The organism is Pseudomonas protegens, from assembly GCF_003363755.1.
GTDB classification, from domain to species: domain Bacteria; phylum Pseudomonadota; class Gammaproteobacteria; order Pseudomonadales; family Pseudomonadaceae; genus Aquipseudomonas; species Aquipseudomonas danubii.
This window is the reverse complement of sequence record NZ_CP031396.1, coordinates 3,326,785-3,384,455: the sequence shown is the minus strand read 5'-3', so window position 1 is coordinate 3,384,455 and position 57,671 is coordinate 3,326,785. Positions and strand designations below refer to the sequence as shown.

Below are 57,671 nucleotides of genomic sequence, written 5' to 3'. Positions count from 1 at the left end.
CTGCTGGGGCGCAAGAAGATGTTCACCCTGAGCATCTTCATGATGGCGGTGCCGACCCTGATCATGGGCCTCTTGCCGACCTACGCGCAGATTGGCCTATGGGCGCCGATCCTGCTGTTGCTGATGCGGGTGATCCAGGGCGCGGCCATCGGTGGTGAAGTGCCCGGCGCCTGGGTCTTTGTTTCCGAACACGTGCCTCAGCGGCATATCGGCTACGCCTGCGGCACCCTGACGGCGGGCCTGACCGCCGGGATTCTCCTGGGCTCGCTGGTGGCCACCGCCATCAATAGCATCTACACCCCGGTGGAAGTGGCCGACTACGCCTGGCGGATCCCGTTCCTGCTGGGCGGGGTGTTCGGCCTGTTCTCGGTGTACCTGCGCCGCCTGCTGCACGAAACCCCGGTGTTCGCCGAGCTGCAATTGCGCAAGGCCCTGGCTGAAGAGCTGCCCCTGCGTACCGTGCTGCGCGATCACCGTGGCGCCATTGTCATTTCCATGCTGCTGACCTGGCTGCTGTCCGCCGGGATCATCGTGGTGATCCTGATGACCCCGACGGTGCTGCAGACCGTCTATAAGTTCCCGGCCATCACCGCCCTGGAAGCCAACAGCCTGGCCATTGTGTTCCTGAGCCTGGGCTGCGTGATCTCCGGGGTTCTGGCGGATCGTTTCGGCGCTGGCAAGGTGTTCGTGTTCGGCAGTGCCTTGCTGTTGGCCACTTCCTGGACCTTCTATCACGGCTTGCTGGATAACCCGCAGTGGCTGTTCCCGATGTATGCCCTGACCGGTCTGTTTGTCGGCACCATCGGCGCGGTGCCTTATGTGATGGTCAAGGCGTTCCCGGCGGTGGTGCGTTTCAGCGGCCTGTCGTTTTCCTACAACCTGGCCTACGCGATCTTCGGTGGCCTGACGCCGATGGTGGTGACCTGGCTGCTCAAGGAAAGCCCGATGGGCCCGGCCTATTACGTTGCAATCATCTGCGGCATCGGCCTGCTGGTCGGCCTGTACCTGTGGGCCAAGGGCCGCTGATCGCCGCCAGCTTGTAGCCGCTGCCGCAGGCCCTGCTGGGCGCTGAAGAGTGTCGCGACCCTGCGGGTCGGTCGCAGCCTTTGGCGGCGGCTACAGAGGTTTTTATCGCCTTATAAAGAAAGGCCAGCTTCCGTTCAGGAGTGCTGGCCTTTCATCTAATTGTCATATTCCGGACATAGAGTGTTCACACGGCCTACAGATACTTGGCCCCGACTTAACACACCCTATCTGCTAGGAGTAAGGCATGAAACTGAAGCGTTTGATGGCGGCAATGACCTTTGTCGCCGCTGGCGTTGCGACTGCCCACGCGGTTGCCGCTGTTGACCCTGCTATCCCGAGCTACACCAAGACCACTGGTGTGTCGGGCAACCTGTCCAGCGTCGGTTCCGATACTTTGGCGAACCTGATGACCCTGTGGGCCGAGAACTACAAAAAGGAATACCCGAACGTCAACATTCAGATTCAGGCCGCCGGCTCCGCCACCGCGCCACCGGCGCTGACCGAAGGCACCTCCAACCTGGGCCCGATGAGCCGCAAGATGAAGGACACCGAGCTGGCGGCCTTCGAGCAGAAGTACGGCTACAAGCCAACCGCTATCCCGGTGGCCGTGGACGCCCTGGCGGTGTTCGTGCACAAGGACAACCCGATCCAGCACCTGACCATGGAACAGGTCGACGCGATTTTCTCGTCCACCCGTCTGTGCGGCGCCAAGGCTGAGGTAAAAACCTGGGGCGATCTGGGTGTGAAGGGCGATCTGGCCAACAAGCCGGTGCAACTGTTCGGCCGTAACTCGGTATCCGGCACCTACGGCTACTTCAAGGAAGAAGCCCTGTGCAAAGGCGACTTCAAGCCTAACGTCAACGAGCAGCCAGGTTCGGCTTCGGTGGTGCAGTCCATCAGCTCCTCGCTGAACGGCATCGGCTACTCGGGCATCGGCTACAAGACCGCCAGCGTGAAGACCGTGGCCCTGGCCAAGAAAGGCAGCAGCGACTTCATCGAAGACACCGAAGAAAACGCCCTGAACGGCAAGTACCCGCTGTCGCGCTTCCTCTACGTCTACATCAACAAAGCCCCGAACAAGCCTCTGGCCCCGCTGGAAGCCGAGTTCGTGAAACTGGTCCTGTCCAAGCAGGGTCAGGAAGTAGTGGTCAAGGACGGCTACATCCCGCTGCCAGCCAAGGTGGCCGCCAAGGCCCTGGCTGACCTGGGCCTGAAAGAAGGCGCATAAGCCGCCGCAGAAGGTCCGGGCCCCCCGGACCTTCTCGTTTTCGTAGGAGCGGGCCGGGCGGCGCAAGCGCCCGCAAGGGCGACCCAGGCTCAAGGCCGGCTCGTCGGCCAGCCGGCTCCTGCAACCTCATTTTTCAACCCGCTGCCGGCTTTGCCACGTGGCGGATTTGCTGCGTCACTGCATTGTCATCTTTCTGTCATACAGGATCGCTAGGGTGTGCGCATGAATGATCTGGCCAATTCCCCCATGACTACGACTTCTCCCCCCAAGCGCATTGACTTCAATACGCCTGAACTGCAACGCAAGCGTCGCATTCGCGCGCTCAAAGACCGCCTGACCCGCTGGTACGTCCTTGTTGGCGGACTGGCGGTACTGGGTGCGATCACCCTGATCTTTTTCTTCCTCGCCTATGTCGTGGTGCCGCTGTTCCAGGGCGCCGACCTGACCGTCAAGGACCCGCTGACCCCGGCCTGGATGCAGGACGCCGGCAAGCCGCTGATGTTCTCCCTGGAAGAGCAGAACCAGGTCGGCATGCGTGTCTCCGACAAGGGCCAGGCGCTGTTCTTCGACATCGACAGCGGTGCCGAGCTGCGCAAGGTCGACCTGCCGATCCCGGCCGGCGCCAACGTGGTGTCCATCGGCAAGGACCAGCCCGGCAATCCGCTGGTGGTGGTCGGTCTGTCCAACGGTCAGGCCCTGGTGTTCCGCCACACCTACAAGGTCAGCTACCCGGACGGCAAGAAGACCATCTCACCGGCCATCGAGTACCCCTACGGCGACAGCCCGATCACCCTGAACGAGCAGGGCGGTGCCCTGGAGCACGTCAACCTCAACGCCACTGATTCGTCGCTGATCATCGCCGGTTCCACCGGTGCGCAACTGCATGTGCTGAAGCTGACCCGCGAAGAAAACATGATGACTGGCGAGGTCACCAGCGAGCAGAGCCGCATCGAACTGCCGCAGATGACCGAGGCGGTGAAGGCCATGTACATCGATCCGCGCCAGCAGTGGCTGTATGTGATCAATGGCCGGGCCCAGGCCGACGTGTTCAGCCTGCGGGACAAGAGCCTCAACGGTCGCTACAAACTGCTGGAAGACGCTGACACCGAAGTTACCGCCAGCACCCAGCTGGTGGGCGGCATTTCGCTGATCATCGGCACCTCCAAGGGTGGCCTGGCCCAGTGGTTCATGGCCCGCGACCCGGATGGCGAACTGCGCCTGAAGCAGATCCGCACCTTCCAGATGGGCACCGCGCCTATCGTTGAAATCACTGCCGAAGAGCGTCGCAAGGGCCTCGTTGCCCTGGACGCCGCCGGCAAGCTCGGGGTGTTCCACAGCACCGCCCACCGCACCCTGCTGGTGGATCAGGTGGTGGATGGCCAGGGCCTGTTCGGCCTGTCGCCACGGGCCAACCGGGTGATCGTCGAGGCCGGTGGCAAGCTGCAGCCGCTGCTGCTGGACAACCCGCACCCGGAAGTGTCCTGGAGCGCGCTGTGGAGCAAGGTCTGGTACGAGAACTACGACGAGCCTAAATACGTCTGGCAATCCACCGCGGCCAACACCGACTTCGAACCCAAGCTGAGCCTCTCGCCCCTGACCTTCGGCACTCTGAAGGCGGCGTTCTACGCCATGCTGCTGGCGGCACCATTGGCCGTGGCGGCAGCGATCTATACCGCCTACTTCATGGCCCCGGGCATGCGCCGCAAGGTCAAGCCGGTGATCGAGCTGATGGAAGCGATGCCGACGGTGATCCTCGGCTTCTTCGCCGGCCTGTTCCTGGCGCCCTATGTCGAAGGTCATCTACCGGGCATCTTCAGCCTCTTGATGTTGCTGCCAATCGGCATTCTGGTGGCCGGTTTCATCTTCAGCCGCCTACCGGAGTCGATCCGCCTGAAAGTGCCGGATGGTTGGGAAAGTGCGCTGCTGATCCCGGTGATCCTGTTCGTGGGCTGGTTGTCGCTGTACATGAGCCCGTTCATGGAAAACTGGTTCTTCGGCGGCGACATGCGCATGTGGATTTCCCACGACCTGGGGATCACCTACGACCAGCGCAACGCCCTGGTGGTCGGCCTGGCCATGGGTTTTGCGGTGATTCCGAACATCTACTCGATCGCCGAAGACGCCGTGTTCAGCGTGCCTCGCGGCCTGACCCTGGGCTCTCTGGCCCTGGGCGCCACGCCGTGGCAGACCATGACGCGGGTGGTGATCCTCACCGCCAGCCCGGGGATCTTCTCGGCACTGATGATCGGCATGGGCCGCGCCGTGGGCGAGACCATGATCGTGCTGATGGCCACCGGCAACACCCCGATCATGGAAATGAACCTGTTCGAAGGCCTGCGCACCCTGGCCGCCAACGTCGCGGTGGAAATGCCCGAATCGGAAGTCGGCGGCAGCCACTACCGCGTGCTGTTCCTCTCGGCGCTGGTGCTGCTGTTGTTCACCTTCGTCATGAACACCCTCGCAGAACTGATTCGTCAGCGTCTGCGCAAGAAATACTCGTCGCTTTAAGAAAGGTAGAAGTCTGTGAAACAGAACTCCCTAAAAGACTGGTTCAAGAGCGGCGCCCCGGGCGTCTGGATCAGCGGTGGCGCGGTGTCCATCGCGGTCATCATGACCATCGGCCTGCTGGCGGTGATCGCCGTGCGCGGCCTCGGCCACTTCTGGCCGGCCGACCTGGTGCACGCCAGCTATGACGTGCCGGGCCAGGCCAACCACCTGGTCATCGGTGAAGTGGTGCAGAAGGAAGAAGTGCCCCGGGCGCGCCTGAAGAGTGCCGGTTTGCCGGTGCCCGACCAGGGCCCGGAGTTCATGACCCGGGAGCTGATCAAGGTCGGCAACCGTGACCTGAACGGCAACGACTTCACCTGGATCGTCGGTGAGTGGCTGACCAACCAGAGCTACCCCAAGGAGCTGATGGCCATCGAGCGCCGTGAGTGGGGCAACTTCTACGGCTACCTGGTCAACGTCAAGGAAAGCGGCAAGGTGGTCGCCGAAGGCGAGGCCGCCTGGCCTGAGCTGCAAGCACGGATCAACCGCGTGAACCAACTGGCGGCCCAGCTCAAGAGCCTGGAGAAGTCCGACATCGGCGCGATCAACGCCGGTCTGGAGCGCCTTCGCCTGCACGGTCGCAAGCTGGAGCTGGAGGGCCGGATGAGCCCCGCCGCTCAAGCCGACATGGACGCCGAGCGGGCCGAACTCAATGCCCGTTACCAGGACATCGAAGCCCGGCTCAATGACCTGCACGCCCAGTTCAATCGCGACAGCCTGACCGCCCGCGATGCCAACGGCAAAGAGCTGGAGATCAGCCTGGGCAAGGTGGTGCACGCCTACCAGCCGAATGCCATGGGCACCTTCACCAAGATCGGTTTCTACTTCAGCAAGATCTGGGAATTCCTCAGCGACGACCCCCGTGAAGCCAACACCGAAGGCGGGATCTTCCCGGCGATTTTCGGCACCGTGATGATGACCCTGATCATGGCCATGATCGTCACCCCGTTCGGCGTACTGGCGGCGGTCTACCTGCGTGAATATGCCAAGCAGAACACCCTGACCCGGGTGATCCGCATCGCGGTGAACAACCTGGCAGGGGTTCCGGCCATCGTCTACGGCGTATTCGGCCTGGGCTTCTTCGTCTACGTGCTGGGCGGTTCCGTGGACCGGCTGTTCTTCCCCGAAGCTTTGCCGGCGCCGACCTTCGGCACCCCGGGCCTGCTCTGGGCCTCCCTGACCCTGGCGCTGCTGGCAGTGCCGGTGGTGATCGTGGCCACCGAGGAAGGCCTGGCGCGGATTCCCCGCACCGTGCGTGAAGGTTCCCTGGCCCTGGGCGCGACCAAGGCCGAGACCTTGTGGAAGATCGTCCTGCCGATGGCCAGCCCGGCGATGATGACCGGCATGATCCTCGCGGTGGCCCGTGCCGCCGGTGAAGTGGCGCCGCTGATGCTGGTGGGTGTGGTGAAACTGGCGCCGTCGCTGCCAGTGGACGGCAACTACCCGTACCTGCACCTGGACCAGAAGATCATGCACCTGGGCTTCCACATCTATGACGTCGGCTTCCAGAGCCCCAACGTCGAGGCGGCGCGGCCGCTGGTGTACGCCACCGCGCTGCTGCTGGTGCTGGTGATCGCCGTGCTCAACCTGTCGGCCGTATGGATTCGCAACCACCTGCGCGAGAAGTACAAGGCGCTGGACAGCTAATCGGCTGGCTTCTACAGAACAGAATGATGTCACCGCAGGCCAGACGCCTGCGGTTCACGACAAACGAATTGGTAGCACAGGGAGCATCCCATGCAACACGAAGCACATACTCACGGCATCAACATGTCCGCCCTGGGCCGCGACAAGCAGAGCCTGAGCCTGGAACAAGAGACAGTGGCCATCGAAGTGCCCGGCCTGAGCCTGTTCTACGGCGAGAAACAGGCACTGTTCGATGTCAGCATGAACATCCCCAAGCAGCGTGTGACCGCTTTCATCGGCCCGTCCGGTTGCGGCAAGTCGACCTTGCTGCGGACCTTCAACCGCATGAACGACCTGGTGGACGGCTGCCGTGTAGAAGGCGCGATCAACCTTTACGGCAACAACATCTACCGCAAGGGCGAAGACGTGGCCGAGCTGCGTCGTCGGGTCGGCATGGTGTTCCAGAAGCCCAACCCGTTCCCCAAGACCATCTACGAAAACGTGGTCTACGGCCTGCGTATCCAGGGCATCAACAAAAAGCGTGTGCTCGACGAAGCCGTAGAGTGGGCGCTCAAGGGCGCGGCGCTGTGGGATGAGGTCAAGGACCGCCTGCACGAATCGGCCCTGGGCCTGTCCGGCGGCCAGCAACAGCGTCTGGTGATTGCCCGGACCATCGCCGTGGAACCGGAAGTGTTGCTGCTGGACGAACCCTGCTCGGCCCTGGACCCGATCTCGACCCTGAAGGTCGAAGAACTGATCTACGAGCTCAAATCCAAGTTCACCATCGTCATCGTGACCCACAACATGCAGCAGGCGGCGCGGGTTTCCGACTACACCGCGTTCATGTACATGGGCAAACTGGTGGAATTCGGCGATACCGATACGCTGTTCACCAATCCGGTGAAGAAGCAGACCGAAGACTACATCACCGGGCGTTACGGCTAGAAAGCAGCTGCAAGCCGCACGCTTCAAGCGGCAAGTAACAGCAGTTCAACGCGACGAAACCTATCAACTGGCAGCTTGTAGCTTGCGGCTTACAGCTTTTGTGGAGCAGAACCATGATTTCGAAGGAAGGCCTCACCCACCACATCTCCGCGCAGTTCAATGCCGAGCTGGAAGAGGTGCGCAGCCACCTGCTGGCCATGGGCGGGCTGGTGGAGAAGCAAGTCAATGACGCGGTCACCGCGCTGATCGAAGCCGACTCCGGGTTGGCCCAGCAGGTGCGCGAGATTGACGATCAGATCAATCAGATGGAGCGCAATATCGACGAGGAATGCCTGCGCATCCTCGCCCGTCGCCAGCCGGCGGCTTCCGACCTGCGCCTGATCATCAGCATCTCCAAGTCGGTGATCGACCTGGAGCGCATCGGCGACGAAGCCACCAAGATCGCCCGTCGGGCCATCCAGTTGTGCGAAGAGGGCGAAGCTCCTCGTGGCTACGTGGAGGTGCGGCACATCGGCGACCAGGTGCGCAACATGGTGCGCGATGCCCTGGACGCTTTTGCCCGCTTCGATGCCGACCTGGCACTTTCCGTGGCTCAGTACGACAAGATCATCGACCGTGAATACAAGACCGCACTGCGCGAGCTGGCCACCTACATGATGGAAGACCCGCGCTCTATCTCGCGGGTTCTGAGCATTATCTGGGTGCTGCGTTCGCTGGAGCGGATCGGCGATCACGCGCGCAACATTTCCGAGCTGGTGATTTATCTGGTGCGTGGCACCGACGTGCGCCATTTGGGGCTCAAGCGCATGAAGGAAGAAGTTGAAGGCACAAGTGGCGAATCCGCTAATGTTCCGGATCAAGCTGACGATAAGTAAGAGTGCCCGAGAAGAGCGCCCGGCCCTTTGGCCGGGCGTTTTTGTTTGTGCTCCTCGAATTTGAAAAGCAGCACCCGCGAACGAAAAGTCCCGGCGTGACTGAAGAGTTTTGGCAAAGTGCCATCAGCCAGCGTTATGCTTGCCGGGATTTTTAAAGGGGTGGTCGATGAGTAAGGTAAGTGTGTTGGTGGTGGATGACGCTTCGTTCATTCGTGACCTGGTGAAGAAGTGCCTGCGCAACTACTTCCCTGGCATCAAGATCGAAGACGCGATCAACGGCAAGAAGGCCCAGGCGATGCTCGCCCGCGAAGCCTTCGACCTGGTCCTGTGCGATTGGGAAATGCCGGAAATGTCCGGCCTTGAGCTGCTGACCTGGTGTCGTGAGCAAGAGGCGCTGAAAACCATGCCGTTCGTCATGGTCACCAGCCGTGGCGACAAGGAAAACGTGGTGCAGGCGATCCAGGCCGGGGTTTCCGGCTATGTGAGCAAGCCTTTCACCAATGAACAGCTGCTGACCAAGGTCAAGCAGGCGCTGAACAAGGTCGGCAAGCTCGACACCTTGATGAACAGCGCGCCGACCAAGATGAACTCGGCCTTCGGCAATGACTCCCTGAGCGCCCTGACCGGCGGCAAGCCGGCGGTGGTGGGGGCGGCTTCGGCCCCGGTCAATCCGTTTGCCAAGCCGGCCGCCCCTGCGCCGGCCTCGGCAGCCGCAGCGCCGGCGCGTGGTTTGCTCAACAGCCCTCCGGTCAAGGCGCCGACGCCCGCAGCAGCGGCCAGTGGCGGTCGTGGCCAGGGCCAGCTGCGGTTGTCCAGCGGCAATCAGCCGTGCGTGATCAAGGCCCTGAGCATCAAGGAAGCGTTGCTGGTGGTGAAGCGTACCGACAGCCTGCCTCAAGTGCTGGAGAGCGCGGTGCTGGACCTGGAGCAGGGCGACAACGCTGAAGTGGCGCGGCTCAACGGCTACCTGCATGCGGTGGTGGCGTTGGAGCCCAAGCCGGACAGCGATTGGCTGCAACTGACCTTCCGTTTCGTCGACCAGGACGCGCAGAAGCTCGATTACATCTCGCGCCTGATCGCCCGCGGCACCGCGCAGAAGCATTTCGTTCCCGGCGCCTGATCCTCCCAGTCCGCTTTGTAGGAGCTGGCTTGCCAGCGAAAGCGTCCACAAGAGCAACACAAGGCTTGCGGGTCTCTTCGCCGGCAAGCCGGCTCCTACGAGGATCAAAGCTGCGGAAATCTGCGGAAAACACTTTTCCCGTTGCGGACTTTTGCCTTGCGCTGAGACGGCCTGCTGCACCATCCCGCTATCGAGCGAACCACTCGCAACATAGGCCGTAACCCTCAAGCCGCAAGGCTTTCGCCGTACCCCTCGATACTTTCTGCCGTACGTCCGATTGATCTTTTTGTCCTTGATTTATATCTGTTTGGATATAGATTGCGCGTAGCGCTAAGTGCGCTTTCAGCGCTTGTGGCCATGCCTTGAAACAACCCGGCGCGGCCGGTCCTGGCCGTGTTGATTAGCCTTGTTCCTGGTCATTAACAGGAGAGGTTCGATGCCCAGGCACAAGGATGTGGTGTTTGTCGGGAGCGCGCTGCGAGATCTCCGGGCGTTCCCTGAAGATGCCCGTCGGGCCGCCGGTTTGCAGTTGGATCTGCTGCAGCAGGGTGAACAGCCCTACGATTGCAGGTCGGTGAAGACCATCGGTCCGAGCGTTTTCGAGATCAGGGTCCATGAGGATTCAGGGGCGTTTCGGGTGTTCTATGTGGTCAAGCGGCCGGCAACCATCTATTTGCTGCATGCGGTGCGCAAGACCACCCGCAAGACCGAAGCGCGGGAGATCGAACTGGCTCGCGCCAGATATCAGGAAGCAGGTTCACGCCATGACTGATTCACCGGTTACTCAGCGGTTCACCAGTGTCTGGGATGCCCTTGAGGCCACTCCCCAGGAAGCCGCCAACATGCGCCTGCGGGCCAAGCTGATGCTTGAGCTGGGCAAGACCGTACAAGCCTGGGGCCTCTCGCAGAAGGAGGCGGCCAAGCACCTCAATATCTCCCAGCCACGTCTCAATGACGTACTCAGCGGCAAGATCAACAAGTTCTCCCTCGATGCCCTGGTCAACCTGTCGGAGGCCGCGCAACTGGGCGTGGATATCCATTTCGATGCGTCGGGCACGCACCCTCTGGCCCCGGCCTGATTCACACAAGCTCCATATCCGGCTGTTAGCGTGCCTGCATAACCTGCCAAGAGGCTGCCCAATGCTTGTGCGCCTGCTGCTGTTGTGCGGACTGTCCCTGCTGGCCACCTCGCTGGCGGCGATGACCGTCTACAAATCCGTCGACGCCGATGGCGTGGTGTCCTACAGCGACCGGCCTTCGCCGGGAGCCCAGGCGTTCGTGTTCCGCGATCGCATGGAGGAACACCTGGAGCGCCAGGTGCGCCTGGATATCCAGAAGCACAAGGACGGGGACGCGGTGTATGTGCGCAACGACCTCTACGCGCCGGTGGAGATCGAGTTGGGCTTTGCCGGTTTGCACAACGTCAGTGGAGCGCCCGGAGGCCCGATCCGACAGGTACTGCCGGCCCGCAGCAGGCAGCGCCTGGCGCTGCTCACGGCGATTCGCGCCGATCAGCCCTTGAGCTATGTCCCCAGGTTCCGTTATTCCCTGGGGGACCCGGCAGGCGCCACCCAGGCCTATCGCTACCCGCTGCCCTGGCGCGGCGGGCCGTTTCGCCTGACCCAGGGCGCCAATGGCCAATACAGCCATTTCGGTCCCAGGAGCCGTTATGCCATGGACATCGCCATGCCCGTGGGCACGCCGATCATCGCCGCCAGGGGCGGGGTGGTGGTCAAGACCGAGAATGCGCAGAACGGGCGGGGCGACAACCCGGCGGGCAACTTCGTCCGGGTGCTGCACGACGACGGCACCATGGGCGTGTACCTGCACCTCAAGCAAGGTTCGGTGACTGTGCGCGAAGGGCAGCGGGTGGCGGTGGGCAGCCCGTTGGGGTTGTCGGGCAATACCGGCAACAGCAGCGGGCCGCACCTGCATTTTGTGGTGCAGCGCAATACCGGGCTGGGGCTGGTGTCGATTCCCTATCAGTTCAACCAGCCGCTGGGGGACCTGCCGAATTTTGCCTTGGGCAAGAAATGACCTGCTGCTGTAGGCGCCGGCGTGCCGGCGAACGGGCCAAAGGGCCCGTCAATCCAGCATCAACACCTTGGCCAGGATGATCTTCGGTCCCTTCATCTTCTTGATGATGATGCGCAGGCCTTCGACTTCCAGCACTTCTTCCTCTTCCGGCACCCGTTTCAGGGTTTCGTACACCAGGCCGGCGAGGGTTTCGGCTTCGATATGGTCCAGGTCGATGCCCAGCAGGCGCTCGACCTTGAACAGTGGCGTGTCACCGCGCACCAGCAGCTTGCCTGGCTGATAGGCGAGGATGCCGCGCTCGGTCTTGCGGTGTTCGTCCTGGATGTCGCCCACCAGTACTTCCAGCACGTCTTCCATGGTCAGGTAGCCAATCACCTTGCCGTCGGCTTCTTCCACCAGGGCGAAGTGCGAACCGCCCTTGCGGAACTGCTCCAGCAACTGTGACAGCGGCATGTGCCGCGACACGCGCTCCAGCGGGCGAGTCAGCTCGGCCAGGTTGAACGACTCGGGAATATGGTCCAGGGCCGCCAGTTCCAGCAGCAGGTCCTTGATGTGCAGCAGGCCGACGAACTCGTTGCGCTCGCTGTCGTAGACCGGATAGCGGCTGAACTTGTGGCGACGGAACAGGGCAAGGATTTCCTTGAGCGGCGCGTTGAATTCGACGCTGACCAGGTCCTCTCGGGAGTTGGCCCAGTCCACCACTTCCAGTTCGCCCATTTCCACGGCCGAGGCCAGTACGCGCATGCCCTGGTCGCTGGGGTCCTGGCCGCGGCTGGAGTGCAGGATCAGCTTGAGTTCTTCACGGCTGTAGTGATGCTCGTGGTGCGGGCCGGGCTCGCCCTGGCCGGCAATGCGCAGGATGGTGTTGGCGCTGGCATTGAGCAGGTAGATGGCCGGGTACATCAGCCAGTAGAACAGGTACAGCGGTACCGCCGTCCACAGCGACAGCAGCTCGGGTTTGCGGATCGCCCAGGATTTGGGCGCCAGCTCGCCGACCACGATGTGCAGGTAGGAAATGATGAAGAACGCGGTGAAGAACGAAACGCCGCGGATCACTTCCGGGGAGTTCACGCCTACGGCGCCCAACAGCGGCTCCAGCAGGTGGGCGAACGCCGGCTCACCGACCCAGCCCAGGCCCAGGGAGGCCAGGGTGATGCCCAGCTGGCAGGCCGACAGGTAGGCGTCCAGCTGGCTGTGCACGGTACGCAGGATCTGCCCGCGCCAGCCGTTCTTGTGGGCGATGGCTTCGACTCGAGTCGAGCGCAGCTTGACCATGGCGAACTCTGCGGCAACGAAAAAGCCGTTGAGCAGGACCAGGATCAGAGCAAAAAGAATCATGCCGAAGTCGGCGAACAGAGACGCGAGGGTGAAACCAGGGGAAGGGTCCATGATGGAGTTTTGCGGGTTCCGTGTATTCGAAGAAGAAGGAAAGGCGGTACCTGAATGGCAGGCACAAGTGACGCAATGTAGCGGCTGACGGGGCGATTGCCTAGGGGCAAACCACGGTCAGCGCTGTTCGGTAAGGCTGCCAGCTGCGGCTTTTTTAACCTGGGCCGGGGCGAAATGGCAGGTAAAGGTACTGCCGTGGCCCAGTACGCTGCTGATTTCCAGGCGTGCGCGATGACGCAGCAGCACGTGCTTGACGATGGCCAGGCCCAGGCCCGTGCCGCCGGTATTGGAGTTGCGGCTCGAATCCACGCGGTAGAAGCGTTCGGTGAGGCGCGGCAGGTGCTTGCTGTCGATGCCGATCCCGGAGTCTTGCACGCTCAGGTGCGCGCCTTGGTCGTCGCCCCACCAGCGGATGCGGATATTGCCTTCGGCCGGGGTGTATTTCACCGCGTTGAACACCAGGTTGGAGAAGGCGCTGCGCAGTTCCGCCTCGCTGCCCTTGAGCTGTACCGAGGCGTCGGCTTCCAGGGTGATGCGCTGGTTGCGCTCCCCGGACAGGGCCTGGGCATCGCTCTTGATCGATTGCAGCAGCCCATCGATGGGCACCGGCTGGTTGTCCGAGGGATAGTCGGTGGCTTCCAGCTTGGCCAGCAATAGCAGGTCGTTGAGCAGGGTCTGCATGCGCCCGCCTTGCTGCTGCATCTGTTGCAGGGCACGGCTCCAGCGCGGATTCACTTCCTCGACGTTGTCCAGCAGGGTCTCCAGATAGCCGCAGATCACCGTCAACGGGGTACGCAGTTCGTGGGACACGTTGGCGATGAAGTCCTTGCGCATCTGTTCCAGCTGGTGGATGCGGGTCACGTCGCGCACCAGCATCAGGTGCTCATTGTTGCCGTAGCGGGTGATGTACAGCTGGATGCGCACCCGGTCGTTGGCCGGGGAGGGGATCTCCAGCGGTTCGGCGTAGTTGTCTTGCTCGAAGTATTCCTTGAAGCGCGGATGGCGCACCAGGTTGGTCACCGGCTGACCGCTGTCCTGGGGCGTCTTGAGGCCCAGCAGGGTTTCGGCGGCGCGGTTCCACCATTCCAGGTTGCCGTCGCTGTCGAGCATGATCACCGCGTCTTTCAGGGCCGCGGTGGACTCCTGGACCCGGTCGATCACCGCCTGCAGGCGCCCGCGCACCCGTTGGTCGCGGCGTTGCAGGTGATAGATGCTGTCGAACACCTCACCCCACAGGCCATAGCCGTCGGGCGGTGCTTCGTCGGGTTGATGCAGGCGCAGCCATTCGTGCAGGCGCAGCAGCTGCTTGAGGGTCCAGGCCAGGTAGAGCCCTAAGCCGGCGGCCAGGCTCCAGCCGTAGTAACCACTGATCAGGCCCACCAGCAGGCAGCCGGTGATCAACAGCAGCAGGTGGCGAATCAGGGTGCCATGCCAGTTTTGATTCACTTGAAACACGTCCGTGGGGGTGAAGCAGCTCCGAGCTGCAAGTGTTGAAGCGGTCACTCATCGGCGCGCCGCTTGTTGCTTGCCGCTGTTGTCAGGCCTTGGTGGAAAAACGATAGCCGGTGCCGCGCACGGTTTGTACCAGATTCTCGTAGGCGTCACCCAGGGCTTTGCGCAAGCGGCGGATGTGCACGTCTACGGTGCGTTCCTCGACATACACATTGCCGCCCCAGACCTGATCCAGCAGCTGGCCGCGGGTGTAGGCACGCTCCTGGTGGGTCATGAAGAATTGCAGCAGGCGGTATTCGGTGGGGCCCATTTCTGCCGGCTTGCCGTCGATGGTCACCCGGTGGCTGATGGGGTCCAGCAGCAGGCCGCCGACTTCGATCGGCGCTTCGCCATCGGTAGGGCCGGCGCGGCGCAGCACGGCCTTGAGGCGGGCCACCAGCTCACGGGGCGAAAACGGCTTGGTGATGTAGTCGTCGGCGCCGACCTCCAGGCCCTGGATCTTGTTGTCCTCTTCACCCTTGGCGGTGAGCATGATGATCGGGATGTCCCCGGTCAGCTCGTCGCGCTTGAGGCGTCGGGCCAGCTCGATGCCGGAGGTGCCGGGGAGCATCCAGTCCAGCAGGATCAGGTCCGGCTTGCGGTCGACGATAATGGCATGGGCCTGCTGAGAGTTCTCTGCCTCCATGCAGTCATAGCCGGCCATTTCCAACGCAACGGCGATCATTTCGCGAATCGGCGCTTCGTCGTCAACGATCAGAATGCTTCTGCCAACCATGCTGGAACCTCTTGTCATTTAACTGTCTTGCGCCGCATTAGATAACGGAATTATTGCAGTCGTGTGACAGTATTTCAGGTCGCGAGGCGCGGTGCAGCTTCGTCGACTACGCTTTGGGTCCGATTCCTGACAACCACAAAAGAAGGTTTCCATGACTCTGTTCAAGCAATCGTTGAAAGTCCTGCTGGTAGGCGCTGTCCTGGCCTTGCCGACATTTGCCCTGGCCGCCGACCCGGCGATGAGCAAGGACGGCGTGCTGGTCAATCTCCAGGGCATGACCCTCTACACCTTTGCCAAGGACACCGGTGGCAAGTCCATGTGCAACGACAAATGCGCCGCCAACTGGCCGCCGCTGATGGCCGAGGGCAGCGACAAGGACATGGGCAAGTGGACGGTGATCAAGCGTGACGACGGCAAGATGCAATGGGCTTATGACGGCAAGCCGCTGTACAGCTTCGTGATGGACAAGAAGGCCGGCGACATGACCGGTGACGGCAAGATGGACGGCGCCTGGAAGGTCGCCAAGTCCGACTGACCTTTTCGGGTCGTTCGCAGCCTGCGGCAGCGGCTACACCGATCTCTGTAGCCGCTGCTGAGCCATGGCGAAGCTGCGAAAAGGCCCGCAGGGCCTTGCTTGACGCTCTAGCGCAACGCGTAATCCAGGACCACGCCGATAAAGATCGCCATGCCGGCCCAGTGGTTGTGCAGGAAGGCCTTGAAGCATTTCATCCGATCGCGATCTCGGGTGTACCAGAACTCCCATGCAAAACACGCCGCCGCCACCAGCAGCCCCAGGTGGAACCAGCCCCCCAGATGGAAGCGTGCGCCGGCCAGCAGCAGGCAGCCCAGGGACAAGCCCTGCAGGGTCAGGATGATCACCCGGTCGGCATCGCCGAACAGGATCGCCGTGGACTTGACCCCGATCTTCAGGTCGTCGTCGCGGTCGGTCATGGCGTAGTAGGTGTCGTAGCCCACGGTCCACAGCAGATTGGCGATGTACAGCAGCCACGCACTGGCTGGCAGTTCGCTGTTCTGCGCGGTGAAGGTCATCAGAATGCCCCAGGAATAGGCTGCGCCCAGGACCACCTGTGGGTAATAGGTGTAGCGCTTCATGAAGGGGTAGCAGGCCGCCAGGGCCAGGGCGCCGAACGACAGCCAGACCGTGCTGGCGTTGGTGCACAACACCAGCAGGAAGGCTGCGCCCATGAGGAGCGCGAACAGTGCCAGGGCTTCCTTGGCGCTGACCTTGCCGGTGGCCAGGGGCCGTTGGTCGGTGCGCTTGACCTGGCCGTCGACCTTGCGGTCGGCGAAGTCGTTGATGGCGCAGCCGCCGGCTCGGGTCAGGATCACGCCGAAGGTAAAAATCAGCACATGGCTCAGGGAGGGCTGGCCCTCGGCGGCGATCCACAGGGCCACCAGGGTCGGCCACAGCAGCAGGTAGATGCCGATGGGCTTGTCCATGCGGGTCAGTTGCAGGAAGTCCCAGGCCCGTGGATGCAGGCGATTGAGGGATTTGAGCAGGCTCAGGTACATCAGCAGGCCTCCGGTTGGGCTTCGATGGCGCGCCACAGGCTGGGCAGGAAGACCTCGGCGACCAGCAGGCTCAAGGGGCCGCGATCGAAACGCGAACGCCGGCCCCAGAGCCCTTCGGTGGCCACAGCGGTGGGCAGCCAGGCTTGCGGATAGCGGCAGACTTCGATGGGCTGGCGGGTAAAGGCTTCATCGCAGAACAGCAGTTCCCCGAGGGAGCGGCTGCCCAGTTCGTCGATGTTCAAGCCGCCTTGCTGCAAGGCGCTGCGGGCGGCCACGCTGCGGGCGAACACCCAGGCTTCGCCGTGGCCCCGCAGGTACACCTCGCGAACCCAGCCTTCACTCTGTTCGGGCAGGCCCAGGGCCACGCACTCGTCGTTGCGCAGGGTTTGCCATTCCTCCACCAGCGGCGTGACGCTGAAGCCGTCGCGGGAGAGTCGGGTCAGGCGCCGGGTCAGCGACCCTTCATCGAACAGCCAGTTGGCAACGGCTGAGCCGGGGAAGGGGGACAGACGGCTTTGCACCAGCCAGGTCGGGGCCGGTGCGGGGGGCATTGAGTGCGGCACAGTGGGTCAGTATTGGCAGCAAATGAGGCGGCGAGCTTAGCATGGCAACCGCCGGTTTTGATTGATCCAGGACGCCTGGCAGCACGAACGTGCTTGCATCTGCCGGTAGTGATCAGTAAAAAACCCCAGTGCCGGACGCTGATCAGCGTGGCCTTTAGAGTCGATCCATCGACCGAGCCTGAACTCCCGAGGAAATGCATCAATGAAAAAGTGGCAATGTGTGGTCTGCGGCCTGATTTATAACGAAGCGGAAGGCTGGCCGGACGACGGTATTTTGCCGGGTACCCGTTGGGAAGATGTGCCTGAAGACTGGCTCTGCCCTGACTGCGGCGTGGGCAAGATGGATTTCGAAATGATCGAGATCGCCTGATCGAATTCTGTGGATTGAACGACCAATAACAAGGAGCAGGGAATGAGCGCACCGGTGGTGATCGTGGGAACAGGTCTGGCGGGTTACAACCTGGCCCGGGAATTTCGCAAGCTCGACGGCCAAACGCCGTTGTTGCTGATCACTGCCGATGACGGCCGTTCCTACTCCAAGCCGATGCTGTCGACCGGTTTTGGCAAGAACAAGGACGCCGACGGCCTGAGCATGGCCGAGCCCGGCGCCATGGCCGAGCAGCTCAAGGCCGAGGTTCGCACCCACACCCGCATCAGCGGTATCGACCCGGGCCACAAGCGTTTGTGGATTGGTGAGGAGGCGGTGGCCTACCGGGATCTGATCCTGGCCTGGGGCGCGGAAACCGTACGGGTGCCGGTGCAGGGCGACGCATCCGAACTGATTTTTCCCATCAACGACCTGGAAGACTACGCACGCTTTCGCGCCGCGGCGGCGGGCAAGCGGCGGGTGCTGTTGCTGGGGGCCGGGCTGATCGGCTGCGAGTTTGCCAACGACCTGATCCTTGGCGGCTACAGCGTGGACCTGGTGGCCCCGTGCGAACAGGTGATGCCGACCCTGCTGCACCCGGCTGCCGCGGCGGCGGTCCAGGCCGGACTGGAAAGCCTGGGCGCGCGCTTCCACCTGGGACCGGTGCTCAACCGCCTGCAACGCTGCGCCGACGGCCTGGAAGCCCATCTGTCCGATGGCCAGGTGATCGCCTGCGATCTGGTGGTCTCGGCCATTGGCCTGCGCCCGCGCATTGATCTGGCCGCGGCTGCCGGGTTGGTGGTCAATCGCGGCGTGGTGGTGGACCGCGAGCTGAAAACCTCCCACGCCAATATCTATGCCCTGGGCGATTGCGCCGAGGTCGACGGCCTCAACCTGCTGTACGTGATGCCGTTGATGAGCTGCGCCCGGGCCCTGGCGCAAACCCTGGCCGGCAAGCCCACCGCAGTCAGCTACGGGCCGATGCCGATCACCGTGAAGACCCCGGTCTGCCCGCTGGTGGTGTCGCCACCGCCACGGGGCGCCGAAGGTGTCTGGACCGCTGAAGGGCAAGGGGCCGACATCAAGGTGCTGTGCCGTGACGCTAGCGGCCAGCTGCTGGGTTACGCCCTGACCGGGGCGGCGGTGATGGAGAAACTGGCCCTGAACAAGGAACTCCCGGCCCTGCTGGCTTAAATACCGGTCGTTCTGTCGGAATAACCGGGTTTTTGCACCTACAAAGGTCGTGGCAAGACTGGCGCCACTCTCAAGCGCGTGCCATCCTCACTCCCGTCTGCCGCAGCGTAGAGCCTGCGGCGCCTTGGGCGCTGTTCCCGTGAACAGCACGGACATAACAACAAAAAACCGTCAAAGAGGCTTCACACTATGCGTAAACCAGAACTCGCCGCAGCCATTGCTGAAAAAGCGGACCTGACCAAAGAGCAGGCCAATCGCGTGCTCAACGCCATCCTTGAAGAGATCACCGGGGCTCTGCACCGCAAAGACAGCGTCACCCTGGTTGGTTTTGGCACCTTCCTGCAACGCCACCGTGGCGCCCGCACCGGCAAGAACCCGCAAACCGGCGAGCCGGTGAAGATCAAGGCCAGCAACACCGTGGCATTCAAACCGGGCAAGGCGCTGAAAGACAGCGTCAACCCATAAGCATTGAGCGAGCTCCCGGCAGCGGGAGCTTGCAGGGGAAAATAGGCACGCCGAGCGCATCGGGTGCCTATTTTTTTTGCCCGCTGATTGCTTGCGCATCAGCTTGCGAAGCCGCGGTGGCGTGGCTAGGATGCGCGATTGTCCGACACGTGATCTAAGGCCAAGGATGACCCGTTCCACTGACAAACCCCCGGCACGGGTGGCCGCGTTGCGCTACCTGGGGCGCCCCGATATCGCCGCCATGCTACTGGGCTGCATCCTCTCCCTTGGCCTGTCATCGGCCTTTGCCGGCAGCGACTCGCGACTGGCCCAGATCGGCTATCGCGAGGCCCTCAACTGGTTCCACAGTCAGAAATACGACAGCGCCGGCGTCTGGCTCTGCGGCTATTCCCTGGCCCGCGAGGACTACAGCGTGGCGCCCAAGGCGCCGCGTTTGCTGGTGGAAGTGGATGAGCGCTTTCTCTACCTCAAGACCGGCGGGCAACTGGTGGAACTCACCGGCGCCGCCCAGGGCCCCGAGCGCAGCGAGTACCAGAATGCCGGCGCCCATATCCGCGTCACCCTGAACATCCTCAAGCGCAACAACTTCAGCGAGTACCAGGAATCCCACGACCGCCAGGTGCTGGCAAAGATCGAGATGAACGATCAGATCCAAACCCTGACCCTCAAGGGGCAATCGTGCGGTACTTGAGCCGGGTGGGCCTGAGCCTGCTGCTCAGCGCTTGCACCCTGCCGGCCCTGGCCGATGAGGCCAATCCGGGTCAAGGCTGCTACGGCTACCTCACCGAAATGGTCAGGAGCAGTGATTTTCCCTACCGCGACTTCGCCACTCCAGAGCGGCTCAAGCTGCTGATCGACCGCGATGATGGCAATGAACTGAGCCTGCAGCTGTTCTACGAAACCTCCGGCAGCGGGGTCATCGGCTGGGTTCGCTACGACGTGCCGCAGCAAGCGCTGTGGAATGTCAGCATCGATCCCGAAGAGCCCCAGGCCCTCAAGTTCGACCGGCGCTTTGCCCAGGCTTACGCCTCCTGTCTGAAAGCACGCTGAGCCTGATCCGGGTGCCTTTGCCGGGCTGGATCGGTTTGTTCAAAGTTGCCGACGGGTTCCTTGATTGTTGCCGGTCATTGCTTGAAAATCCGCCGCTGTCCGACCCCCTCAGCATGGAACGCGAACCTCTTGTCCTCTTACCGCATTCAAGAAGCCGACCTCGACATCCCTGACGCCTGGCAGGACCAGAGCATCAATATCTTCAAGCTGCCGGCTGTGGGCGGCGCCCAGGAAGCCAGCTTCGTCATCAGCCGCGACCCGAGCCAGGGCGACGCTTCATTCGCCGATTACGTGGCCCGGCAGCTGAGCGGTGCCGAGCAGCAACTGCCGGGCTTCACCCTGATCAAGCGCTGGGAGTTCGACATGCACGGCCACGCCTCGGTCCTGCTGGACTACAGCTGGAAACGCGAAGGTCGCGAGCTGATGCTGCGCCAGGTGTTCATCGAGCGTAAGCCGGCGGTGCTGATCACCACCTTGACCACCACGCCGCAAGACCTGGTGCACCACGAGCCGGCCTGGAAACAGGCCATGCAGAGCCTCAAGCCTCAGCCTTCGCGGGCCTGATCCCTTCGCTGAGTAGCGCACCATGGATATGTTGGCAGCAGCGCGCCTGGGGGATGAGATCGCCCACGGTTTTGGCGTGGCGGCGATGGTGGCGGGGGCCGTTGTCGGTGCCCTGATTGGCGCCGCGGTGGTGGCGGCGACCGTGGCCACCGGTGGCGTGGCGATCGCCATCATCGCCGGGTCGGTTGCGGCCGGCGGTTTGTCGATGTTCCAGATCGCCAAGGGCCTGAGCACGATCTTCAACCTGCCCGAACCCAGCACGGGGGTGCTGGTGGAGGGCAGCTTCAATGTCCGCATCAACCTGCGCAAAGCCATGCGCGCGGGCCAGGATCACTCGTCCTCGTGCAGTGGCCTGCCGCTGAATCATCCGATCTGGCCGTTCCCGGTGCTGATCGCCGAGGGCAGCGTCAAGGTCACCATCAACGGCAAGCCCGCCGCGCGCCTGCAAAGCAAGATGGTTTGCGGCGCCCACATCAAGACCGGCAGTGAAAACACCTTCATTGGCGGGCCCACGGTGCAGGTGGCCTTCGTCCTGGATATCGAAGGCTGGATGCACACTGGGCTGGAGGCATTGGGGCTGTTGGCGGCCGGCGGGGCCCTGGTATTGGCGGCCTGCGCCGGAGCGGCGGCATTTTTCGGGGCCCTGGCCATTGGTGGGGTGATGTTCGCCGGGATGTCCCTGCTGGGTGACCTGGGCGATCGCCTGGGCCCCGGCTATCGTGACTTGCTGCAAGGCGTTGCCGGCATGGCCTTGCTGGGCCTGGGGCCGAAGATGGCCAAGGGCATCAAGCCGCCTCAGTTCAAGCCCGGCTTCAGCGAGGCGGATATCCTGGCGATTCCCAAGGGCTCGCGCCCGGACCCTTCGGAATACCTGACGCCCCAGTTTATCTCCAAGCACCTGGCGCAGTTCGACAAGGGCGCCTCGCGCCTGATGAGCAAGGGCAACCTGGACAAGTACGGCATCGGCCAGAAGGACGGCACCTCGTTTATCGCCCCCAGGCACGAAATCGACCAGTTGCTGGCCCGCACCAAGGGCAATCCCCGGGCGCTGGAAGACGCCCTGGGCCTGCCGAAGAACTTTTTCGAATCCGGTGGCGAGCTGGTGCGTGTCGACCTGCCGAAGCCCCGGGACATGAACCTGCGCATTCCCTCAGGCAACGAGGCCGGCGCCAACGAGAGCTGGATCCCCGGTGGTAAGCTGCCCGAGGGCACCAGCGAGGCAGTGATCGACGCCGGCGGCCTCAAGACCAGTGACCTGGACTGGAAAATCCTCACCTTCTAAGGACCGAAATGAAATTCAACGATCTGTTTGTCAGCCGTGAAGAGATGTTCTCGATGGGCATCGAAGAAGTCTCCGGCCAGCACTACGTCTCCTTTCCGGTCAGCAACGGCATGGTCGATTACGAGGAGTACTACGCCATCGACCAGGCGACCTTTGAGCTGTTCCAGAACGACCTGCAAGCCGCGCTGGAATTTGTCGCCCGCGCCAGGAAGCGCGAGCTGGATCAGTTGCTGATCATCCAGCCGGGGAAGAATCGCGGTACCGCGATCTGACCCGGCTTCGCCTTGGCATCAGGCCTGGTTGCGGTATGGCATGAAGCGACCTTCGGCCCGGTAGAGGCCCAGGCCTTTATCGCCCTTGAAGCCTGTGTCGATCAGGCCATCGGCCAGGGCGCCCGAGATCAGCAGGTCCCCCGAATCCGGTTCCCTGGCGATCTGCTCCATCCCGGCGACGCTGTCGAGGAACCAGGTCTTGTTGAAGTAGAGAAGGGTGCCGTCGTCCGTCCGTTCCGCTTCGGAGCACGTGTGGTCGATGGCCTTGACGGCCTGGATGGCGTTGACGATGTAGTACGGCTGGCTGACCTCCTGGTGGTCGGCCACCAGGCGCAAGGGCTGGATCAGCTCGACATCGGCCGGCACCTGCTGGTGGAGAAAGTCCGCCAGGCGCGCCGACACCAGGGGAATGCCCCCCAGCAGCCACAGGCAATCATGCTCCAGCAAGCGCTCAGCTCAGCGCCGCCAGGAGTTGCTTGTTGAACGACTCTTTCAGTTCCTGGTTGTTGGTGTAGCCCAGGGTCTGCTCGCTCAGAATCTTCGCTAGCGTTGCGTCGTCCGGTTGGATTGCGTTGGTATTCAAGGCGATAACAATCAGCGGGACCGGATAGGCGTAATACTTTGGCCTCTCGATGACATCGTTCACCAGTGCGGGGCTGACATTGAGGAGGTTGTACAGGATAGGCAGGTGAACATCCTGGAGCCGGCGCAGAATCACCTGGCAGGTATTTTCAATGCCTTGTTCGGTCACGGGCAGCAGTGGACAGCCGTCTTTTTCGCTGACCGTCGACATGCAGTAGAGCAATTTCGGATTGGCCAGGTTGGACGGGTAGGGCGGGCTTATCCGCTCGATCTCCGCCTGCAGGGCCGGGTGTTCGACAAAGATGATGATTTCGTAGGCGCGGGTGTTGGCCAGGTACTCGAAATGCAAGGTCGCCACGGCGCCCGATTCTTTATGTGCAATCACCACTTTGTTCCGGGTGACTTTGACTCCGGGATAAGCCGAGAGCTCGCTCTTCAAGAAAAGCTGGAGTGCCTTTTCGAAGTTGCTGCGCAATTCCTTGGTGTCTGCTTTCATTTCTCGATTACTCGTTCAATAGCGAAGAAGCCAGAAGTTGGCCGGATGCTGTGCGCCATTTCCACCGAACGGTGTGCCTTTGCCGCTTTTGGTCGCAACTTCGAACTGGCCTTGGGTGGCGCCCGACGGCTTGATCAGGCCGCCGCCCAGGCCACCGTTGGTATTGGCCGGATTGCTCATGTCGAACATCCCCGATCCCTGTTGGTTCTTGGTCAGTTTGCCGCTGCCATTTTTGACTTCGAACACGTGGTAGTTGCCGGCTTTGTCCTTGGCGATGATATCTGCCCTGATGCGGTAGGACTTCTGGGTGACAGGATGCTTGACCTTCATGGTCAATTCTTCCCCTACCACCGTGAAACCGTTCCTCTCGAGGTCGGCCTTGGCCTTTGTGGTGCCCCTTCTGCCGCTGTAGGCCGATTTGCAGATCCAGCCCAGCGGGTCGATCCAGCCGATGGGGTTGGGAGCATAGTGATAAAGGTTCAAGCCTCCGGCCAGGCCGATGGGGTCCGGCGTGGTGAAGCGCCCGATATCCGGGTCGTAGAAACGGAACGTGTTGAAGTGCAGCCCGGTCTCGCGGTCCAGGTACTGGCCCTGGAACCTGAGATTCTGTTCCTCGATGTAGTAGGGCTCGCGTATTTCTTCGAGGGTGTTGCCCCAGACCTGATAGCGGGCCTGCCAGACGCTGTGGCCGTCAGGCTCGCACAGCTGGTGAGGCAGGCCATTCAGGTCGTTGTGGTAGTAGCGGATCTTCTGCTGCGCGCCGAGGCCATCGACCCGCGCCAGGGGCGCGTGGCCCAGGTCTTCATAGACATAGAGGCTGGTCTGTTGATTGCGCTGTTCCTGCAGCAGCCGCAGGCCATCCCAGATGAATCGGGTTTCACCCAGAAGGTTGCCCTGGCTGTCGTACTCACGCTTGCTGATGCGTCGACCCAGGACGTCGTAACGCATCCTGACCAGGGTTTCGCCGCTGGCGGTCTGATTGCGCACTTCGATCAAGCGGTGTTCGGCATCGTAGGCAAACCGTTGCACGCCTCGCCGACCACTGCGTTTTTCAATCATTCGCCCAAAGGCATCGTAGCGGTAGCGCTTGTCCTGGTAGGTCAGCAACTTGTTGTGCACCACCAGCCCGGCGCCTGCTTTCGGGCCGTCAAGCAAATTGGCGGCGGCGTCGTAGGCGAAGGTTTCCTTCTGGCCCTGCAGGCCGTCCTGGCTGGCGATGATTCGCCCGGTCGCGTCGTAATGGAACAGTTGCCGATATTGCCCGTTGACATGCCGCTCGGCCAGGCCCACCAGGTTATCGCTGTCGTCGTACTCGAGGTGCCGTTCCGGGGCTGTCGGCAAGGTGTTTGCCAGCAGGCTGGAATGCCGCAGGCGTGCGCGCAGGCGGCCACAACGGTCGTATTCGCTGTGGGTGCTGATCTGACCCTGGGTGCGCAGCACTTCACGGTGCAGGCGATCACGTTGAAAATCGCTGATTACCTGGCCATCGAGATTGATCTGGTGCAGATGGCCGCTGCCGTAATAGAGCCGATTGAGCCAGCGCGCGTCCGGTAGCTGGGTCTGAGTCAGATTGCCCAGTTCGTCGTATCGGTGTTTCAGGCTGCCGGCCGCTGTGTGTTCTTCGAGTAATTGGCCCAGGGCGTCGTAGCTGAAACTCAGTGCCTGCTGGTTGCCGAGGTTGTCGGTAAAGCTGGCGGCGGTCAGTTGGTTCAAGGGATCGTAGGTGTATTGGCTGCGCCCATCGTCCGTGATCTTGGCCAGCAGCCGCCCCACGGCATCGCGCTCGAACCTGTGGATGATCGGCGCGACTGGTTGCGCGGGCACGGCGCTCAGTCCGGTGCCATAAGGCGCGGCATGGGCCTGGAGTTCGACGACGTTGTTCAGTGGGTCATAGCCATAGCGCTTGGCACTGCCGTCGAGGTCCTGCTGTTCGCTCAGACGGTTGCCGGCATCCCAGGCAAAGCGATAGCTTTCGCCGTTTTCGTTGGTGAGTGCCAGCAGCCGTCCGAACGCGTCATAGTCGAACCGGACCTGCCGGCCGTGGGCGTCGGTGCGCTGGCGTATCTGCCCGCGCCGGTTGTACTGGTAGAGCGTGGTGTAGCCGGACGGGTCGGTGTAGCCCTGCAGTTGGCCGTTGCTGCTGCGTTGAAAATGCTCGGCGCGGCCATCGGCCAGTTGGCTGCTCAGCAACCGTCCCTGGCCGTCGTAATGGAACCGGGTGTACTCGCCAAGGGCATCGATGATGGCTTTCACGTTGCCACGTCGATCGTATTCGAAGCGGGTCGGATAGCCCGAGCAATCCAGGTGTTCAAGCAGTTGTCCGGACGAGTTCCAGCGCATCTTCCGGCTTCTTCCTGCGGCATCGATGATCTCCACCACCTGCCCGTGTGCGTCGTGGCGGTACTGAGTCACCTGGCCTAACGGGTCTGTTTCGGCGATGCAATTGCCTCGGGGGTCGTAGCGCAAGTGCCAGCTTTTGCCGGCAGGGTCGGTCAGGGTCTGTGGCAGCGACCAGTGCTCCAGCCACAAGGTCGAGTGGCTGTGTCCCAGAGGATCGGTCTCGGCGATCAGGTTGCCGGTTTCGTCGTAGCTATAGGCATAGCGCCCTCCCAAGGGGTCGGTGGCGCTGAGCAGTTGGCGTTCGTCGTTCCACTCGAAGGCCCATGTCTGGTTGAGGTTGTCGGTGTACTCGACGATCTGCAACTGGCTGTTCCAGCGACGGCGGCTGAGGCGTTGCAGGCTGTCGGTGACCTGGGTGATTCCGGCCTCCAGATCATAGTCGTACTGATAGCTATCGCCTTCGTCGGTCCAGTGACGGGTCACTCGCCACTGCTGGTCGGCGAACAGTGTCCACTGGTAGAAGCAGCGCAGTCCGGTGGCCAACTGGTGCTCGGTCATCCGGTGGCCGGCGTCATAGGCGAAGCGCCGCTGGACCTGCCCTTCGCTATCGCGGACCTGTGCCAGGTTCCCTGCGGCATCGTAGTCATAGCTGACCATCACTTCCCGTTGCTGGTCGGGGTACAGCCGTTCAACCTGGGCAATCCGACCGGGCCAGCGCGTGCTGTAGCCCAGTTCGAGCTGCGCCTGTTCAAAGGTATCGCGCAGCAGCCAGAGCCGCCCGGACGAGTCGTATTCCAGGTGCAGGCGATTGTCGTTGCGGTCCCCCAGCTGGCTCAGGCGCAACCGCGAAGGGTCGCCCGCCAGCGGCTCGAACAGACGGTAGAGGCCGTCGCTGCTTTCGATCAGCAACTGCCCGTTGTCGTTGCGTCGCACGCTCAAGCCTTCACCGGGGCTGAAGGCTCCGCCGCCCAGGGCAATGGCACCCATGTCGATGCGGCGTCCCTGCTCATCAATGTAGAGCAGGCGTTCGCCGCCCTCGGGATGGGGCTCGATCTGGATGCTGACCTCGTAAGGCAGGCTCCAGCCGGCCCCGAGCAGGCCGTCACGGCGTTCGTCGCGGCTGTTGTAGCAGCGTTGCCATTCGATGGGCATCAGCCCTGGCAGGGTGAAATCCAGATCGTCGTCGGCCCCGAGCACCTTGGCCCCGGTTGCGGCATGCACCGGATGGGTCGAGGCGACGACGGCCTGGGTCAGCGCATTGGTCGCCTGGCTGACTACAAACGAATTGACCCCGGCCATCAGCATGCACGGCAGGTTGCTGAGGAACTTGCCCTTGCCGCCCTTGAGCATCATCAGCGCGCTCACCGCCAGGCCAACCCCCGGGGTCTTGCCGCTGCGGATCTCGCGCACCACCACCGAGCCGCCACCGATGGTCACGTCGGGAGAGATCGGTCCGGCGGACACCACCTTGGCGTCGCAGGTGCTGCGGTCGCCGCTGCGCACCGCCGGCTGGCCGTCGATGCTGACCTTCTCCGAGCCTTCGGCCAGGTACTGCAGGGGCATCGGCGGGTGCTTGGTGCAGGTCACCAGGTCCAGTTCCTTGGTCTGCGAGCCGGGCGCCGGGGAGGCCACGGTGGGCCGCCACATCTGCGAGAAGAATTCCTTGGCCATGTCGAGAAAGCCCGGGCCTTCTTCCGGGGTCGCCGAAGGGGTGTCGGTGGCTTCGCCTTCTTCGGCGCCGTCGCCGTTGATATGCGACGGCGGGGCGATACCGGCCGCGCGGGCCGCCGGCTTGTTGTTGGTCAGGACCTTTTTCGAACCGCTGGCGATGGTGGCCTGGATCGAGGGCGGGAACAGGGCATTGGCGATGCCCTCGCATAAATTGCTCAAGCCCTTGTCGGCGCCGGTCTTGCTCATGACCACGCCGACCACCACGCCCACCACCAGCCCCAGTACGCAGGCACCGAGGCCGCCGGTGGCCACGGTGATGCCCGCCGCCGCGGCCACCGCCATGGTCGCCAGGGCGCCGATGGCGACGTTGGCCGCCACCTCCAGCACGCCGCCGAGGATGTCGGCCATCATCGAGGTGTGTTCCAGCCCGTCGCCCAGTCGGGCGGCCCACAGCGCGTCAGACATGCCCCGGTCTCAGCCCAGCACCAGGCTGTGCTTGATCTGCGCCCAATGCGCGGCTTCGGCGTCGCCGAGTTTCTGCGCCTTGACGTAGCTCATGGCGAGCATCTGCCGGGTGCCCGGCAGCACCAGGGCCAGCTGGAACTGGAACACCTTTTCGCTGCCCTTGCTGAACTGGCTGCGCAGCTCCAGGCCCGGAATGTCCTGGGCCGGGCCCAGCAGCACCGGCTGCGGACCCTTGACCCGCAGTTCCTGCACTTGCTGTTCCAGCCGCTGCAACTGGCTGGCCAGGCTGCTCTCCAGGGTTTCGCCGTCGCCCAGCAGGCTGCGGCTGACGATCAGCGAAGTGCCTAGGGCCGGGAACTTGAGGATGTTGATCGAGGCGTCCTGCAGTTCGCCGGCAGGGGGCTGGAACTGCAATTCATTGAGGCGATAGGTCATGGCATGGGCATCCGTTCGTTAGCCTTTGGGGGCGGAAAAGGGGGCTTTGGCCTTGGCGCTGATGGCGCCCTGCGCACCCTGGCCCTCGGTGGTGGTGCCCGGGCCGCCGCCGTTGTTCAGGTGCAGCACGCCACCGGTATTGATCTCGGCATCGGCCGAGGCATGCACGCTGATGTTGACCCCGCACAGGTTGATCTGGCCGCTGGCATTGAGCTCCAGGATGCTGGCCCCGCACACCAGGCGCAGGCGTTCGCCGACCTCGATCACGTAGCTCTGGCCGATGCTGTCGAGCTTCTTCTCGCCCACCGTCAGCTCATCCACGTGCTGGACGATGCGCGTGCGCTTGTTGCCGATGGTCACGTACTCGTCGTGGCCGATGCTCTTGTTGCGGTTGTTGCCCACCGAGTGGCTTTCGTTGACCTCGACCACGATGTCCTGGTTGCGCTCGGCATGGATGTACAGCTGCTCGGCGCCCTTTTTGTCTTCCATGCGGATTTCGTTGAAGTTGGCCGGGCTGCCGCCCTTGCTCGAACGACTCTTCATCCCGCTCTGGGTGGCGTTGGCCGGCAGGTCGTAGGGCACGGTCTGCTCGGCGTTGTACACCCGGCCGGTGATGATCGGGCGGTCGGGGTCGCCTTCGAGGAAGCTGACGATCACTTCCTGGCCGATGCGCGGGATCTGCATCGAGCCCCAGTTCTTGCCGGCCCAGGCCTGGGACACGCGTATCCAGCACGAGCTGTTCTCGTTGGACTGGTCGTGGCGGTCCCAATGGAAGTGCACCTTGACCCGGCCATATTGGTCGGTCCAGATCTCTTCCCCGGCCGGGCCCACCACCCGCGCGGTCTGCGGGCCCTGGACGATGGGTCGCTGGGTCTTGGCCAGGGGGCGGAAACTCTGCTGGGCGTCGATGCAGGTCAGGTGGCTTTCGAACTGTGCCGAGCCGCCGCTGCCGCCGGTCTCCAGGCTCTCCTGGACCACGTAGTAGTGGATGCCGACGATCAGGTACTCGCGGTTCTGGTCCTGGCGGCTGAAGCCGGTGAGGTTGAACAGGTTGCCCACCCCGAGGCCACGGGCATTGCCGCTCAGTTCGATGCGCTCGTGCAGGCTTTGCAGGGCTTCGATGCGGGTCTGCGCGTAGTGCTCGCCGTCGCTGCTCTGCACGTAGGTGCCGGGGTAATCGTAAAGCGGGTAGTCGCCGGCGCTGTGGGGGCGCGGCATGGCCGAGCGCACGTCGATCCGTGCGCTGGGGCGCTGGAAGTCGTAGTCGTTGAGCTCAAGGGAGCCGGGCTGGACTTCCTGGGCCAGGTGCCAGTCGAAGATGTGGTCGCGCTCGCGCTGTTGCTCGTCCCGGGGGTAGTAGGGCACCGAGGCGTAGCCGGGCACGCTGCTGTGGGCGCCGTAGGCGTCAGCCAGCACCAGCACGTGGCGGTCCTTCTCGTGGCGGAAGAAGTAGTAGATGCCTTCCTGTTCCATCAGCCGGCTGACGAAGTCGAAGCTGGTCTCGCGGTACTGCACGCAGTATTCCCACTCCCGATAGGGACGGCTCAGGGCGTCTTCGAAATCGGAAAAGCCCAGGTCGCGAAACACCTGCTTGATGATCTGCGGGATGCTCAGGTGCTGGAAAATCCGGCAGTCGGAGGTGCGGCTGAGCAGCCACAGCCAGGGGCGCAGGGTCACCTGGTAACTGGCGAACTGGCCGCTGTCGACGTTCTGGCTGCAGCGGGCCACGATGCCGTGGAAATAGCGCTGGCTGCCGTCGTCCAACTGCACGCTCAGGCCCATGGGTTTGCCCAGCAGATGGTTGAGGTCGATGTTGGCGTCGCTGGAAGTCAGCTGCAGCTGGTAATCGAACAAGCGCCCCAGCTCTTCGCCGCCGCCCATGCTGTTGAGCAGCAGGACGTCCGGTCCCAGTGGGCAATTGACCTGTGCCAGTCGTGTGGATTGCTGAAATAGCATCGTCAGTCTCGTTGAATGCGTGGTGTGCCTGAACACTGCGTCCGGCGCGCTCCCTGTAGCCGCTGCCGCAGGCTGCGACAAGGCCCGAAGGGCCTTCTCTGGCCCTCAAGGGCGCGACCGCTGCGGCGCAGTGCCGCCCAGCTCGTTCGCAGCCTGCGGCAGCGGCTACAGGGAACCCGGGCTCAGGCCGGCTCGCTGAAGTCGTAGTGCAATTCGTTGTCCCGCTGGCGAATGCGCACCCCGGCCAGCGCGCGGCCTTCGAGCATGCGGGTGAGGAACTCGCGGCTCATGTCCGGCAGCAGGCTGTTGGTGAGGATGGCGTCGATCATGCGGCCACCACTCTCGGTCTCGGTGCAACGGGAAACGATCAGGTCGATGACCTCGTCGTCGAAATCGAAATCCACCTTGTGGGTGCTTTCCACGCGCTTCTTGATCCGTCCCAGTTGCAGGCGGGTGATCGCCTTGAGCATGTCGTCGCTCAGCGGGTAGTAGGGGATGGTCACCAGGCGCCCCAGCAGCGCCGGCGGGAATATCTCCAGCAATGGCTGGCGCAGGGCCTTGGCGATCTCTTCCGGCTCGGGCAGGGTCTGCGGGTTCTTGCAGACGTTGGCGATCAGCTCGGTGCCGGCGTTGGTGGTGAGCAGGATCAGGGTGTTCTTGAAGTCGATCATGCGGCCTTCGCCGTCTTCCATGACGCCTTTGTCGAACACCTGGAAGAAGATCTCGTGCACATCCGGGTGGGCCTTTTCCACTTCGTCCAGCAGCACCACGCTGTACGGCTTGCGCCGCACCGCTTCGGTGAGCACGCCGCCTTCGCCGTAGCCGACATAGCCCGGCGGGGCGCCCTTGAGGGTGGACACGGTGTGGGCTTCCTGGAACTCGCTCATGTTGATGGTGATGACGTTCTGCTCACCGCCGTACATGGCTTCGGCCAGGGCCAGGGCGGTTTCGGTCTTGCCCACCCCGGAGGTGCCCGCCAGCATGAATACGCCAATCGGCTTGTTGGGGTTGTCGAGGCCGGCGCGGGAGGTCTGGATGCGCTTGGCGATCATCTGCAGGGCGTGGTCCTGGCCGATGATGCGTTTCTTCAAGTGCTGGTCGAGGTTGAGCACGGTTTCCAGCTCGTTGCGGGCCATGCGGCCCACGGGAATCCCGGTCCAGTCGGCGACCACCGAGGCCACCGCCTGGTAATCCACGGTCGGCAGAATCAACGGGGTTTCGCCTTGCAGGGCCGTCAGGCGCTGTTGCAGGTCCAGCAGCTTTTCCCGCAGGCCGTGGCTTGCGTCGCCAACGTCGCTGTCCACCAGGCCGACGTTTTCCCGCAGTTGGGCGCGGGTCGCCAGCAGTTCGTCCACCAGGGTCTTCTCTTGCGCCCAGCGGCTTTCCAGTTCGGCCAGGCGCTCGCGCTCGGCAGCCAGGAGGTTTTCGCTGTTGACCTGACGGTTGCCGATGGCCACGCCGATCGCCTGTTCCCGGGCGATGATCTGTAGTTCGGTTTCCAGGGCCTCGATGCGCCGGCGGCTGTCGTCCACCTCGGCCGGCACCGCGTGCAGGCTGATGGCGACGCGGGCGCAGGCGGTGTCCAGCAGGCTGACGGATTTGTCTGGCAACTGGCGCGCCGGAATGTAGCGATGGGACAGTTTGACCGAGGCTTCCAGGGCTTCGTCGAGGATCTGCACCTGATGGTGCTGCTCCATGGTCGAGGCCACGCCGCGCATCATCAGCAGCGCCTTGTCTTCCGACGGCTCGGCCACTTGCACCACCTGGAAGCGCCGGGTCAGGGCCGGGTCTTTCTCGATGTGCTTCTTGTACTCGGCCCAGGTGGTGGCGGCCACGGTACGCAGGGTGCCGCGGGCCAGGGCGGGTTTGAGCAGGTTGGCCGCATCGCCGGTGCCGGCGGCGCCACCGGCGCCCACCAGGGTGTGGGCTTCGTCGATGAACAGGATGATCGGCTTGGGCGAAGCCTGGACGTCTTCGATGACCTGGCGCAGGCGCTGTTCGAACTCGCCCTTCATGCTGGCACCGGCCTGCAGCAGGCCGACGTCGAGGCTGCGCAGTTCGACATCCTTGAGCGCGGGCGGCACGTCGCCGGCGACGATGCGCAGGGCGAAACCTTCCACCACCGCGGTCTTGCCGACCCCGGCTTCGCCGGTGAGGATCGGGTTGTTCTGGCGGCGGCGCATGAGGATGTCCACCAGTTGGCGAATCTCTTCGTCACGGCCGACGATGGGGTCGAGCTTGCCGCTACGGGCCTGCTCGGTGAGGTCGACGGTGAAGCGCTTGAGGGCTTCCTGCTTGCCCAGGGCGCTGGGGGCCATGGCGCCGCTGGCTTCGCCCGGCACCGCGCCGGCAGTGAAACCGTCGCTGGCGCTCAGGGCGTTTTCCGGCGAGTCGCCGATGTACTCGTCAAAACGCTCGCACAGGGCCTCGATCTTGATCTTGTCGAACTCCCGGGACAGCCCCAGCAGCGCGTGGCGCAGGCTCGGCGTCTTGAGGATGCCGATCACCAGGTAGCCGGTGCGCACCTGGCTTTCGCCGAACATCAGGCTGCCGTAGACCCAGCCGCGTTCCACCGCTTCCTCGACGTGGGACGACAGGTCGGTGATCGAGGTCGAGCCCCGGGGCAGGCGATCCAGGGCTTCGGTCAGGTCCTTGGCCAGGCGCGCCGGCTCCAGGTTGAACTGGCGGATGATGCGGTGCAGGTCCGAGTCCGTAAGTTGCAGCAACTGGTGCAGCCAGTGGGCCAGTTCCACATAGGGATTGCCCCGCAACTTGCAGAAGACCGTGGCGGCTTCGATGGCTTTGTAGGCAACGCTGTTGAGTTTGCCGAACAGCGCCGCGCGACTGATTTCACCCATGCTCTGTGCTCCTTGGTGTACGTGAGGTAGTGGCCAGGTCGGCGTAGTGCCGGGCCAGTATGAGATCCTTGGCATCACTGCCGGGTTGACCGAGCCAGGTGTTGAAACCCAGGCGCTGGCGGCCGTTGAGTTGCAGCCTGGGCACTTCGTCCTTGAGCAGGACCAGGTTCAGGTCCCAGTCCAGCTCGAAGCCCAGGTATTCGGCGACCCAGGCCACCAGTTCCTTGAACGGCTGGCCGTCGGGCAGCATCCCTTGGTAGTCCTCCAACTTCAGCGGACCCAGGCGAATGCGGAATTTGTGCTGGCGGTCCCAGACGTGGCTGCCCAGGCAGAAGTCCACCCCCAGCTGATGGGACTGCACCCCGACCCGGCTGCGCTCGGGCAACTCCAGCCACTGGCCGACGTATTCCTCGATCGCCACCGGCAGGCCGAAGTACTCGCCGATGATGGCGCGCAGGCCGTCCGGGTAGCGGGTCTGGGCCGCCAGGTGGCCGCTGTAGTGCAGCTTGGCGGTGTCGGGAATCAACCCCTGCTTGAGCAGGCTGGGCATGCCCCGGCCACTCAGGGCCGCCAGGCGCGCGGACCAGTAGTCGTCGTCCGGGCGGTCGTGGCTCACCGTCGGCCGGGCTTCGGCCCAGGCGCGGTAGAACAGGCTCAGCAGGCGATGGTGGAACACATCGAGAAAGCGCTTGCTGGTGCTGTCGGCGTTGTTGCGCTGGCGTTCGCGCACGTACTCGGTGACGTGCAGCGGCAGGGGGCCGTTGGGGCCGCCCAGGCCGAAGAAGAACTGCTCCAGGCGCGTGGCCGCGCCGTCGCTGCCCGGGGTGACCGAAGCCAGGGTCGAGGGCGCGAAGGTGCAATCGGCCTGCTGGCCCAGGCGCAGCGGATCGTCCGCCAGGCGCAGGGAGTGACCGAAGCGCGGCAGTTGCGGCGACAGGCATTCGATACGCCGCAGGGCCTGGAAGAAGTCGTACTCCCAGGGCTCGGCGTGCATCGCCGTCAGCGTATTCAAAGAGTCGGACGACGTCCGGGCTTGGCTTTCCATCGCATGATCTCGCCGCGTTCGGTGGTACGGATCACCGTCTCGGTAAAACTGTTGATCGACACGTAACGTGCCAGGAAGCGCTCGAAGACCGCGCCGAGCAGGAACACCCCGGTGCCGCGAAACGCGTTTTCGTCGAATTGCAGGGTGATCTCCAGGCCCCGGCCGAAGACGATCGGCCCGGGCATCGGCAGGCGCCGGGTCACCGCCTTGCTGCTGACTTCCCGCAGGCCCTCGATCTGCAATTGCAGGGCCGCGTCGTTGCTGTCGCCGTACAGCCGCAACAGCTCGCGCAGGGCCGCTGCGCCCTGGCCCTGTTCGCTCAGGGACAGGTAGTTCAGCGACAGCTGGCTGATCAGGCGCCAGGCCTTGCCGTCATGGGCGTGGCTGGGGCGTGGTCGGCTGGGGCCGGCCAGGCAGCGGATGGCCTGCACCGGGGCGCTGTCGGCCAGGGTGAAGTCGGTCTTGGCGTTGCCGGTGTTCATGAACAGCGGCAGGTCGCGGTTGGTGCACAGGGCGCTGACCCCGAGCTGGCGCAAGTCATGGCGGTAGGGCGCCTGCTGGCTGTCCACCAGGCTGACGAAGGATTCGCTGCCGATGTAAGTGGAGCGCGGGCCGTTGCGGCGCTGGTCGCTGGACAGCACCCGGGGTTCGCGGCGGACGATGTAGTAAGCCTGGTCGCGGCCGTAGCGGGACGGGTCGCGCACCGCGTAGAACGGCAGGAATGGCTGCTCCGGCCCGGTGCCGTGGCCACTGATGGCGGTCAGCGAGTGCACTTCGAAATCCATGGGCCGGGTGCGGTCGGCGATCACATGGTGCTCGTTGACCCGGTCGGACAGGTGGATGCGGTCCAGGCGCTTGGGAAACAGGTTGATCGCCGGGGTGCAGAAGGGCACGAACTGGGCGGTGCCGACGCTGCCTTCCAGGCTCTGGTCGAAGCGCTCGAAGAGTACGATCAGCTCCAGCTCCTGGCCGGCGCAGCGTTGTACCGCACGGCCCAGCTGGGCGAATTCGACGAACAGGAAGCGGTTGGGCAGGGCGAAGTATTCCTGCAGCAGGCGATAACCCTGGAAGGCCTGGGGCACCACCGGCAGGGCCGCGTCACGGTCGTCGAAGCCACGGGAGCGCAGGGCGTCCAGTGGCAGGCGCTCGACCCAGTCGCTGCCCGGAGCCCGGGCGAACACCGCACAGGCGTTGCCCAGCAACTGTTCGTAGAGACGGAACGGCAGCTCGTCGTTGCCATTCAGGTACAGCGGCAACTGCTCCAGGGCCAGGCTGTTGAACGGCAGTTCGGCGCCGGTGCGCAGGGTCAGGCGCAGCCCGGCCTTGGCCTTGGGCTCGTTGGCGGCCAGGCGTCCGAGCACCGCTGCCGGGTTGCCGAAGTATTCGGCCTGGCTGACTTGCAGCGGCCACAGCGTCACCGCGTGGGCGGTGCGGTACTCGCAGCAGGTCTGGGTGTCGCGGCTCAGGGCGGCCCGCAGGCTGGTGTCGCGCTCCAGGGTGAAGCCGCTGCTCAGGGAGCCTTCATCGGGATCGGCCTGCAACTGCACCACGGTCATCGACGGGGTCGGCGCCAGGTAGTGCGGGTAGGCGATCTCCAGTAGGTTGTGGGTGAAGGTCGGGTACTCGGCATCGAGCTTCAACTGCACCCGGGCGGTCAGATAGGCGAAGCCTTCCAGCAGGCGCTCGACATAGGGGTCGGCGCAGTCCATGCCCGACAGGGTCAGGCGGCTGGCGATCTTCGGGTATTCCTTGGCGAACTCCGCGGCGCTTTCGCGCACGTGGTGCAGTTCCTGGTTGTACAGCTCCAACAGGCGCGGATTCATGAGCGCCTCCGGGAGTCGGCTTGCACCACCCGGACATGCCCGGATTCCAGGTCCATGTCGGTTTGCAGCAGCAGGCGCAGGGGCATCGGCTGGGCCCACAGATCGCCCTCGATCTCGAAGCTCAGGGCGTTGTGGTTCATCTCGCCGGGCGCGGTGCGCGCACGAACCCGCAAGGTGCTGCGCAGGATGCGTGGTTCAAAGGTGGCGATGGCCTGGTGGATCAGGCTTTCCAGGGCCGGAATATCGATGCTCGACGCGCTGTACCCGGCCAGGGCCGGCAAGCCGTAGTTGACCACCGACGTACCGGCGGGGGTGTGCAGGGTGGCATCGGCTTCCAGCAGGGAAGTGGTGTTGAGCAGCCATGCCAGGTCGCGCAGTACCGAGGCCTTGAGCTGGCTCAGGGACAGCACGCGCTTGTCCGGGCTTTCTTTCAGGTTGCCGGGTTCATCGTCGGTCAGACGATCCAGCAAAGAGGGTTGCAAGCGATCGCGGGCGGCGATGTCGGTTACCAAAGGGTTCGCTCCAGGATCGGATTGCGCAGGCATGACGTCACGAAAAGGGGCACAGGCGCACACCCCTGTAGCCGCTGCCGCAGGCTGCGAACGAGGACAACGTCCTCGCAACCCGGGCCAAGCATGCAGCATGGCCCGGATCTTTCGCCGCCGCGGCGCGACCGCAGCGGATCAGCGCTTGGTGTTCGAGCGGATGTTCCAGCCGTACTTGATCGGGCCGCCGTCCTTGGTACCGTCGGCTTTCTGCGGCTGGTACTCGACCATCACCTGAGCGAAGTTCAGGGTGATGTTTTCGGTCAGGCGGTCATCGCTGCCCGAGCCGCCGGTGCTCAGCGAGGTGATCAGCACTTCTTCCAGGTCGATGATCATGTACTCGACCTGGCTTTCGCCGCCGGCCTTGCGCACGGTCAGGCGCACCTTGTCGATGTGCTTGCCGCTGGAGCAATGCATCATCAGGTTCGGCGAGGCCTTGTCGACGTACTTGGTCAGCGACAGGTCCTGGATGTTCACCTTGCCCGCACCGCCGCCGCCACCCACGTGCATGTTGCCGGACTGGGACATGCCCCAGCTCCAGTTCAGCACGTCGATTTCGTCTTTGTGGGCTTTGTCCATGGACTCGCCCTTGATGTCACCGATCTTGATGAAAATATCAACAGCCATGTTTTCTCCCTGTGTGGCACTTGCCACGATGTTGATTCAGCGTCTGGCGCCGCTGCGCGAGGCCCTGGGGACCTTGCGCGGCTTGTGGCGACGGCGACAGGTTTGAGTCGGTTATGGGTCAGGCGCCCTTGGCGGACGGCAGTTTGGATACCAGGCGCAACGACACGGTCAGCCCTTCGAGCTGGTAGTGCGGGCGCAGGAAGAACTTCGAGTTGTAGTAGCCCGGGTTGCCTTCGACTTCCTCGACCACCACTTCCGCCGCGGCCAGTGGGTGCTGGGCCTTGGTGGTTTCGGTGGAGTGCGCCGGATCACCGTCGACGTAGTTGAGGATCCAGTCCTGCAGCCAGCGCTGCATCTCGTCCTTCTCTTTGAAGGAGCCGATCTTGTCGCGCACGATGCACTTCAGGTAATGGGCGAAGCGGCAGGTGGCGAACAGGTACGGCAGGCGCGCGGCCAGGTTGGCGTTGGCGGTGGCGTCCGGGTCGTCGTACTCGGCGGGCTTCTGCAGCGACTGGGCGCCGATGAAGGCAGCGAAGTCGGTGTTCTTCTTGTGCAGCAGCGGCATGAAGCCGTTCTTCGCCAGTTCCGCTTCACGGCGGTCGGAGATGGCGATCTCGGTCGGGCACTTCATGTCCACGCCACCGTCGTCGGTGGGGAAGGTGTGGGCCGGGAGGTTTTCCACCTCGCCACCGGATTCCACGCCGCGAATCCGCGAGCACCAGCCGAAATGCTTGAACGAACGGTTGATGTTCACCGCCATGGCGTAGGCCGCGTTGGCCCAGGTGTACTTGGAGCTGTCGGCGCCGTCGGTGTTTTCTTCGAAGGCGAAGGCTTCCACCGGGTCGGTCTTGGCGCCGTACGGCAGGCGCGCCAGGAAGCGCGGCATGGTCAGGCCGATGTAGCGCGAGTCTTCCGATTCACGCAGCGAACGCCAGCCGGCGTATTCCGGGGTGGTGAAGATCTTGGTCAGATCGCGCGGGTTGGACAGTTCCTGCCACGAACCCATGCCCATCACGGTCGGCGAAGCCGCGGCGATGAACGGGGAGTGCATGGCGGCGCAGACTTTCGACAGCTCGCCCAAGAGCTCGACATCCGGTGGCGACTGGTCGAAATAGTAGTCGCCCACCAGGCAGCCGTAAGGCTCGCCGCCGAACTGGCCGTATTCCTCTTCGTACATTTTCTTGAACAGCGGGCTCTGGTCCCAGGCCGTGCCCTTGAATTTCTTCAGGGTCTTGTGCAGCTCCGGCTTGGAGATGTTGAGCACGCGGATCTTCAGCTGCTCGTCGCTCTCGGTGTTGTTGACCAGGTAGTGCAAGCCACGCCAGGCGCTTTCCAGTTTCTGGAATTCCGGGTGATGGATCACCTGGTTGACCTGGGCGGTGAGCTTGGCGTCGATGGCGGCGATGATCGACTCGATCGACTTGATGGCGTCGTTGGACACCAGGTCGGTCTGCGCCAGGGCCTGTTCGGCCAGGGTCCGCACGGCGGTTTCCACGGCTTCGCGAGCACGCTCGGTCTTGGGTTTGAATTCCTGCAGCAGCAGCGAAGCGAATTCGCTGGCCTGCTCGGTGGCGCCGGGTTGGGCCTGATTGTCACGCATCAATTCGGTCATGATCGTTGGTCCTGATTTACGCGTTCGGCTCGGAGTCCACAGGTTTTGGCGCACTCGCCAGGGCCTGGAGCAACGCCGGATCCTTGATGGCTTTCATGATGATTTCTTCAGCGCCGGTCTTGCCGTCCATGTAGGTCAGCAGGTTGGCCAGTTGGGTACGGGCCTCCAGCAGCTGGTTCAGGGAGTCGACCTTGCGTGCCACCGCGGCGGGGCTGAAGTCGTCCATGCTCTCGAAGGTGATGTCCAGGCTCAGGTTGCCTTCGCCGGTCAGTTCGTTGGGCACGTGGAACGCGACCCGTGGCTGCATGGCCTTGAGGCGCGAGTCGAAGTTGTCGACGTCGATTTCCAGGAACTTGCGATCGGCCACCGCCGCCAGAGGCTCTGCAGGCTTGCCGGCCAGGTCAGCCATCACGCCCATGACGAAGGGCAGCTGGACCTTTTTCTCGGCGCCGTAGAGTTCGACGTCGTACTCGATCTGCACCCGGGGCGCGCGGTTGCGCGCGATGAACTTTTGAGAACTTTGCTTCGCCACGTTGTGCTCCTGGTCGCTGTTGCGACGGTGTTGGCGTCGGTCGGTGATTGCCGCTGACGATACTGTTCGGCCGTACCGGGGTTAGTCGGATTCGGGGCCGCGCAGGTTTTCAAATTGGGACATGCCATCGGGAATCAGGTTGCGCACGATGGCCGCGAAATCGGCGTTGACCAGATTCTTGGCTCGGTTGAGCAGCACCGGCAGCGGGCTCGAAGGCTCGTGACGGCTGTAGTAGGCCAGCAGCCGGTCAAGGCTGCGCAGCACGTCCTCACGGCTGTTGATCTCGCCGGAAATCCGCGTTGCGGCTGGCGCCACGGGCGCGTTGCCGGCCTCGTTCGCGGGGGCTTCGGCGGGCTCATCGGCCGGGCTTTCGCTGGTTTGCGGGGCGTGCAGGCTTAGCACCTGCAGCGCCAGGCGCAGGGGCTGCTTGAGGGCGCTGAGGTCAACGCCGCTGGCGGAACCCACTTGTTCGCTGACCTGCTTTTCGATGGATTCGGCCGCCGAGCGAGCGCTGCTCAAGGCGTGGCGAATGGCTTCCAGGTGCTCTGGGTCGCTGTCTTGCAGGGCCCCGGCCAAGTGATCGGAACCCAGGCTTTCGCCCGAGAAGTGCTGCAGGCCGGCGGCGTTCAGCGCCGCGCGCACGCTCACCGGGCCGAAGGTCCGGGAACGGGTGAGGATGGCTTCGCGCAACAGGCCGATAGTGGAGTCTGCTGCCAGGCCGGCCAGGGCATTGATCCGCACCGTGGGATCGTTGTCGTCGTCGGCGTCCAGGCGCGGGTGCAGCTCGGCCCAGTAATCACGGAGCAAACCGTTGATCAGGTCGAGACTGGTGGCCAGGCCCGGCAGGCCTTCAAGGGCCAGGGTACTTTGCAGGAGGAAATGGGTGATGCGCAGGTCTTTGCTGCGGGCCAGCAAGTCCAGGCTCTGTTGCTGGACGCTGCGCCAGTCCGGCGGCTCGGCCGGCAGGATCGAGTCGCCCATGCTGCGCTCGGGCTGGCCTTGTGCGGCCCGCTCCAAGTGCAAGAAATCCGCGTCATATTCCAGGTCTTCGCCACAAGGCGAAGTTGCTGAAATAGCGGCGAGCAACATCGGTACATCCACCTGGTTCGATCTCCCTATCAGCCTGCAGGACAGTCAGGCAATTAATGCACTAGTTGTTTGTGAACTCGCGCACATTTCTTGGTTAACATGGACTCATTGATACTAGTGAGCCATCATCCGTGTTCAAGAAGTTGTGCATTTTTGGTGTAGTAGTTGTGGCTTGTCAAGGTAAGCTATTCGCCCCGCATGACACTGTTATGTCGACTTACTTAGTTCCTTGACCGGCGAGTCAGATTGGGGCGGGACGAAAGGCTTTTGTCATCTGTGTAGTTTAAGTTGAGCGATCATGCTGTGAACGGTGCTGTTTAAAGGATTTTTTGCGGGTTTTTCTTTTTTTTACGGAACTTTTTCCCCGCCGCCGGTTCGCACGCGGAAGTACAGCAAGGAGGCGCAATGTCGCTGTGTTTGACTATCACTAGTTATCACAAGATCACCCCTGGTCAATGCCCTGAGAAACTAATGGATCAGGGAATGATGGCAATTGGCCGCAGTTCCGATAATGACTGGGTACTTCCTGATCCCGAGCGCTTAGTTTCAGCGCGACATTGTGTCATCCAATACAAGGATGGCCGTTATTATTTGACCGATAACAGTACTAATGGTGTGGAGTTAGTCCGTGCCGGTATTCGTATGCGCCGGGGTAGCAGTGAGCCATTGGAAGATGGCGAGGTTATTCGCATTGGCGATTATGAAATCAGTGCGCGGATCGATTTCAGTCTCAATCGTGCCCAGGTTGAGGCCTTTTCCGGGGACAGCTCCAACAGTTTCGAAGCGCTGATGGGGCGCCACTCGTCGCCTCCCACGCCGATCGAGCCGATTGCCATGGCGCCGGTGGCGCATTTTCAGGGGGCTTCTGCCCAGGACACCTTTCCTGACCTGTTCGATTTCCTGACTCCGAGCGCCACGCCTCCGGCCACTCAGCCCGATCATGTGCCCGCCGAGCAGCACGACTTTCGCCCGCCGACCCCCACCACCGTGCCTCAGCCCGTAGCTGCGCCTCAGCCGGCTGCGCCCCAGGGCGCGGCGGTGATTCCGGAGGACTGGGACCTGTTCGGCGAAACACCGGCCCGACCGGCTCCGGTGGCGAGCGCAGCGCCAGTGGCAGCGCCGCCTGTTGTCCCGGACCCCTTTGCCAGCGTCGCTGAGTTCAGTGCAGTACCACCGCAGCCGCAACCGATCGAGGTCGCAGCCGTGGTGCCCGTTGCCCCTGTCGCCCCTGCGGCTCCTGTTTCGCCAGCGGCCGAGCCGGAGCCACACACCGACCTGTTGCAAGCCTTCCTGCGGGGCGCCGGGCTGGACCAACTGCGCATCGACCCGCAGCAGGCCCAGGCGCAGATGGAAAGCCTGGGGCGCAGCTACCGCTTGATGGTGGAAGGCCTGATCGATGTGTTGCGTGCCCGCAGCAGCCTCAAGGGCGAGTTCCGCATGCAGCAGACCATGATCCGCCCGGTGGAAAACAACCCGCTGAAGTTCGCCCCTAACGTGGACGAAGCCATGCTCCTGCTGTTGCGCCACAGCAACCAGGCGTTCATGGCCCCGGACCAGGCGGTGCAGGAGAGCTTCGACGATTTGCGGGCTCACCAGCTGGCCGTCATGGCCGGCGTGGAAGCCGCGATCAAACACCTGCTGGGGCGCTTCGAACCCACTGAGCTGGAAGCCCGCATGGCCCGTCCCGGTGGCCTGGGCAACCTGTTCAGCGGTTCGCGGCAGGCGCAGAACTGGCAGCAGTTCACGGCGCTCTACAAACAGATTTCCCAAGAAGCCCAGGACGATTTCCAGGACCTTTTCGGTCGTGAATTCAGTCGCGCCTACGAAGAGCATACCCACCGGCTGCGCCGTTCCTGAGCGCGCCTGGAACCCCCCGAACACACGGATACACGGACAGCTGACACGTCATTGAGGACGCAGGATGATTCAACGATTACTGACATTGGTCGCCATGCTGGTACTGGCAGCCTGTGCCAAGGACGCACCAACGCCCGCCGAGCCGGCCAAGGACGAACCTGGCGCCACCACCGTGGAGCTGCGTTTCCAGGCCGTGGCCGGGCTCAACCCGGGCCCTGACGGCCTGAGCACCCCGGTGCGGGTGCGGATCTTCGAACTCAAGAACCCGGCCACCTTCATGCGCGCTGACTACTTCGCCCTGGCGGAGCGGGCCCCGGCCACCCTGGGCCCGGACCTCATCGACCAGGATGAAGTGCTGGTCAAGCCCGGCGACCAGTTCACCCTCAAGCGCACCCTGGACCCGGCCACCCGTCAGGTCGGCCTGTTGGTGGGCTATCGCGAAGTGGACCAGGCCCTGTGGCGAGTCGGGGTCAACACGGCGCAGCGCCTGAACAATCAGTATCAGATCGTCCTCGATGTCCGCGCGATCAGCGCCGAGCTCGTGGCCCCCCCATCCAGCCCTGCCCAATAGGCAATCGGAGCAACCATGTCCTGGAACAATCGCGTGGTCTGGTCGGAAGGCATGTTCATTGGAACCCAGCACTTCCAGCAGCATGACCGTTACCTGGAAAACCTCATCGATGCCCGCAGCCGTCCGCTGTCGGCGGGGGCCTGGGGATTCTCCGAGCTGCGTATCGATCAGGGCCTGCTGGCCCAGGGCAAGCTGGCCATTGTCAGCGCCCGCGGCCTGTTGCCCGACGGCACACCGTTCAACATTCCCCATGACGACCTGGCGCCGAGCCCGCTGAGCATCGACGACAGCCTGCGCGATGGCCTGGTGTACCTGGCGCTGCCGCTCAAGCGCGCTGGCGCCCGGGATACCGTGGACGAAGGCGAGGAACTGGGCGCTGCCCGCTACCTGAGCCAGGTGCGCGAGGTGCGGGACGACAACGCCCCCTTTGAAAACCGTGCGCCGGTGGCGGTGGGTTCCCGGGCCTTGCGCCTGCTGACCGCGGCGGACGGCCTCAGCGACTACGCCGCCATCGGTGTGGTGCGGGTCAAGGAAAAGCGCGCCGACCGTGCCCTGGTGCTGGATGACAGCTACATCCCGCCGCTGCTGGATGTGGCCGCGTCCAAGCCCTTGAGCGCCTTTCGCAGCGAGCTGCTGGGCCTGCTGCACCAGCGGGGCGAAGCCCTGGCCGGACGGGTGGTGGCTTCGGGGGCCGGAGGCGCTTCGGAAATCGCCGACTTCATGCTGCTGCAACTGGTCAACCGCGCCCAGCCGCTGGTCAGCCACCTGAACCAGATCAGCCCGCTGCACCCCGAGCGCCTGTACAGCGAGCTGGTGAGCCTGGCCGGTGAATTCTCGACCTTCTCCAACAGCGCTCGACGTCCCGCTGAGTACCCGCAGTACCAGCACGATGAGCTGGCCCTGAGTTTTGCCCCGGTGATGCAGGCCCTGCGCGAGGCCCTGTCGATGCTGATCGACAGCAAGGCGACGCCGATCCCGATCGTCGAGAAAGCCTATGGCGTGCACGTGGCGATGCTGGCCGACCGCACCCTGCTGGAGAGCGCCAGCTTCATCCTGGTGGTGCGCGCCGACGTGCCCGGCGAGACCCTGCGCGGGCGCTTTGCCCAGCAGAGCAAAGTGGGCTCGGTGGAGCACATCCGCGATCTGGTCAACCTGCAGTTGCCGGGCATCGGCCTGTTGCCGCTGCCGGTGGCGCCACGGCAGTTGCCGTATCACGCCGGCTCCACCTACTACGAGCTCGACCGTGGCAGCGAGCACTGGAAGCAGCTGGTTCATTCCGGCGGCTTCGCGTTCCACGTCGCCGGGGAATTCCCGGGCTTGAACCTGGCCTTCTGGGCCATTCGAGGATAAGTCGCGATGCATCCTTTCGACGATTCGGCAGGGCAGCCGTCCCCGGCCAATGACCGCACCCAATTCATGCCGCGCCCCGGTGGCCGTGCTCCCGAGCCCGGGCGTCCGGCTCCGGCGCCAGCGCCGTCCCTGGCCATGCCGGCGGCGCCGCTGCCGGCCGGCCAGGCCCAGGGCCTGAACCCCCTGGAGAGTGCTGCCGGCCCGCTGCTGGCCTTGCTCACCCGGCTGCGCAACACCCTGGCCCATCCGGCCCCGGCCAGCCTGCGGGCGCAACTGCTGGCCTACCTGCGCCAGTTCGAGGAGCGGGCCGAGGCCGCTGGCGTGCCGCGCAACGATGTGCTGCTGGCGCGCTATGCGCTGTGCACTGCCCTGGATGAAGCGGTGCTCAGCACCCCCTGGGGCAGCACCAGCGACTGGGGCAAGCAGAGTCTGCTGATCACCGTGCACAACGAAGCCTGGGGCGGCGAGAAGGTCTTCCAGTTGCTGGAGCACTGCCTGCAGAGCCCCCGCGAGCGCCTGTACCTGCTGGAGCTGCTGTACCTGTGCATGTGCCTGGGTTTCGAAGGCCGCTACCGGGTGATGATCGACGGTCGCAGCCAGCTCGAAGCGCTGCGCGAGCGCACTGCGGCGATCATCCGCAGTGCCCGCGGCGAGCACGAGCGCGAACTCTCGCCGCATTGGCGCGGGGTCAGCGTGGCCCGTGACCGGCTGGCCCAGTTCATGCCGCCCTGGGTCGGTATCGCCATCGGTGTGGCCCTGCTCCTGGCGCTGCTGTTCGGCCTGCGCCTGAAGCTGGCGGCGGACGCTGAGCCGGTGTTCAAGAACATCCATGCCCTGGGCGAGATCCCGGTGCAGACCCTGGACCGCCCAGTGATCCAGCCCAAGATTGTCGAGCGTCCGCGCCTGGCGGGCTTTCTTGCCGAGGACATCAAGGCCGGGCGGGTGGCGGTGGAAGACGCCGTCGACCGTTCGGTGGTGACCATCCGTGGCGACGAGCTGTTCGCCTCGGCCAGCGCCAGCATCCTCGACGACTATCAGCCGCTGATGCTGCGCATCGCCGACGCGGTGCGCAAGGTCAAGGGCCAGGTGCGCATCACCGGCCACAGCGACAACCGCCCGATCGCCACCTTGCGCTTCCCGTCCAACTGGAAGCTGTCCCAGGCCCGCGCCGAATCGGTGTTGCAGATTCTCGCAGCGAAGACCGGCCAGCCGGAGCGCTTCAGCGCCGAAGGCCGCAGCGACACCGAGCCGTTGGCAACCAATGCCACCGCTGAAGGGCGGGCGCGCAATCGTCGGGTAGAAATCAGCGTATTGGCGGAGGGAGTCGAGTGAAGGCGTTTTTCAGTTTTGTGACGCGCTGGGTGATTCCACTGCTGGGGCTGATCGCCCTGAGCCTGATCATCTGGTTCATTGGCCCGCTGCTGGAGTTCCTGGTGCCGGAAGGGCGGCGTTGGGCGCTGATCATTGTCATTTTCGCGGTGTGGATCGGCTACCGGGTGTTTCGCATCATCCAGGCCCGCCGGCACGCGGCCAAAGTCCTGCAAAGCCTGGCCGCCGATACCCCGCCGGACCCGGACAGCGTGGCCACCGCCGAGGAACTGGCGGCCCTGCGCCAGCGCATGGACGAAGCCCTGGCGCTGTTGAAGAAGGCCAAGCTCGGCGGTGACGAGCGGCGCAACCTCTACGAGCTGCCGTGGTACGTGATCATCGGGCCACCGGGCTCGGGCAAGACCACCGCGCTGGTCAATTCCGGACTGCATTTTCCCCTGGCCGCGCAGCTGGGGGCCGGTGCCGTGCGCGGCGTCGGCGGCACCCGCAACTGCGACTGGTGGTTCACCGACCAGGCGGTATTGCTGGACACCGCCGGGCGCTACACCACCCAGGACAGCCATGCCGCGGTGGACAAGGCGGCCTGGCTGGGCTTTCTCGACCTGCTGAAAACCCAGCGTTCGCGGCGGCCCATCGATGGCGCCTTCGTCGCCATCAGCCTCTCCGACCTGCTGCTCAGCAGCGAAGCCGAGCGGGCGGCGCATGCGGCGGCGATTCGCCTGCGTATCCAGGAGCTGTACACCCAGCTGGGAGTGCGCTTCCCCATCTATCTGATGCTCACCAAGCTCGATCTGGTGCCGGGTTTCATGGAGTTCTTCGATTCCCTGAGCAAGGAAGAGCGGGCCCAGGTCTGGGGCATGACCTTCGCCCTGGACGACGGCAAGAGCGGCGACAGCCCCCTGGCCCAGTTGCCGGCGGAGCTGGCGGCCCTGGAGCAGCGCCTCAACGAACGCCTGGTGGAGCGCCTGCAACAGGAACGCGATCCGGCCCGGCGCGACCTGATCTACGGCTTCCCGCAGCAATTCGCGGCGCTCAAGGAGTCCTTGCAGGGCTTCCTCGAAGGCGTGTTCAAACCCAATGCCTTCGAGGAGCGCGTGCTGCTGCGCGGCGTGTATTTCACCAGCGGCACCCAGGAAGGCAGCCCCATCGACCGCCTGATCGGCGCCATGGCCCAGAGCATGAACCTGGACCGCCAGCACCTGGCGCGGCAGACCGGTACCGGGCGCAGCTACTTCATCGAGAAACTGTTCAGCGCGGTGGCCTTTGCCGAGCGCGGGCTGGTGGGGGTCAACCCCAAGGTCGAGCGGCGGCGTAAATGGATCGCCCGGGGCGCCCTGGCGGCCACCGTGGCCCTGGTGCTGGTGGTCAGCACCCTGTGGATCATCAGCTACCGGGCCAACCAGGCCTATATCGCCCAGGTCGACCAGCGGGTCGGCCCGGTGCGTCAGGACGTGCAAAGCCTCAGCCCGGCCCAGCGCGATGTGCTGGCGGTGCTGCCGCTGCTCAACGCCACGCGCAACCTGGCCGGCGATGCGCCGGGCTGGGCCGAAGGCCTGGGCCTGTATCAGGGCGACATGCTCGAAGCCGAGGCCGCCAGCGTCTATCGCAAGCTGCTGGTGGCGGTGTTCGCCCCGCGTCTGATGACCCGCATCGAAGAGCAGCTGCACAGCGGCGGCAACTCGGACTTCCTCTACGAGGGGCTCAAGGCCTACCTGATGCTGGCGGACAGCGAGCACTACGATCCGGACTTCATCAAGGCCTGGATCACCCTGGATTGGGACCGCACCCTGGCCCGCGACCTGCCGCCCGAGCAGCGCCAGGCCCTGACCGGCCACCTGCAGGCGCTGTTCGAAAAACATCCACCCAATGCGCGGCTGGACCAGCGCCTGATCGACGACCTGCGCCGCCAGCTGCAACAGCTGCCGGTGGCCCAGCGCGTGTATGACCGGGTCAAGCGCGCCAAGCTGCCGGACGGTGTGCCGGACTTCCGCCTCAGCGAAGCCGGTGGCCGTGACGCGGCGCTGGTGTTCACCCGCAAGAGCGGCAAGCCGTTGAGCGAACCCCTGAGCGGGCTGTTCACCGCCAAGGGCTACCGCGAAGGCTTCCTCCTGGCCAGTCTCAACCAGGCCGGCACCCTGGCCGAAGAGCAGTGGGTACTGGGCCGCGATCAGGCCGACCAGCAGAACGTCGCCAGCCTCGCCGCCGACGTGCGCCGCCTGTACTTCCAGGACTACCTGCGCCAGTGGGACGCCTTGCTGGCGGACATCGACTTCGTGCCGATCACCAGCGTGGCCCAGGCCGCCGACGTGCTGCGGATCCTCTCCGGGCCCACCTCGCCGCTGAAGAAGCTGCTGGTGGCGGTGGCCAAGGAAACCGATCTGCAACAGGAAGAACGCCTGTTGGCGGCCCAGGGCCAGAAGGTCGAGGGCGGTGTGGATCAACTCAAGCAGCGCCTGGGTTCCCTGCTGGGCCAGGAACAGGCAGGAAATCCGGCGGCCGTGGCCAGCAGCGAAGACCCGGTAAGCGCGCACTTTGCCGAGCTCAACAGCCTGGTGAGCAAGGGCGAAGGCGAGCCGGCGGCCATCGACGGCCTGCTGGCGGACATGAATGCCCTGTACGTGCAGGTCAGTGCCATGGTCGGGGCCAGCGGCGATGCCCTGCTGGGCGAGGCCAAGAACCAGGCCAGTGCCGCGGCGGCGCGGGTCAGCCTGACCGCCGAGCGCCAGCCGCCGGTGGTCCAGGGGCTGGTGAAATCGGTGGTCAGTTCCACCACCAACACCATGATGGGCGGGGTGCGCAACCAACTGAATGCGGCCTGGGTCAGCGAGGTGGTGAACGTTTATCGCCAGTCCCTGAGCGGGCGTTATCCGATGTCGCCGGGCAGCTCGCGGGACGCGACCCTGGAAGACTTCGGGCAGTTCTTCGGCACCGGCGGGGTGATGGACAACTACTTCCGCAAGTACCTGCAGCCTTACGTCAACACCTCGACCACCACCTGGAGCTGGCAGCCGGGCGCGGCGCAGAAGCTGGGCATTTCCCCCGGCGTGCTGCAAACCTTCCAGCGCGCCTCGAACATCCGCGATGCGTTCTTCCGCTCCAGTGGCGGGACCCAGCCGGCGGTGCGTTTCGAGCTCAAGCCGGTGGCCATGGACGCCAACATCAGCCAGTTCCTGCTCGACCTGGATGGCCAGCAACTGAGCTACGACCACGGTCCGAGCCGGCCGGTGGCCATGCAATGGCCGAACCCGGGGAGCATCGGCGTGGTGCGCCTGTCGATCATGCCGCCATCGGCCACTGGGCGCTCCGGGATCACCCTGGACGGTCCCTGGGCCTGGTTCCGTTTGCTGGAGCAATCGGACCTGACCGCCACCAACTCGCCGGACCGCTTCAACCTGCGGCTGCGGGTGGATGGCGCGAGCATTTCTTACGAACTGCGGGCCAGCAGTGCCTTCAACCCGTTCAAGAGCCGGGTGCTCAGCGGCTTCAGCCTGCCGGAGCGGCTATGACGGTGGTCGGCCTGTACGGCAAGTTGGCCAGCCGCGGCGATTTTGTCAGCCGTGGCTTGCCGCAGAGTTTCATCGGCCCTTGGGACAGTTGGCTGGCGACGGGGTTGCTGGCCAGCCAGAACGCCCTGGGCGAGCAGTGGCTGAACGCCTACCTGGTCAGCCCGCTGTGGCGTTTTGCCCTGGCCCCGGGAGTCTGTGGGCCCCAGGCGGCGGTGGGCGTGGTGATGCCGAGCATCGACCGGGTCGGGCGTTACTTCCCCCTGACCGTGGCCGCCTTGCTGGAGCCTGAAAGCGATGTGGCCTCCCTGGTGAGTGGTCCGCAGCTGTGGTTCGAACAGGTGGAAGAGCTGCTGCTGGCGACCCTGGACCAGGACGCCAGTTTCGAAGCCCTGGAGGACGGGTTGCAGGCCCTGGGAGCGCCGAGCCCGGCGACTCGCGCCGAATGCAGCCATTTCGCCGGCCTGCAGCGGTTTTATGTCAGCGATCCACAGTCCCGTGGCGCGGTCCTCGCGACCCAGGGCAGTGAAGGGTCGAGCGCCTGGTGGGGCCGGGGTTCGCCGTCCATCAGCCCGATGCTCCTGCGTTGCCAGGGGCTGCCGCCGGCCAGCGATTTTGCGCAATTTTTGCTCGGACAAGAAGGTGCCGTCTAAATGGGTTCAGCGCCACAACTGTCCTACCAGTCCGCCAGCTACAGCCATGTCGGCATGGTGCGGAAAATCAATGAAGACGCCTGGCTCGAAGCCCCGGAAGCCGGCCTCTGGCTGGTGGCCGACGGCATGGGCGGGCACGCTGCCGGGGATTACGTCAGCAGCCTGATTGTCGATAGCCTGCGCGGCATTGCGCCGGTCGACAGCCTCGACCATTACGTCGCCGCGCTGCGCAATGGCCTGGCGGCGGTGAATGCTGCCGTGCGCGAGGAAACCGCCAATCGCGGGGTGACCATGATGGGCAGCACCGTGGTCCTGCTGGCGGTGCGCGGTGCTCGGGCGGTGTGCCTGTGGGCCGGCGACAGTCGCCTGTACCGGCTGCGGGACGAGCAACTGGAAAGCATTTCCAGGGATCACAGCTACGTTCAGGACCTGCAGGACAGCGGCCTGCTCAGCGAAGCCGAGGCGCGGGTGCACCCCCGGGCCAATATCGTCACCCGGGCCATTGGCGTCGAAGCCCAGTTGGAGCTGTCCCAGGTCGACCTGCAGGTGGAGGACGGCGACACCTTCCTGCTGTGCAGCGACGGCTTGAACAAGACCGCCGAAGACTTCGAGCTGCGCGATGTGCTCAGCCACAGCGAGCCCAACGACGTGGTGCGCAGCCTGATTCACCTGGGCCTGACCCGGGGTGCGCCGGACAACATCACCGCCATCGTGATCAAGGCCGCAGGACAGTGACCATGGACATTCTGATTCCCGGCTTTGACATCCAGGGCGAGATTGGCGAAGGCGCCATGGCCACCGTGTACCTGGCGACCCAGCGTTCGCTTGAGCGCAAGGTGGCGCTCAAGGTGATGGCCGCGGCGCTGGCCGCCGACCCGAGCTTCTGCGAGCGCTTTTTGCGCGAGGGCAAGACCCTGGCGCGCCTGTCCCATCCGCACACCGTGACCATCCACGACATCGGCAATGTCGGCGAGCTGTACTACATGGCCATGGAGTACCTGCCCAACGGCACCCTCAAAGAGCGCATTGCCGCCGGGCTGACCCCGGAGCAGGGCCTGGCCTACATCCGCCAGATCGCTTCGGCCCTGGGTTATGCCCACGCCCAGGGGTTGGTGCACCGTGATGTGAAGCCGGCCAACATCCTGTTCCGCGCCGACGGCACGGCGGTGCTTTCGGACTTCGGCATCGCCAAGTCCCTGGATGACCGTACCCAGTTCACCCAGGCCGGTTTTGCCGTGGGCACGCCGAGCTACATGAGCCCGGAACAGGCCCGTGGCCAGGACATCGACGGGCGCGCCGACCTCTATGCCCTGGGCGTGGTGCTGTACGAAATTCTCGTCGGCGAGCTGCCGTACAACGGCACCGACGCGCTGTCCACGGCCCTGGCCCACCTCACCGAGCCCTTGCCGGAGCTGCCGCTGCACCACGGGCGCTACCAGCACATCCTGCGCAAGCTGCTGGCCAAGGACCCGGCGGAACGTTATCCGGATGCGGCGGCCTTGCTGACGGCCCTGGACAACCTGCCGCCTGAGGCGACCGAGGTCGAGGCGACGCTGATCCAGCCGTTGCCGCTGCCGCCTCAGGCTGCACCTCAGCCTGTACCTCAGGGCAACGACCTCGCCGGGTTGACCCCGGTGTCGATCGAGATTCCCCGGCAGGCGCCTGCGCCACAACCGGCGCCGCGCCGCGAGCCGCCCGAGGAGCCAGCGGCGCCGCCGCGCACCTCCAATCTGCCACCAGTCGGCAGTGGAGCTTCCGAACAGCACCGTGGCCCGGTGCTGGCCCTGGCCGGCGTCGCCGTGGCCGTCGCCCTGGCGGTGGCCGGCGCTGGTTATTGGTGGCTGTCCGGTGACAGCCCGGCGCCTGCGCCCAAGACCGCTTCGACGGTCAGCACCCCGCCTGCCGTGGTGGCGCCGCCGGTGGAGCAGCCACTGGCAGCGGATGTCGATGGCGGCCAGCGACCGTTGCTCATGCCGGGCAAGAAGACCCTGTTCCAGCGGGTGCTGAGCAAGCCGGGGGCGAGCTTTTCCAGCGAGCCGGGGGCCACGCCGGACAAGTCGGTGCCGGCGTTCTCGGTGCTTTATGTGTACCAGCGCAAGAACCTCGACGGCCGCTCCTGGCTGCGCCTGGGCGCCGCCAGTGACGGGCGCAGCGCCGGCTGGCTGCCGGCCGAGCAGGTCAGCGACTGGAAGCAAAGCCTGGTGCTGAAGTTCACCGAGCGTTCCGGTCGTGCACCGGTGATGTTCGTGCGTCAGGCCAGCGAACTGGAGCGTTTGCTGGCGGACCCGGCGGCGGCCAAGAACCTGCTGCTCAGGGCGCAGAAGAATCCTCAGGACGAGCAGCAGGTGCTGGCCCTGGAACCCAATGCCAGCGCGGTGCCCCAGGAGCAGTTCTACCTGCTGCCGATCTTCGATTCCAAGGAGAGCTTCGACGAGAGCGGCCAGCCGGTGCAGTTGCTCAATGTCGCCTCGATCGACCCGGGCAACAGCCCGCAGAGCATCAGCGACAGCAGTGGCCAGCGCCTGCCGGCGAACAGCCCGCCGGCCGCCGCCGATGCCTTCCGCACGGCAGTGGTGCTGGTGGTGGACACCTCGGTGTCGATGCAGCCGTACATCGATCAGGTGCGCGACGTGGTGCACGAGCTGCAGAGCAAGATCGCCGAGCGTGGCGAGCTGGACAGTGTCAGCTTCGGCCTGGTGGGGTTTCGCAACAACACCAGCAAGACCCCGGGCCTGGAGTACGTGACCAAGACCCTGGTGACCCTGGATCAGGGTCGTGACCCGCAGCGTTTCCAGGAGCTGGTGAGCCAGGTCAAGGCCACCAGTGTCTCCAGCCACTCGTTCAACGAAGACGCCTTTGCCGGGGTGATGCAGGCCGTGGAAGGCATGGACTGGAAGGGCTACGGCGGACGCCTGATCCTGCTGGTCAGTGATGCCGGGGCCCTGCGCAAGAACGATCCTTACAGCCGTACCCAGATGAACGAAGCGGAAGTGCGCCAGGCGGCTTTGGGCAAGCAGATCAAGATCTATGCCCTGCACCTGCGCACCGATGCCGGCAAGAAAAACCACGCCCAGGCGGAAACCCAGTACCGGGTACTGACCGCCGACGCCAACCCGAAGATCGGCGACCTGTACATTCCGGTGCCCGGCGGTGATGTGCGCAAGTTCGGCGAGCAGGTCGACGAGATCGGCACGGTGTTCGCCGACCTGGTGCATCAGGTGCGCAGCAACCAGAACCAGGACGTCCCGCAGCTGGCGGCGGCGCCGAGCATCGCGCAGAAGTCGGCGGCCATCGGCTACGCCATGCACATGGATTTCCTTGGTCGCAAATCCGCGAGTCAGGCGCCGCAGCTGGTCAGCGCCTGGACCGCCGACCGCGACCTGACCAACCCGGCGCTGCCGGCGTTCCAGGTCTGCGTGATGCTCACCAAGCTGCAGCTCAACGACTTGCAGCAGTCGCTGAAGCTGATTGTCGATGCGGCACGCAAGACCCAGACTTCGCCCAAGGATTTCTTCCAGGAAATCGCCAGCGCCAGCGCCTACATGAGCCGCGACCCCTCGGCCCTGCGCAAGGGCGGCAACCTGGCCGACGGCGGCGTGCTGGGGGAATACCTGGAAGGGCTGCCGTACCGCAGCAAGTCGCTGAACATGACCCAGGACCTGTGGCTCTCCCTGAGCGTGGCCGAGCAGGAAGATTTCATCGACGAGCTGGATTCGAAGATCCGTCTCTACGAGACCTTCCACAACGACCTGGCCAACTGGGTGCGCTTCGGCGATGCCGAGCCGGGTGATGCCCTGTACCGCGTTCCGTTGTCGACCCTGCCGTGATGCTCGATCTGGCAGAGGTGCGCAAGAGTCGCGGCGAGGGTCGCCAGCGCTACAGCCTGGTGATCCCCAGGCTGCAATTGCGCGCGGGCGATCAACTGGCGGTGGTCGGCCCCAGCGGCTGCGGCAAGAGCACGCTGCTCGATCTGCTGGCGCTGGTGCTGGCTCCGGACTCGGCGGCGCGCTTTGAATTCGCGCCGGCCAATGACCCCATCGACATTGCCGGCATCTGGCGCGGCACTGGTCACAGCGCCCTGGCGCAGTTGCGCAGCCAGCACCTGGGTTATGTGCTGCAGACTGGCGGTCTGCTGGGGTTTCTTGATGTGCGCAGCAATATCAGCCTGCCCCGGCAGTTGCTGGGGCTGGCGGACGAGGGCATTCCACGGCGTTTGGCCGAACGCCTGGAAATCGCCGATCAACTGCACAAGAAACCCGCCGCCCTGTCGGTGGGCCAGCGTCAGCGGGTCAGTTGTGCCCGGGCCTTGGCCCATGGCCCGCAGGTGCTGCTGGCGGATGAGCCGACCGCGGCCCTGGACCCCTTGAACGCTCAGCGGGTAATGCAACTGTTGGTGCAACAGGCGCGGGATCAGCGGCTGTGCTGCGTGATCGCCACCCACGATGAGGTGCTGGCCCGGGCCAACGGCTTGCAGGTGCGGCGCATTGCCTGCCAGCGCGATGCCGACGGCGGAGTCACCGCGACGCTGGGGGAGGCCTGCTGATGCGTGCGTCCCTGACCGCTGCCCTGGCCTGGCAGGACTACCGCGCCGATACCTGGTTGTCGGCCTGTTCGGTGCTGGCCCTGGTGGCAGTGATTGCGCCGTTGCTGGTGCTGTTCGGGCTCAAGTTCGGGCTGGTGAGCAGCCTCACCGAGCGCCTGGAAAAGGACCCGGCGGTACGCGAGATCATTCCCCTGGGCGGTGGACGTTTCAGCGCCAGCTTCATTGCTGAACTGGGCCAGCGTCCGGACGTCGCCTTTGCCTTGCCGCGCACCCGGCAGATTGCCGCGACGGCGGACTTGTCCCGGGGCACGGGGGATATCGGACTGACCGTGGAAATGTTGCCGACCGCTGTCTCGGACCCCTTGCTCGGGCGTTTGCCGGTGCCGCGGAACATGAGTGGCGTGCTCCTGAGTCGTACCGCCGCCGAGAAGCTTGGCGTACAGCCTGGAGATTGGCTGCAGGCAAGCTTCGGCCGGCAGGTGGCAGGGCGCAGCGAAGTGCAGCGGACCCGGGTCCAGGTGGAGGGTGTATTGCCCCTGGAAGCCTTTGCCCGGGATGCCCTGTTCGCCCCGCTGGCCTTGCTGGAGGCCGCCGAGGACTACCGCGACGGCCGTGCGGTGGCGGCCCTGGGCTGGCTCGGCGAAGCGCCGGCCGCGTCCGCGCAGCGGGTCTACCCGGCCTTTCGCCTGTATGCCCGCAGCCTGGATGACGTCGAACCCTTGCGCCGCTATTTCGCCGAGCGCGGCCTGTTGGTGGCGACCCAGGCCCAGACCATCGCCCAGGTGCAGTCCTTGAGTCGCAACCTGTCCATTGTCTTCTGGGTGATCGCCGGGCTGGCCCTGGCGGGCGCCTTTGCGGCGATCTTCGCCGGGGCCCTGGCGGCGGTGGAGCGCAAGCGCCGGGAGTTGTCGGTGCTGCGCCTGCTGGGATTCTCCACCGGCGCCCTGTTGTTGTTCGTGGTGGCCCAGGCGCTGTACAGCGCCGGTTTCGCTGCGTTGTTGAGTGGCGCTCTGTATGGCCTGGCCCAGGCCGGGCTGAATCATTTGTTCATGCAGGTGCCCGGCGAGTACGCCAGTCATTTGCTGCCGGCCCATTACGGGCTGGCCCTGTTGGCGACGCTGGGCGTCAGCACCCTGGCCGCCGCGCTGGGCGGCTGGCGGGTGTCGCGCATTGAAGCCTGTGAAGGAATTCGCGATGTATAAGTTGATCGGCACCGTGTTGGCCATGACCCTGGCCGGCGCCGCGTGGGCGCAAGAGCCCGGTAACAAGATGGACAACCCCAAGCCCCTGCCGGACGACGTCAGTCTGCCGCTGCCCTGTGAAGGCGAGATGGTGTTCCGCTATGTCTACGTGTTGGCCCAGGGCACCCTGGACGACCGTGAGGTCAACCTCGGCTATCCCTTCAGCGAAGGTGAGAGCGGCTACCAGCAATCGTTCATCTCCGGTTATCGCCGGGACTACATCAATGGCCAGTTCACCCTCAAGGACCTGCCTGGTGCCTGGAGCAAGACCATTGCTCCGGCCTTGCCGAAAACCGGTGCCGGGGTGCCTCTCAAGCCGATGCTGTATTTCATCGGCAAGTACGAAGTCACCGCTCGCCAGTACGCCCAGGTGATGGCCCAGGCCCAGTCCCTGGCCAGCGGCGAGCCGGCCCCGGCCTGTGAAGTCTCGGAGGGGATGCAGGGGCGTTTGCCCAAGGTCAAGCTGTCGCGCTTCGAGGCCGAGCGTTTCGCGGCGGTGTACAGCGCCTGGCTGATGAAGCATCACCGTGACTTGCTGCCGGTCAGCGGCCGCGGCGGCTCCTCCGAAGACGGCGGCCTGGGCTTTGTGCGCCTGCCCACCGAAGTGGAGTGGGAATACGCCGCCCGTGGCGGTCAGGCGGTGAGTCGCCAGGAGCTGGAAGGGCGGCTGTTTCCACGGCGCCTGGAGGGCAGCGAGAGCGATGGCCCGCTGGCGGACTGGGCGGTGTTCAATCAGGTGGCCGGCGGCACGGGCCAGGCGGCGCGGCTGATGCCGATCGGCACCAAGCTGCCCAACCCCATCGGCCTGTTCGACGTGATCGGCAATGCCGCCGAGATGGTCCAGGAGTCGTTCCAGCTGGTGCGCGCCGGACGGCGCCAGGGCACCTACGGTGGCTTCGTGGTCAAGGGCGGCAATTACCTGGAAGGCGAGGGCACGCTGTTTACCGGCATGCGCCGCGAGTACCCGCTGTTTGGCGCCGACGGCACCGAGCAGAGCAATGAAACCACGGGTTTTCGGGTGGCCATCGGCGCCTTGTCGGCCCCGCGTTCGCGCTACAAGGAGCTGTTCGCCCAGTGGCAGAAGGAAGGCCGCCTGGCGTCCCTGACCGACGCCATCGATGACGCCCAGGACCCCACCAAGCGCCTGGACGCCATCATCGCCGCCAGTGTCGACCCGCGTCTGCAGGCGGAGCTGGGGCTGGTCAACGAAGAGCTCAAGCGCAACGTCTCGCTGATCGCCCAGCAGCGCGAGGAGGCGGCGGGCAACCTGATCCAGTCGTCGGCCCTGGTGGCCGAGACCATCAATAACTACAACATCCGCCTGACCAACCTGAAGAAGAGCCAGCAGCAGGCCATCGATGCCAAGGACGAACCCAGCGCCAAGCTGTTCGCCGAAGCCATCGACAACGGCCGCAGCGCGCTGGACGGGGCGGTGGCGATCTACATCGACAACCTGGCCACGGGCACCCGTTACACCGACGCGGTGATCCAGGCGCAATTTCAACGGATCAAGGAAGAACTCAATCGCAAGCCGGTGCTCGGCAAGAGCCTGGTGACGCGCGCTACGTTATTCGTCCGCCATGTCGGGAATTATCGCCAGCAACGGCGAGCCGACCCAGCGACGATTTTGAAGGAACTGCTCGCATCGACCGGTCAGAAGTCATGACCGGCCGCTGTCTGTCGAGCCTGGAGGAGCTCGGACGACCTGGCGTCGTACCGAGTTGGTCAAACTTAATCGAGATCACGAACATGCTTTTTTCCCGCAACCCATTTGCTTCAACATCCAAGCGTCACCTGCTGTTGGTTGCCGCCGGGTTCAGCACCGTATTGACCGGTTGCGCGACCTCTCCGGTGTCCAAGGTCGCCTCCACCACCAAGGTCGAGTACTACCCGAGCTGCTACGAGCCGGTGCAGCACCTGCGCGCCACTGATTCGGACATGACCAAGTCGGTGGTCACCGGTGCCGCCCTGGGCGCTGCTGGCGGTGCCTTGCTCGGCGCCCTGACCGGCGACGGCGACAACCGTGGTCGCAATGCGGCCATCGGTGCGGCCGGTGGTGCCCTGGCCGGTGGTGCCGCCGGTTACTACACCGAGCGCCAGAAGCAGATCGCCGATGACAATCAGCGCATCGCTTCCTACGCCGCCGACGTCAACAAGAGTGCTGCCGACATCGATCGCAGCACCGCCTACGCCCGTGCTTCGCAGACCTGCTACCAGCGTGCCTTTGACAGCCTGATC

Annotated in this window: 49 protein-coding genes (2 of these 49 only partly in view); 31 read left to right on the top strand and 18 right to left on the bottom strand. The window is 64.3% G+C overall.

The features are described from left to right. From DWF74_RS15265 to DWF74_RS15220, 10 genes are all read left to right on the top strand, one after another. Positions 1-1,026, top strand: partial view of an MFS transporter gene (locus tag DWF74_RS15265; protein ID WP_102862320.1) — the 3' portion only. It extends 273 nt beyond the left edge of the window; the window shows 1,026 of its 1,299 coding nt (coding positions 274-1,299); the start codon falls outside the window, past its left edge; it ends in the stop codon at positions 1,024-1,026. A gap of 244 nt (positions 1,027-1,270) precedes the next feature. Further along, the gene (locus DWF74_RS15260; RefSeq protein WP_102862319.1) at positions 1,271-2,254 is read left to right on the top strand and encodes a phosphate ABC transporter substrate-binding protein PstS; all 984 of its coding nucleotides are present in this window, start codon (positions 1,271-1,273) and stop codon (positions 2,252-2,254) included. A 222-nt stretch (positions 2,255-2,476) separates the two neighbouring features. Further along, a complete protein-coding gene (locus DWF74_RS15255) occupies positions 2,477-4,762 on the top strand; it encodes an ABC transporter permease subunit (protein ID WP_115581226.1) in 2,286 nt (761 codons plus the stop codon). A 15-nt stretch (positions 4,763-4,777) separates the two neighbouring features. Then, positions 4,778-6,448, top strand: a complete 1,671-nt coding sequence (gene pstA / locus DWF74_RS15250; protein WP_102862317.1) for a phosphate ABC transporter permease PstA — start codon at positions 4,778-4,780, stop codon at positions 6,446-6,448. A 90-nt stretch (positions 6,449-6,538) separates the two neighbouring features. After that, a complete protein-coding gene (gene pstB / locus DWF74_RS15245) occupies positions 6,539-7,372 on the top strand; it encodes a phosphate ABC transporter ATP-binding protein PstB (protein ID WP_115581225.1) in 834 nt (277 codons plus the stop codon). Positions 7,373-7,485: 113 nt separating this feature from the next. Continuing rightward, a complete protein-coding gene (phoU, locus tag DWF74_RS15240; protein ID WP_025130765.1) occupies positions 7,486-8,247 on the top strand; it encodes a phosphate signaling complex protein PhoU in 762 nt (253 codons plus the stop codon). Between the two features lie 166 nt (positions 8,248-8,413). Further along, positions 8,414-9,367, top strand: a complete 954-nt coding sequence (locus DWF74_RS15235; protein WP_102862315.1) for a response regulator — start codon at positions 8,414-8,416, stop codon at positions 9,365-9,367. A gap of 436 nt (positions 9,368-9,803) precedes the next feature. Next, complete coding sequence (locus tag DWF74_RS15230; protein ID WP_115581224.1) at positions 9,804-10,139, top strand: type II toxin-antitoxin system RelE/ParE family toxin; 336 nt, start codon at positions 9,804-9,806, stop codon at positions 10,137-10,139. Beyond that, a complete protein-coding gene (locus tag DWF74_RS15225) occupies positions 10,132-10,446 on the top strand; it encodes a helix-turn-helix domain-containing protein (RefSeq protein ID WP_115581223.1) in 315 nt (104 codons plus the stop codon). Before DWF74_RS15230 ends, DWF74_RS15225 begins: the two co-directional genes overlap by 8 nt. A 61-nt stretch (positions 10,447-10,507) precedes the next feature. Beyond that, positions 10,508-11,404, top strand: coding sequence for a peptidoglycan DD-metalloendopeptidase family protein (locus DWF74_RS15220; protein WP_115581222.1), 897 nt, complete (start codon positions 10,508-10,510; stop codon positions 11,402-11,404). A 48-nt stretch (positions 11,405-11,452) separates the two neighbouring features. On the opposite strand, the gene DWF74_RS15215 is transcribed toward DWF74_RS15220, so the two are convergent. The 3 genes from DWF74_RS15215 to phoB all read right to left on the bottom strand — a co-directional run bounded on the left by DWF74_RS15215 (position 11,453) and on the right by phoB (position 15,020). Next, on the bottom strand, positions 11,453-12,793 hold the full coding sequence (locus DWF74_RS15215; protein WP_102862311.1) for a hemolysin family protein: 1,341 nt from the start codon (positions 12,791-12,793) through the stop codon (positions 11,453-11,455). A gap of 117 nt (positions 12,794-12,910) precedes the next feature. After that, entirely contained in the window at positions 12,911-14,239 is a 1,329-nt protein-coding gene (phoR, locus tag DWF74_RS15210; protein WP_102862310.1) for a phosphate regulon sensor histidine kinase PhoR, read from the bottom strand. Between the two features lie 91 nt (positions 14,240-14,330). Next, entirely contained in the window at positions 14,331-15,020 is a 690-nt protein-coding gene (phoB, locus tag DWF74_RS15205; RefSeq protein WP_003177195.1) for a phosphate regulon transcriptional regulator PhoB, read from the bottom strand. Between the two features lie 151 nt (positions 15,021-15,171). Here phoB and DWF74_RS15200 point away from each other — a divergent pair, with 151 nt between their 5' ends. Further along, positions 15,172-15,555 (top strand): COG4315 family predicted lipoprotein, encoded by a 384-nt coding sequence (locus DWF74_RS15200; RefSeq protein ID WP_102862309.1) that lies wholly within the window; start codon positions 15,172-15,174, stop codon positions 15,553-15,555. A 107-nt stretch (positions 15,556-15,662) separates the two neighbouring features. On the opposite strand, the gene ubiA is transcribed toward DWF74_RS15200, so the two are convergent. Together ubiA and DWF74_RS15190 are read right to left on the bottom strand one after the other, a co-directional pair. Further along, positions 15,663-16,553, bottom strand: coding sequence for a 4-hydroxybenzoate octaprenyltransferase (gene ubiA / locus DWF74_RS15195; protein ID WP_115581221.1), 891 nt, complete (start codon positions 16,551-16,553; stop codon positions 15,663-15,665). Then, the gene (locus DWF74_RS15190) at positions 16,553-17,116 is read right to left on the bottom strand and encodes a chorismate--pyruvate lyase family protein (RefSeq protein WP_102862307.1); all 564 of its coding nucleotides are present in this window, start codon (positions 17,114-17,116) and stop codon (positions 16,553-16,555) included. Before DWF74_RS15190 ends, ubiA begins: the two co-directional genes overlap by 1 nt. Positions 17,117-17,318: 202 nt before the next feature. On the opposite strand from DWF74_RS15190, the gene DWF74_RS15185 reads away from it, so the two are divergent. The 8 genes from DWF74_RS15185 (at position 17,319) to DWF74_RS15150 (ending at position 22,310) form a co-directional block, all read left to right on the top strand. Then, positions 17,319-17,486: a rubredoxin gene (locus tag DWF74_RS15185; protein WP_025130776.1), complete on the top strand. Its 168-nt coding sequence runs from the start codon at positions 17,319-17,321 to the stop codon at positions 17,484-17,486. Between the two features lie 42 nt (positions 17,487-17,528). Next, entirely contained in the window at positions 17,529-18,677 is a 1,149-nt protein-coding gene (locus DWF74_RS15180; RefSeq protein WP_102862306.1) for an NAD(P)/FAD-dependent oxidoreductase, read from the top strand. A gap of 189 nt (positions 18,678-18,866) precedes the next feature. Beyond that, positions 18,867-19,142, top strand: coding sequence for an HU family DNA-binding protein (locus DWF74_RS15175; RefSeq protein ID WP_102862305.1), 276 nt, complete (start codon positions 18,867-18,869; stop codon positions 19,140-19,142). 166 nt (positions 19,143-19,308) lie between these two features. Next, positions 19,309-19,833, top strand: coding sequence for a hypothetical protein (locus DWF74_RS15170; RefSeq protein ID WP_102862304.1), 525 nt, complete (start codon positions 19,309-19,311; stop codon positions 19,831-19,833). Beyond that, positions 19,821-20,192: a hypothetical protein gene (locus tag DWF74_RS15165; protein WP_115581220.1), complete on the top strand. Its 372-nt coding sequence runs from the start codon at positions 19,821-19,823 to the stop codon at positions 20,190-20,192. The genes DWF74_RS15170 and DWF74_RS15165 overlap by 13 nt, the downstream gene beginning before the upstream one ends. 129 nt (positions 20,193-20,321) lie before the next feature. After that, positions 20,322-20,756, top strand: a complete 435-nt coding sequence (locus tag DWF74_RS15160; RefSeq protein WP_102862302.1) for a DcrB-related protein — start codon at positions 20,322-20,324, stop codon at positions 20,754-20,756. A 22-nt stretch (positions 20,757-20,778) separates the two neighbouring features. Further along, entirely contained in the window at positions 20,779-22,038 is a 1,260-nt protein-coding gene (locus DWF74_RS30805) for a PAAR domain-containing protein (RefSeq protein WP_115581219.1), read from the top strand. A gap of 8 nt (positions 22,039-22,046) precedes the next feature. Then, positions 22,047-22,310: a hypothetical protein gene (locus DWF74_RS15150; RefSeq protein ID WP_102862300.1), complete on the top strand. Its 264-nt coding sequence runs from the start codon at positions 22,047-22,049 to the stop codon at positions 22,308-22,310. Positions 22,311-22,328: 18 nt separating this feature from the next. Here the strand turns inward: DWF74_RS15150 and DWF74_RS15145 are convergent, their stop codons facing one another. The 13 genes from DWF74_RS15145 to tssA all read right to left on the bottom strand — a co-directional run bounded on the left by DWF74_RS15145 (position 22,329) and on the right by tssA (position 40,398). After that, on the bottom strand, positions 22,329-22,757 hold the full coding sequence (locus DWF74_RS15145; protein ID WP_115581218.1) for an imm11 family protein: 429 nt from the start codon (positions 22,755-22,757) through the stop codon (positions 22,329-22,331). A 4-nt stretch (positions 22,758-22,761) separates the two neighbouring features. Then, positions 22,762-23,388, bottom strand: a complete 627-nt coding sequence (locus tag DWF74_RS15140; protein ID WP_115581217.1) for a hypothetical protein — start codon at positions 23,386-23,388, stop codon at positions 22,762-22,764. Between the two features lie 15 nt (positions 23,389-23,403). Then, positions 23,404-27,864, bottom strand: coding sequence for an RHS repeat-associated core domain-containing protein (locus DWF74_RS15135; protein WP_115581216.1), 4,461 nt, complete (start codon positions 27,862-27,864; stop codon positions 23,404-23,406). Positions 27,865-27,873: 9 nt separating this feature from the next. After that, a complete protein-coding gene (locus DWF74_RS15130) occupies positions 27,874-28,299 on the bottom strand; it encodes a DcrB-related protein (protein WP_060844974.1) in 426 nt (141 codons plus the stop codon). An 18-nt stretch (positions 28,300-28,317) separates the two neighbouring features. After that, positions 28,318-30,255 (bottom strand): type VI secretion system Vgr family protein, encoded by a 1,938-nt coding sequence (locus DWF74_RS15125; protein WP_115581215.1) that lies wholly within the window; start codon positions 30,253-30,255, stop codon positions 28,318-28,320. 182 nt (positions 30,256-30,437) lie between these two features. Further along, positions 30,438-33,113, bottom strand: coding sequence for a type VI secretion system ATPase TssH (gene tssH, locus DWF74_RS15120; protein WP_102862295.1), 2,676 nt, complete (start codon positions 33,111-33,113; stop codon positions 30,438-30,440). Then, complete coding sequence (tssG, locus tag DWF74_RS15115; RefSeq protein WP_115581214.1) at positions 33,106-34,158, bottom strand: type VI secretion system baseplate subunit TssG; 1,053 nt, start codon at positions 34,156-34,158, stop codon at positions 33,106-33,108. Before tssG ends, tssH begins: the two co-directional genes overlap by 8 nt. Continuing rightward, positions 34,122-35,981, bottom strand: coding sequence for a type VI secretion system baseplate subunit TssF (gene tssF, locus DWF74_RS15110; protein WP_110652900.1), 1,860 nt, complete (start codon positions 35,979-35,981; stop codon positions 34,122-34,124). Before tssF ends, tssG begins: the two co-directional genes overlap by 37 nt. Continuing rightward, the gene (tssE, locus tag DWF74_RS15105) at positions 35,978-36,493 is read right to left on the bottom strand and encodes a type VI secretion system baseplate subunit TssE (RefSeq protein WP_102862292.1); all 516 of its coding nucleotides are present in this window, start codon (positions 36,491-36,493) and stop codon (positions 35,978-35,980) included. The genes tssF and tssE overlap by 4 nt, the downstream gene beginning before the upstream one ends. 171 nt (positions 36,494-36,664) lie before the next feature. Continuing rightward, positions 36,665-37,153, bottom strand: coding sequence for an Hcp family type VI secretion system effector (locus DWF74_RS15100; protein ID WP_011064257.1), 489 nt, complete (start codon positions 37,151-37,153; stop codon positions 36,665-36,667). A gap of 118 nt (positions 37,154-37,271) precedes the next feature. Then, positions 37,272-38,765, bottom strand: coding sequence for a type VI secretion system contractile sheath large subunit (gene tssC / locus DWF74_RS15095; RefSeq protein WP_102862291.1), 1,494 nt, complete (start codon positions 38,763-38,765; stop codon positions 37,272-37,274). Positions 38,766-38,781: 16 nt separating this feature from the next. Then, positions 38,782-39,297 (bottom strand): type VI secretion system contractile sheath small subunit, encoded by a 516-nt coding sequence (gene tssB / locus DWF74_RS15090; RefSeq protein WP_025130792.1) that lies wholly within the window; start codon positions 39,295-39,297, stop codon positions 38,782-38,784. A gap of 81 nt (positions 39,298-39,378) precedes the next feature. Next, positions 39,379-40,398 (bottom strand): type VI secretion system protein TssA, encoded by a 1,020-nt coding sequence (tssA, locus tag DWF74_RS15085; RefSeq protein WP_102862290.1) that lies wholly within the window; start codon positions 40,396-40,398, stop codon positions 39,379-39,381. A 393-nt stretch (positions 40,399-40,791) separates the two neighbouring features. Between tssA and tagH the strand changes: the two genes are divergently transcribed. From tagH to tagQ, 12 genes are all read left to right on the top strand, one after another. Continuing rightward, the gene (gene tagH / locus DWF74_RS15080) at positions 40,792-42,243 is read left to right on the top strand and encodes a type VI secretion system-associated FHA domain protein TagH (RefSeq protein WP_102862289.1); all 1,452 of its coding nucleotides are present in this window, start codon (positions 40,792-40,794) and stop codon (positions 42,241-42,243) included. Between the two features lie 64 nt (positions 42,244-42,307). Continuing rightward, the gene (gene tssJ / locus DWF74_RS15075; protein ID WP_102862288.1) at positions 42,308-42,814 is read left to right on the top strand and encodes a type VI secretion system lipoprotein TssJ; all 507 of its coding nucleotides are present in this window, start codon (positions 42,308-42,310) and stop codon (positions 42,812-42,814) included. Between the two features lie 15 nt (positions 42,815-42,829). After that, positions 42,830-44,164: a type VI secretion system baseplate subunit TssK gene (tssK, locus tag DWF74_RS15070; RefSeq protein WP_102862287.1), complete on the top strand. Its 1,335-nt coding sequence runs from the start codon at positions 42,830-42,832 to the stop codon at positions 44,162-44,164. Positions 44,165-44,170: 6 nt separating this feature from the next. Continuing rightward, on the top strand, positions 44,171-45,496 hold the full coding sequence (locus tag DWF74_RS15065; RefSeq protein WP_102862286.1) for a DotU family type VI secretion system protein: 1,326 nt from the start codon (positions 44,171-44,173) through the stop codon (positions 45,494-45,496). Further along, positions 45,493-48,999: a type VI secretion system membrane subunit TssM gene (gene tssM, locus DWF74_RS15060; protein ID WP_102862285.1), complete on the top strand. Its 3,507-nt coding sequence runs from the start codon at positions 45,493-45,495 to the stop codon at positions 48,997-48,999. The genes DWF74_RS15065 and tssM overlap by 4 nt, the downstream gene beginning before the upstream one ends. Continuing rightward, positions 48,996-49,649 (top strand): type VI secretion system-associated protein TagF, encoded by a 654-nt coding sequence (gene tagF, locus DWF74_RS15055; RefSeq protein ID WP_115581213.1) that lies wholly within the window; start codon positions 48,996-48,998, stop codon positions 49,647-49,649. The genes tssM and tagF overlap by 4 nt, the downstream gene beginning before the upstream one ends. Beyond that, positions 49,650-50,384 (top strand): PP2C family protein-serine/threonine phosphatase, encoded by a 735-nt coding sequence (locus DWF74_RS15050; RefSeq protein ID WP_102862283.1) that lies wholly within the window; start codon positions 49,650-49,652, stop codon positions 50,382-50,384. It begins immediately after the preceding gene. Between the two features lie 2 nt (positions 50,385-50,386). After that, the gene (locus tag DWF74_RS15045; RefSeq protein WP_115581212.1) at positions 50,387-53,476 is read left to right on the top strand and encodes a serine/threonine-protein kinase; all 3,090 of its coding nucleotides are present in this window, start codon (positions 50,387-50,389) and stop codon (positions 53,474-53,476) included. Next, positions 53,476-54,192, top strand: a complete 717-nt coding sequence (locus DWF74_RS15040) for an ABC transporter ATP-binding protein (protein WP_102862281.1) — start codon at positions 53,476-53,478, stop codon at positions 54,190-54,192. The genes DWF74_RS15045 and DWF74_RS15040 overlap by 1 nt, the downstream gene beginning before the upstream one ends. Further along, entirely contained in the window at positions 54,192-55,394 is a 1,203-nt protein-coding gene (locus DWF74_RS15035; RefSeq protein WP_102862280.1) for an ABC transporter permease, read from the top strand. Before DWF74_RS15040 ends, DWF74_RS15035 begins: the two co-directional genes overlap by 1 nt. Then, entirely contained in the window at positions 55,387-57,099 is a 1,713-nt protein-coding gene (locus tag DWF74_RS15030) for a formylglycine-generating enzyme family protein (protein ID WP_115581211.1), read from the top strand. The genes DWF74_RS15035 and DWF74_RS15030 overlap by 8 nt, the downstream gene beginning before the upstream one ends. 83 nt (positions 57,100-57,182) lie before the next feature. Further along, positions 57,183-57,671, top strand: the 5' portion of a protein-coding gene (gene tagQ / locus DWF74_RS15025; protein WP_102862278.1) for a type VI secretion system-associated lipoprotein TagQ. It continues 441 nt past the right edge of the window; the window shows 489 of its 930 coding nt (coding positions 1-489); it begins with the start codon at positions 57,183-57,185; its stop codon lies beyond the right edge, outside the window.

Excerpts from the sequence above, each read along its gene's own strand:
- DWF74_RS15260 (WP_102862319.1), top strand. The coding sequence starts at position 1,271 with ATGAAACTGAAGCGTTTGATGGCGGCAATGACCTTTGTCGCCGCTGGC.
- DWF74_RS15255 (WP_115581226.1), top strand. The coding sequence starts at position 2,477 with ATGAATGATCTGGCCAATTCCCCCATGACTACGACTTCTCCCCCCAAG.
- pstB (WP_115581225.1), top strand. The coding sequence starts at position 6,539 with ATGCAACACGAAGCACATACTCACGGCATCAACATGTCCGCCCTGGGC.
- phoU (WP_025130765.1), top strand. The coding sequence starts at position 7,486 with ATGATTTCGAAGGAAGGCCTCACCCACCACATCTCCGCGCAGTTCAAT.
- DWF74_RS15235 (WP_102862315.1), top strand. The coding sequence starts at position 8,414 with ATGAGTAAGGTAAGTGTGTTGGTGGTGGATGACGCTTCGTTCATTCGT.
- DWF74_RS15230 (WP_115581224.1), top strand. The coding sequence starts at position 9,804 with ATGCCCAGGCACAAGGATGTGGTGTTTGTCGGGAGCGCGCTGCGAGAT.
- DWF74_RS15225 (WP_115581223.1), top strand. The coding sequence starts at position 10,132 with ATGACTGATTCACCGGTTACTCAGCGGTTCACCAGTGTCTGGGATGCC.
- DWF74_RS15220 (WP_115581222.1), top strand. The coding sequence starts at position 10,508 with ATGCTTGTGCGCCTGCTGCTGTTGTGCGGACTGTCCCTGCTGGCCACC.
- DWF74_RS15215 (WP_102862311.1), bottom strand. The coding sequence starts at position 12,793 with ATGGACCCTTCCCCTGGTTTCACCCTCGCGTCTCTGTTCGCCGACTTC.
- phoB (WP_003177195.1), bottom strand. The coding sequence starts at position 15,020 with ATGGTTGGCAGAAGCATTCTGATCGTTGACGACGAAGCGCCGATTCGC.
- DWF74_RS15200 (WP_102862309.1), top strand. The coding sequence starts at position 15,172 with ATGACTCTGTTCAAGCAATCGTTGAAAGTCCTGCTGGTAGGCGCTGTC.
- ubiA (WP_115581221.1), bottom strand. The coding sequence starts at position 16,553 with ATGTACCTGAGCCTGCTCAAATCCCTCAATCGCCTGCATCCACGGGCC.
- DWF74_RS15185 (WP_025130776.1), top strand. The coding sequence starts at position 17,319 with ATGAAAAAGTGGCAATGTGTGGTCTGCGGCCTGATTTATAACGAAGCG.
- DWF74_RS15180 (WP_102862306.1), top strand. The coding sequence starts at position 17,529 with ATGAGCGCACCGGTGGTGATCGTGGGAACAGGTCTGGCGGGTTACAAC.
- DWF74_RS15175 (WP_102862305.1), top strand. The coding sequence starts at position 18,867 with ATGCGTAAACCAGAACTCGCCGCAGCCATTGCTGAAAAAGCGGACCTG.
- DWF74_RS15170 (WP_102862304.1), top strand. The coding sequence starts at position 19,309 with ATGACCCGTTCCACTGACAAACCCCCGGCACGGGTGGCCGCGTTGCGC.
- DWF74_RS30805 (WP_115581219.1), top strand. The coding sequence starts at position 20,779 with ATGGATATGTTGGCAGCAGCGCGCCTGGGGGATGAGATCGCCCACGGT.
- DWF74_RS15150 (WP_102862300.1), top strand. The coding sequence starts at position 22,047 with ATGAAATTCAACGATCTGTTTGTCAGCCGTGAAGAGATGTTCTCGATG.
- DWF74_RS15140 (WP_115581217.1), bottom strand. The coding sequence starts at position 23,388 with ATGAAAGCAGACACCAAGGAATTGCGCAGCAACTTCGAAAAGGCACTC.
- DWF74_RS15135 (WP_115581216.1), bottom strand. The coding sequence starts at position 27,864 with ATGTCTGACGCGCTGTGGGCCGCCCGACTGGGCGACGGGCTGGAACAC.
- DWF74_RS15130 (WP_060844974.1), bottom strand. The coding sequence starts at position 28,299 with ATGACCTATCGCCTCAATGAATTGCAGTTCCAGCCCCCTGCCGGCGAA.
- DWF74_RS15125 (WP_115581215.1), bottom strand. The coding sequence starts at position 30,255 with ATGCTATTTCAGCAATCCACACGACTGGCACAGGTCAATTGCCCACTG.
- tssH (WP_102862295.1), bottom strand. The coding sequence starts at position 33,113 with ATGGGTGAAATCAGTCGCGCGGCGCTGTTCGGCAAACTCAACAGCGTT.
- tssG (WP_115581214.1), bottom strand. The coding sequence starts at position 34,158 with ATGGAAAGCCAAGCCCGGACGTCGTCCGACTCTTTGAATACGCTGACG.
- tssF (WP_110652900.1), bottom strand. The coding sequence starts at position 35,981 with ATGAATCCGCGCCTGTTGGAGCTGTACAACCAGGAACTGCACCACGTG.
- DWF74_RS15100 (WP_011064257.1), bottom strand. The coding sequence starts at position 37,153 with ATGGCTGTTGATATTTTCATCAAGATCGGTGACATCAAGGGCGAGTCC.
- tssC (WP_102862291.1), bottom strand. The coding sequence starts at position 38,765 with ATGACCGAATTGATGCGTGACAATCAGGCCCAACCCGGCGCCACCGAG.
- tagH (WP_102862289.1), top strand. The coding sequence starts at position 40,792 with ATGTCGCTGTGTTTGACTATCACTAGTTATCACAAGATCACCCCTGGT.
- tssJ (WP_102862288.1), top strand. The coding sequence starts at position 42,308 with ATGATTCAACGATTACTGACATTGGTCGCCATGCTGGTACTGGCAGCC.
- tssK (WP_102862287.1), top strand. The coding sequence starts at position 42,830 with ATGTCCTGGAACAATCGCGTGGTCTGGTCGGAAGGCATGTTCATTGGA.
- DWF74_RS15065 (WP_102862286.1), top strand. The coding sequence starts at position 44,171 with ATGCATCCTTTCGACGATTCGGCAGGGCAGCCGTCCCCGGCCAATGAC.
- tagF (WP_115581213.1), top strand. The coding sequence starts at position 48,996 with ATGACGGTGGTCGGCCTGTACGGCAAGTTGGCCAGCCGCGGCGATTTT.
- DWF74_RS15050 (WP_102862283.1), top strand. The coding sequence starts at position 49,650 with ATGGGTTCAGCGCCACAACTGTCCTACCAGTCCGCCAGCTACAGCCAT.
- DWF74_RS15045 (WP_115581212.1), top strand. The coding sequence starts at position 50,387 with ATGGACATTCTGATTCCCGGCTTTGACATCCAGGGCGAGATTGGCGAA.
- DWF74_RS15040 (WP_102862281.1), top strand. The coding sequence starts at position 53,476 with ATGCTCGATCTGGCAGAGGTGCGCAAGAGTCGCGGCGAGGGTCGCCAG.
- DWF74_RS15035 (WP_102862280.1), top strand. The coding sequence starts at position 54,192 with ATGCGTGCGTCCCTGACCGCTGCCCTGGCCTGGCAGGACTACCGCGCC.
- DWF74_RS15030 (WP_115581211.1), top strand. The coding sequence starts at position 55,387 with ATGTATAAGTTGATCGGCACCGTGTTGGCCATGACCCTGGCCGGCGCC.